This is a genomic window from Pseudoalteromonas sp. T1lg122, from assembly GCF_002964825.1.
GTDB classification, from domain to species: Bacteria; Pseudomonadota; Gammaproteobacteria; order Enterobacterales; family Alteromonadaceae; genus Pseudoalteromonas; species Pseudoalteromonas gelatinilytica.
Map to the genome: position 1 here is coordinate 403,701 of NZ_PQCG01000001.1, position 57,671 is coordinate 461,371.

54 protein-coding genes and 1 pseudogene (2 of these 55 cut by a window edge) are annotated in these 57,671 nt (G+C 41.9%); 16 read left to right on the forward strand and 39 right to left on the reverse strand.

Annotation, left to right across the window (positions count from 1 at the left end; genetic code table 11):
• The 3 genes from C2M33_RS01930 to C2M33_RS01940 all read left to right on the forward strand — a co-directional run.
• Window positions 1-547 carry the 3' portion of a DUF1338 domain-containing protein gene (locus C2M33_RS01930; protein WP_063707620.1) on the forward strand. The gene continues 257 nt to the left of window position 1, outside the view, so only the last 547 of its 804 coding nucleotides appear in the window; the start codon falls outside the window, past its left edge; the stop codon is at window positions 545-547.
• A gap of 55 nt (window positions 548-602) precedes the next feature.
• Complete coding sequence (locus tag C2M33_RS01935; RefSeq protein ID WP_105173544.1) at window positions 603-1,433, forward strand: hypothetical protein; 831 nt, start codon at window positions 603-605, stop codon at window positions 1,431-1,433.
• A gap of 260 nt (window positions 1,434-1,693) precedes the next feature.
• Complete coding sequence (locus C2M33_RS01940; RefSeq protein WP_105173545.1) at window positions 1,694-2,911, forward strand: type III PLP-dependent enzyme; 1,218 nt, start codon at window positions 1,694-1,696, stop codon at window positions 2,909-2,911.
• A gap of 90 nt (window positions 2,912-3,001) precedes the next feature.
• Here the strand turns inward: C2M33_RS01940 and C2M33_RS01945 are convergent, their stop codons facing one another.
• Window positions 3,002-4,282 carry a flavohemoglobin expression-modulating QEGLA motif protein gene (locus C2M33_RS01945; RefSeq protein ID WP_063707629.1) on the reverse strand — a complete coding sequence of 427 codons (1,281 nt, stop codon included), beginning with the start codon at window positions 4,280-4,282 and terminating at the stop codon, window positions 3,002-3,004.
• 78 nt (window positions 4,283-4,360) lie between these two features.
• Complete coding sequence (locus C2M33_RS01950) at window positions 4,361-5,227, reverse strand: TlpA family protein disulfide reductase (protein WP_105173546.1); 867 nt, start codon at window positions 5,225-5,227, stop codon at window positions 4,361-4,363.
• A gap of 201 nt (window positions 5,228-5,428) precedes the next feature.
• Here C2M33_RS01950 and C2M33_RS01955 point away from each other — a divergent pair, with 201 nt between their 5' ends.
• The 6 genes from C2M33_RS01955 (at window position 5,429) to C2M33_RS01980 (ending at window position 11,099) form a co-directional block, all read left to right on the forward strand.
• On the forward strand, window positions 5,429-5,689 hold the full coding sequence (locus C2M33_RS01955) for a DUF3081 domain-containing protein (RefSeq protein ID WP_062567116.1): 261 nt from the start codon (window positions 5,429-5,431) through the stop codon (window positions 5,687-5,689).
• A gap of 7 nt (window positions 5,690-5,696) precedes the next feature.
• Complete coding sequence (locus C2M33_RS01960) at window positions 5,697-5,996, forward strand: hypothetical protein (RefSeq protein ID WP_105173547.1); 300 nt, start codon at window positions 5,697-5,699, stop codon at window positions 5,994-5,996.
• Window positions 5,997-6,073: 77 nt separating this feature from the next.
• Window positions 6,074-7,669 carry an AbgT family transporter gene (locus C2M33_RS01965; protein ID WP_105173548.1) on the forward strand — a complete coding sequence of 532 codons (1,596 nt, stop codon included), beginning with the start codon at window positions 6,074-6,076 and terminating at the stop codon, window positions 7,667-7,669.
• 116 nt (window positions 7,670-7,785) lie between these two features.
• Entirely contained in the window at window positions 7,786-8,751 is a 966-nt protein-coding gene (locus C2M33_RS01970; protein WP_063707642.1) for a Solitary outer membrane autotransporter beta-barrel domain, read from the forward strand.
• A 73-nt stretch (window positions 8,752-8,824) separates the two neighbouring features.
• Complete coding sequence (locus C2M33_RS01975) at window positions 8,825-10,561, forward strand: amidohydrolase (RefSeq protein WP_063707646.1); 1,737 nt, start codon at window positions 8,825-8,827, stop codon at window positions 10,559-10,561.
• 19 nt (window positions 10,562-10,580) lie between these two features.
• On the forward strand, window positions 10,581-11,099 hold the full coding sequence (locus C2M33_RS01980; protein WP_063707649.1) for a protein tyrosine phosphatase family protein: 519 nt from the start codon (window positions 10,581-10,583) through the stop codon (window positions 11,097-11,099).
• Window positions 11,100-11,117: 18 nt separating this feature from the next.
• Here C2M33_RS01980 and C2M33_RS01985 read toward each other — a convergent pair whose 3' ends face one another.
• The 25 genes from C2M33_RS01985 to dapA all read right to left on the reverse strand — a co-directional run bounded on the left by C2M33_RS01985 (window position 11,118) and on the right by dapA (window position 33,782).
• Window positions 11,118-11,624: an Sbal_3080 family lipoprotein gene (locus tag C2M33_RS01985; protein WP_063707652.1), complete on the reverse strand. Its 507-nt coding sequence runs from the start codon at window positions 11,622-11,624 to the stop codon at window positions 11,118-11,120.
• Window positions 11,625-11,648: 24 nt separating this feature from the next.
• Complete coding sequence (locus C2M33_RS01990; RefSeq protein WP_063707655.1) at window positions 11,649-13,895, reverse strand: carbohydrate binding family 9 domain-containing protein; 2,247 nt, start codon at window positions 13,893-13,895, stop codon at window positions 11,649-11,651.
• A 221-nt stretch (window positions 13,896-14,116) separates the two neighbouring features.
• A complete protein-coding gene (locus C2M33_RS01995) occupies window positions 14,117-15,418 on the reverse strand; it encodes a DEAD/DEAH box helicase (RefSeq protein WP_063707657.1) in 1,302 nt (433 codons plus the stop codon).
• A gap of 67 nt (window positions 15,419-15,485) precedes the next feature.
• On the reverse strand, window positions 15,486-15,917 hold the full coding sequence (locus C2M33_RS02000; protein ID WP_063707659.1) for a hypothetical protein: 432 nt from the start codon (window positions 15,915-15,917) through the stop codon (window positions 15,486-15,488).
• Complete coding sequence (locus C2M33_RS02005; protein WP_063707661.1) at window positions 15,918-16,748, reverse strand: MipA/OmpV family protein; 831 nt, start codon at window positions 16,746-16,748, stop codon at window positions 15,918-15,920. It lies immediately after the preceding gene.
• Window positions 16,745-17,971 carry a beta-ketoacyl-ACP synthase gene (locus C2M33_RS02010; RefSeq protein ID WP_063707664.1) on the reverse strand — a complete coding sequence of 409 codons (1,227 nt, stop codon included), beginning with the start codon at window positions 17,969-17,971 and terminating at the stop codon, window positions 16,745-16,747. Before C2M33_RS02010 ends, C2M33_RS02005 begins: the two co-directional genes overlap by 4 nt.
• Window positions 17,971-18,696, reverse strand: a complete 726-nt coding sequence (gene fabG / locus C2M33_RS02015) for a 3-oxoacyl-ACP reductase FabG (RefSeq protein WP_063707666.1) — start codon at window positions 18,694-18,696, stop codon at window positions 17,971-17,973. The genes C2M33_RS02010 and fabG overlap by 1 nt, the downstream gene beginning before the upstream one ends.
• Window positions 18,693-19,148, reverse strand: coding sequence for an ApeP family dehydratase (locus tag C2M33_RS02020; protein WP_063707668.1), 456 nt, complete (start codon window positions 19,146-19,148; stop codon window positions 18,693-18,695). Before C2M33_RS02020 ends, fabG begins: the two co-directional genes overlap by 4 nt.
• Window positions 19,135-20,298, reverse strand: a complete 1,164-nt coding sequence (locus C2M33_RS02025) for a beta-ketoacyl-ACP synthase (RefSeq protein WP_105173549.1) — start codon at window positions 20,296-20,298, stop codon at window positions 19,135-19,137. Before C2M33_RS02025 ends, C2M33_RS02020 begins: the two co-directional genes overlap by 14 nt.
• A 2-nt stretch (window positions 20,299-20,300) precedes the next feature.
• On the reverse strand, window positions 20,301-20,852 hold the full coding sequence (locus C2M33_RS02030; RefSeq protein ID WP_063707672.1) for a DUF3261 domain-containing protein: 552 nt from the start codon (window positions 20,850-20,852) through the stop codon (window positions 20,301-20,303).
• Window positions 20,840-22,081, reverse strand: a complete 1,242-nt coding sequence (locus tag C2M33_RS02035) for an NAD(P)/FAD-dependent oxidoreductase (RefSeq protein ID WP_063707674.1) — start codon at window positions 22,079-22,081, stop codon at window positions 20,840-20,842. Before C2M33_RS02035 ends, C2M33_RS02030 begins: the two co-directional genes overlap by 13 nt.
• 80 nt (window positions 22,082-22,161) lie before the next feature.
• Window positions 22,162-24,303 (reverse strand): transporter, encoded by a 2,142-nt coding sequence (locus C2M33_RS02040; protein ID WP_105173550.1) that lies wholly within the window; start codon window positions 24,301-24,303, stop codon window positions 22,162-22,164.
• Window positions 24,300-24,818 (reverse strand): outer membrane lipoprotein carrier protein LolA, encoded by a 519-nt coding sequence (locus C2M33_RS02045; protein WP_063707677.1) that lies wholly within the window; start codon window positions 24,816-24,818, stop codon window positions 24,300-24,302. The genes C2M33_RS02040 and C2M33_RS02045 overlap by 4 nt, the downstream gene beginning before the upstream one ends.
• On the reverse strand, window positions 24,818-25,243 hold the full coding sequence (locus C2M33_RS02050; RefSeq protein WP_063707680.1) for an acyl-CoA thioesterase: 426 nt from the start codon (window positions 25,241-25,243) through the stop codon (window positions 24,818-24,820). Before C2M33_RS02050 ends, C2M33_RS02045 begins: the two co-directional genes overlap by 1 nt.
• A complete protein-coding gene (locus tag C2M33_RS02055) occupies window positions 25,236-26,780 on the reverse strand; it encodes an HAL/PAL/TAL family ammonia-lyase (protein ID WP_171038295.1) in 1,545 nt (514 codons plus the stop codon). The genes C2M33_RS02050 and C2M33_RS02055 overlap by 8 nt, the downstream gene beginning before the upstream one ends.
• Before the next feature lies 1 nt (window position 26,781).
• Window positions 26,782-27,750, reverse strand: a complete 969-nt coding sequence (locus tag C2M33_RS02060) for an LpxL/LpxP family acyltransferase (RefSeq protein WP_063707682.1) — start codon at window positions 27,748-27,750, stop codon at window positions 26,782-26,784.
• Window positions 27,750-28,487, reverse strand: a complete 738-nt coding sequence (locus C2M33_RS02065) for a glycosyltransferase family 2 protein (RefSeq protein ID WP_063707684.1) — start codon at window positions 28,485-28,487, stop codon at window positions 27,750-27,752. Before C2M33_RS02065 ends, C2M33_RS02060 begins: the two co-directional genes overlap by 1 nt.
• Window positions 28,488-28,490: 3 nt before the next feature.
• Window positions 28,491-28,844 carry an ApeI family dehydratase gene (locus tag C2M33_RS02070; RefSeq protein WP_105173551.1) on the reverse strand — a complete coding sequence of 118 codons (354 nt, stop codon included), beginning with the start codon at window positions 28,842-28,844 and terminating at the stop codon, window positions 28,491-28,493.
• A complete protein-coding gene (locus C2M33_RS02075; RefSeq protein ID WP_105173552.1) occupies window positions 28,828-30,186 on the reverse strand; it encodes an AMP-binding protein in 1,359 nt (452 codons plus the stop codon). The genes C2M33_RS02070 and C2M33_RS02075 overlap by 17 nt, the downstream gene beginning before the upstream one ends.
• On the reverse strand, window positions 30,173-30,739 hold the full coding sequence (locus tag C2M33_RS02080; RefSeq protein ID WP_105173553.1) for a septation protein IspZ: 567 nt from the start codon (window positions 30,737-30,739) through the stop codon (window positions 30,173-30,175). The genes C2M33_RS02075 and C2M33_RS02080 overlap by 14 nt, the downstream gene beginning before the upstream one ends.
• A gap of 11 nt (window positions 30,740-30,750) precedes the next feature.
• Window positions 30,751-30,996, reverse strand: coding sequence for an acyl carrier protein (locus C2M33_RS02085; protein WP_054554554.1), 246 nt, complete (start codon window positions 30,994-30,996; stop codon window positions 30,751-30,753).
• A gap of 25 nt (window positions 30,997-31,021) precedes the next feature.
• Window positions 31,022-31,279, reverse strand: coding sequence for a phosphopantetheine-binding protein (locus tag C2M33_RS02090; RefSeq protein WP_054554555.1), 258 nt, complete (start codon window positions 31,277-31,279; stop codon window positions 31,022-31,024).
• The gene (locus tag C2M33_RS02095) at window positions 31,276-32,061 is read right to left on the reverse strand and encodes a lysophospholipid acyltransferase family protein (protein ID WP_063707692.1); all 786 of its coding nucleotides are present in this window, start codon (window positions 32,059-32,061) and stop codon (window positions 31,276-31,278) included. Before C2M33_RS02095 ends, C2M33_RS02090 begins: the two co-directional genes overlap by 4 nt.
• Window positions 32,051-32,761 (reverse strand): beta-ketoacyl synthase chain length factor, encoded by a 711-nt coding sequence (locus tag C2M33_RS02100; RefSeq protein WP_105173554.1) that lies wholly within the window; start codon window positions 32,759-32,761, stop codon window positions 32,051-32,053. Before C2M33_RS02100 ends, C2M33_RS02095 begins: the two co-directional genes overlap by 11 nt.
• A 106-nt stretch (window positions 32,762-32,867) precedes the next feature.
• The gene (gene dapA / locus C2M33_RS02105) at window positions 32,868-33,782 is read right to left on the reverse strand and encodes a 4-hydroxy-tetrahydrodipicolinate synthase (RefSeq protein WP_063707789.1); all 915 of its coding nucleotides are present in this window, start codon (window positions 33,780-33,782) and stop codon (window positions 32,868-32,870) included.
• Between the two features lie 160 nt (window positions 33,783-33,942).
• Between dapA and C2M33_RS02110 the strand changes: the two genes are divergently transcribed.
• Window positions 33,943-34,596, forward strand: coding sequence for a DUF6058 family natural product biosynthesis protein (locus C2M33_RS02110; RefSeq protein ID WP_105173555.1), 654 nt, complete (start codon window positions 33,943-33,945; stop codon window positions 34,594-34,596).
• Between the two features lie 235 nt (window positions 34,597-34,831).
• A complete protein-coding gene (locus C2M33_RS02115) occupies window positions 34,832-38,608 on the forward strand; it encodes a S8 family serine peptidase (RefSeq protein WP_105173556.1) in 3,777 nt (1,258 codons plus the stop codon).
• A 69-nt stretch (window positions 38,609-38,677) separates the two neighbouring features.
• On the opposite strand, the gene C2M33_RS02120 is transcribed toward C2M33_RS02115, so the two are convergent.
• Complete coding sequence (locus C2M33_RS02120; RefSeq protein ID WP_220095044.1) at window positions 38,678-38,905, reverse strand: hypothetical protein; 228 nt, start codon at window positions 38,903-38,905, stop codon at window positions 38,678-38,680.
• A 249-nt stretch (window positions 38,906-39,154) separates the two neighbouring features.
• On the opposite strand from C2M33_RS02120, the gene C2M33_RS02125 reads away from it, so the two are divergent.
• Both C2M33_RS02125 and ykgO read left to right on the forward strand, forming a co-directional pair.
• A complete protein-coding gene (locus C2M33_RS02125) occupies window positions 39,155-39,406 on the forward strand; it encodes a type B 50S ribosomal protein L31 (protein WP_063707699.1) in 252 nt (83 codons plus the stop codon).
• Window positions 39,407-39,424: 18 nt separating this feature from the next.
• Window positions 39,425-39,562, forward strand: coding sequence for a type B 50S ribosomal protein L36 (gene ykgO, locus C2M33_RS02130; RefSeq protein ID WP_054554561.1), 138 nt, complete (start codon window positions 39,425-39,427; stop codon window positions 39,560-39,562).
• Window positions 39,563-39,613: 51 nt separating this feature from the next.
• Here ykgO and C2M33_RS02135 read toward each other — a convergent pair whose 3' ends face one another.
• On the reverse strand, window positions 39,614-40,000 hold the full coding sequence (locus C2M33_RS02135) for a cytochrome b562 (protein WP_062565726.1): 387 nt from the start codon (window positions 39,998-40,000) through the stop codon (window positions 39,614-39,616).
• Window positions 40,001-40,310: 310 nt separating this feature from the next.
• On the opposite strand from C2M33_RS02135, the gene C2M33_RS02140 reads away from it, so the two are divergent.
• A complete protein-coding gene (locus C2M33_RS02140; RefSeq protein WP_105173557.1) occupies window positions 40,311-43,157 on the forward strand; it encodes a TonB-dependent receptor plug domain-containing protein in 2,847 nt (948 codons plus the stop codon).
• A gap of 150 nt (window positions 43,158-43,307) precedes the next feature.
• Entirely contained in the window at window positions 43,308-44,351 is a 1,044-nt protein-coding gene (locus tag C2M33_RS02145; protein WP_063707703.1) for an ABC transporter substrate-binding protein, read from the forward strand.
• 36 nt (window positions 44,352-44,387) lie between these two features.
• Here the strand turns inward: C2M33_RS02145 and C2M33_RS02150 are convergent, their stop codons facing one another.
• The 8 genes and pseudogenes from C2M33_RS02150 to upp form a co-directional block, all read right to left on the reverse strand.
• A complete protein-coding gene (locus C2M33_RS02150; RefSeq protein WP_105173558.1) occupies window positions 44,388-46,013 on the reverse strand; it encodes a di-heme oxidoredictase family protein in 1,626 nt (541 codons plus the stop codon).
• Window positions 46,014-46,056: 43 nt separating this feature from the next.
• The gene (locus C2M33_RS02155) at window positions 46,057-47,208 is read right to left on the reverse strand and encodes an imelysin family protein (RefSeq protein WP_105173559.1); all 1,152 of its coding nucleotides are present in this window, start codon (window positions 47,206-47,208) and stop codon (window positions 46,057-46,059) included.
• A 12-nt stretch (window positions 47,209-47,220) separates the two neighbouring features.
• Entirely contained in the window at window positions 47,221-48,624 is a 1,404-nt protein-coding gene (locus C2M33_RS02160; RefSeq protein ID WP_105173560.1) for a hypothetical protein, read from the reverse strand.
• 259 nt (window positions 48,625-48,883) lie between these two features.
• Window positions 48,884-50,653, reverse strand: a complete 1,770-nt coding sequence (locus C2M33_RS02165; RefSeq protein ID WP_105173561.1) for an alpha-amylase family glycosyl hydrolase — start codon at window positions 50,651-50,653, stop codon at window positions 48,884-48,886.
• A gap of 12 nt (window positions 50,654-50,665) precedes the next feature.
• Window positions 50,666-51,886 carry a hypothetical protein gene (locus C2M33_RS02170; RefSeq protein ID WP_063707715.1) on the reverse strand — a complete coding sequence of 407 codons (1,221 nt, stop codon included), beginning with the start codon at window positions 51,884-51,886 and terminating at the stop codon, window positions 50,666-50,668.
• Window positions 51,879-53,621 carry an HAD-IIB family hydrolase gene (locus C2M33_RS02175; protein WP_105173562.1) on the reverse strand — a complete coding sequence of 581 codons (1,743 nt, stop codon included), beginning with the start codon at window positions 53,619-53,621 and terminating at the stop codon, window positions 51,879-51,881. Before C2M33_RS02175 ends, C2M33_RS02170 begins: the two co-directional genes overlap by 8 nt.
• Window positions 53,622-53,759: 138 nt before the next feature.
• Window positions 53,760-54,997 (reverse strand): annotated as a pseudogene (locus C2M33_RS02180) (uracil-xanthine permease family protein).
• A 9-nt stretch (window positions 54,998-55,006) separates the two neighbouring features.
• Window positions 55,007-55,636: a uracil phosphoribosyltransferase gene (gene upp / locus C2M33_RS02185; RefSeq protein ID WP_105173563.1), complete on the reverse strand. Its 630-nt coding sequence runs from the start codon at window positions 55,634-55,636 to the stop codon at window positions 55,007-55,009.
• 193 nt (window positions 55,637-55,829) lie between these two features.
• Between upp and C2M33_RS02190 the strand changes: the two genes are divergently transcribed.
• Window positions 55,830-56,648, forward strand: a complete 819-nt coding sequence (locus C2M33_RS02190) for a hypothetical protein (RefSeq protein WP_138624916.1) — start codon at window positions 55,830-55,832, stop codon at window positions 56,646-56,648.
• On the opposite strand, the gene C2M33_RS02195 is transcribed toward C2M33_RS02190, so the two are convergent.
• Complete coding sequence (locus C2M33_RS02195) at window positions 56,645-57,616, reverse strand: Gfo/Idh/MocA family protein (protein ID WP_105173565.1); 972 nt, start codon at window positions 57,614-57,616, stop codon at window positions 56,645-56,647. The two genes, C2M33_RS02190 and C2M33_RS02195, sit on opposite strands and share 4 nt — an antisense overlap.
• Window positions 57,617-57,618: 2 nt before the next feature.
• Window positions 57,619-57,671, reverse strand: the end of a protein-coding gene (locus tag C2M33_RS02200) for an aminoglycoside phosphotransferase family protein (RefSeq protein WP_105173566.1). 895 nt of this gene lie beyond the right edge of the window; 53 of the gene's 948 nt are visible here — the last part of the coding sequence; its start codon lies beyond the right edge, outside the window; its stop codon occupies window positions 57,619-57,621.

A 57,671-nucleotide genomic window follows, 5' to 3' on the forward strand; every position in this document is an offset into this window, starting at 1 on the left:
ACACTCAGATCCTAAGCAACCTAAAGTTTTCATTTCTGAATTACTTGTTGAGCAATGTTCAGAAGAATTACAAGCTATCGTTAATGACATGGTTGATCAGATTGACGAAGACGCTGTAACAGCGGATAATTTCCTCTATTCAGGTACGCACTGGCAAGTAAGCTCAGACACCTACAAAAAGCTGCTTGCAGAAAGCGAATACGCAGCATGGATGTCAGCATGGGGTTACCGTGCTAATCACTTTACCGTGAGCATCAATGAATTAGCAAAATTCGATGATATCGAAAGTGTAAACCAAGCACTTAAAGATGCGGGTTTTGCGCTAAATACATCTGGCGGCGAAATCAAAGGTTCACCAGAAGTATTACTTGAGCAATCTTCAACCCTTGCTGATGACAGCGAAGTTGAATTTAGTGATGGTGTTGTTGCCGTACCGAGTTGTTTTTATGAGTTCGCTCTGCGTTACGCAAAACCAGATGGCGAGCTATACACAGGTTTTGTGGCAGCATCAGCTGACAAAATTTTTGAGAGCACCAATGCTCGCTAATTAGCACAGACCAATTCGCTTAACGCAATAAGCGAATTGGTACACAAGGAAATGTATGAGACTAATTGCGTTTATCGTAATTCTTATTACCCTAAACACAGCAACGGCAACAGAAAAACCCACGCTTACAATTTTGTCTCATGCATATTTTGCCAGCGAAGCAGATAAACTCAGCATTAACCTCCACCTTGCTGCTGTTATCAATCCAGCCCTTGCTGATGAATTCGATATAGACGTCGACTTTACCAATCATGCGCGCTTAATGAAGCGCTTATCAAGTAATGAGGCCAGTTGCACCTTTAACGCAATCAAAACCCCTGAACGAGCAGAATCCATGGTGTTTTCTAACATACCCACCTATATGCATGTACAGCGTCAAGTCTATGCGCTTAAGAGCACTTTAGAGTCAGGTTCGGCGCCTATTTCTGTCACTAAGCTTCTCAAAAACAAAGGTAGTTTTGGCATTATTGGTTCCACCAGCTATCGCGAACTCGATGAGGTTTTTGCTAATAAACAATACAACGTTGCGGCTATTTACGGAGAAAATGCATTTTTACAACTGAGTCGGCTATTACTTAATAAGCGTATTGATTACATTGTTGCATACAAACAAGCACTTGAAGCGCATATACCTGCCCATGAGTTAAATCAACTCACATCAAGACGAATTGCCGAATATCCTGAATTTATCAATGGCTTTTTTACCTGCAGTAAAACCGCAGCGGGTTATCGTGCTATTGCACTTATCAATGATTATATGAAAAGTGCTGAGATGGCCGCCTATATTCAGCAACTACACAGCAAAAGTAATCAGCCAGATGATGCAAAAGCCATGCTCAACATTTATACACAAAGCTATGGAATTCGCTTTGAAAACAGTGACTAAGCCAACTCGATTTGCTGTACAAAAATAACTCGAAATATTATAAAAAAATACTTGCGCAAATAAAAAAGCAGATCTATTATCTCGCCGCTTCTTGATGATAGCCAATCCGAGTACATTACAAACCCTGTTTGTAGCAAGGCGATAGAGCAACTATCCAAGAGTGTATTTGATTGCACAGAACATACTGTGCGCTTAATAACACTCAACTGACTCGGACTTCCATTTTTTTCCGAGCAGTTGCTTAATTGCCGGAGAGTAAAATGGCTATTTCAACACTTACAAAAGACTTAACAATCAAAGTACCTGCAGCATCGGTTGCTGCAAACGAACCAGTCGCACAACCTTCAAACCAATTTATTGAGCAACTCGTTGCACAACATGGCGCGCCATTAATGGTGCTTGATTGTGAATCAGTTCGTCATCAATACCGTGCATTAAGCCGTGCTTTACCTGGCGTTGCTTTACACTTTGCATTAAAACCACTTCCTCATCCAGCGGTTGTTCGTACGCTTTTAGAAGAAGGTGCCAGCTTTGATTTAGCAACCAGCGGTGAAGTTGACTTAGTCGCCAGCCAAGGCGTACCCAGTGATCGTACGATTCACACGCACCCAATCAAACGTGATCGTGATATTCGTGATGCACTTGAATACGGTTGTAATGTGTTTGTGGTTGATAACATCAACGAATTAGAAAAGTTCATTGCATACAAAGAGCAGGTTGAGTTACTTGTTCGCTTAAGTTTTCGTAATGCGGAAGCATTCGCTGATTTATCGAAAAAATTTGGTTGTAGCCCAGCAATGGCTATTGAAATCATTAGCTATGCGCAACAATTAGGTATTCGTATCAAAGGGTTGTCGTTCCATGTTGGCTCGCAAACAGCAAGCCCAGCTAAATATGTCACTGCCATTGCTGCATGTAATCAAGTGATTAACGACGTAGCCGCATTAGGATTACCTGCGCTTAGTACGCTTGATATCGGCGGTGGTTTCCCTGTGCCTTACAACAAAGACGTGCTGCCAATTGAGGAATTTTGTGCGCCAATCAATGATGCCTTAGCACAGTTACCAGAGACAGTTCGCGTAATTGCTGAACCAGGTCGCTTTATTGTAGCCAGTGCTGTTACCAGTGTTGCATCGGTAATGGGTCAAGCAGTGCGTGATGGCAAGCCTTGGTACTATTTAGATGATGGAATTTACGGCTCTTTCAGTGGTTTATTGTTCGATGAAGCTTCATACCCTATCGACTCGTTCAAGCAATCAAACGAACGTGTTGAGTCAGTATTAGCAGGCCCGACTTGCGATAGCATCGACGTAGTAAGTGAGTCAATTATGCTACCAAAATTAAACAATGGTGATTTAATCATCAGCCGTATGATGGGTGCTTACACATTAGCAACCGCAACAGATTTTAACTTCTTCAAACGTGCAGAAGTTATCGTACTGAATGATGTAGTGCAGGTTGACGCACTCACCGGTTAATCGTTTCCTCGACTAAAAGCATGTAAGGCAACATGCTTTAACTCTTAAAATGCAGCTGCTCATTCCAGCTGCATTTTTTTATATATTTATTTAAATAAAGAGTGGTTTGTAATCGTTTTCTAATTGTTCAAACGACAAGTTTCCAATAAAACGTCCAAAGCTTAGCCAAGTTGCTAGGCCTCGTAAGTCTTTAAAGTGTGGTGGAATAAATTTAGGGTCTTCAATCACACCTAAATCATGTAGTTGCGATATCAGTCTAAAATCATCTATTGAGATTTTACCAACCAATAACAAGTGCAGTTGATCAATTCGACCTAACTGAATGGCAACTCGTATAAGGTTATACACCAACACGAAACCTTTGATATAAGCGATATCTTTGGTAAATGGTAAGCCTGTTGCCGTACTGCCTCTAAACACTCGCTGAGTAAGTGTATAACTGTCGTCTTTACTCAAACCTTGCGCTACATAATCACGATAAATATCAACAAACTCCGCACCATCAATAACCTTAGTAATACCTTGAATACGGTTCACTAACTTTGCTAAACGTCGTGGCGTCGACTTTAAGGTAATAATTTCGGTCAATACCGCAAGGCCTTCTTGGGTAACTGTGGAGCTCGGTGTGCCTTTACTTAAACAGGTTAAATAAGGCTGAGCAAGACCGTTTTGCGTGGTTCCGACATGGATCCAGCCTTCATGCACCTCAAGAATATCTAGCTCTCTTTGAGAGAATTTAACATCTTGATTAAGTTTAATATTATTTGCACCTGCCGCGGCGTCACTCACAATACCGTCACTCAGAATAACCTCAACATCGATGCCCGGCATCGTTTGAGCCACTTGTGATGCTAAAATTTTAACCGCGTCTTCTGCATCTATGTTTTTTGGATCATCAGGTAAAATATCCGCATCAAGCATACTCTTTAGCGGCTGCTCAAGCATGGTTGCAAGCTCAGAAAGTGAAGGCTCTCCAGCATGGAATAAATCTTTGGGGTGACCAAACAACTCAACAGACAAATCATGAAATTCAGGGGTACCGCGATATTCAATCATACTAAGTACGGTTTTATATTCAGTACACATTTTGCTCATGTATTGCGCAATCGGGTTTAACTGCCCTAGCTGGCTGATGATATCGCGATTTAAATCAGAGAACGCACGACGTAACTCACTTGGTACAAAACCAAGGTCACGCTGTTGGTAATAGGCTTGATCAACCGTTGGGTTCTTTTGGCACTTATGCTTAAAAAACTCTTCTTTGATTTGTTTATCCCAGTTGATCGCATCAAGGATACGAATGGGTGTTTGCAGTGCGATTAATCGGTCAGATAACTCGCGTGTTTTTGCTAATAATGCCTTATCTATCATGCTCTAGGCTCACTGTGTAATGAGCCTTGAGCATAGGCTAAATTTGCATAATTACAAAGCAAAATCATGCTGTTTTAATTAAAATTTAGCTTTTTTAGAGACTAATTTTCCGTCGTTGTAGAGAAGTAAACTGGGTACCGAATTAATGCCATTTTCGATAAATAAATCATTACCATAATCGATTGAAACCGGCATGGTTGCAGAGAATTTATCAACATATTCTTGCACTGCGCTTTGATTAGTCCACAGCTGACTCACTTTAACCTCGACATCAACTCCTTGCTCTACCAACTGATTAACATGTTGCTGCGCTAATACACACTGCTTTGCCATTGCAGGGCGCGTGTCGGCTAAGTACCAGTCGCACCATGTTGCGGTGAATAGCACGGCTTTTTTGCCTTTATTCGGAATTACCAAAGGAGTGGCTTGGCCTTGCTTTTCGTTTAGTAAGCGCGCTTCATCAACTTTGCCATTGTGTGATAACAAACGTAATGTGTTATCAAGCGGTTTATCTGCTTCGTGGCCTTGAAAAATCACCTTTTTATCACTATCAATCAACACATGAAAAGGGGTGCCCATAAATTCATAATGTTTAGCAACCTGGCCTGTGTGATCAGTAAATATTGGCATAGTGAGTGAAAAACGCTCTTTAACCTTAGCAACAGCGTCTGCATCATCATTAAGGTCAATATTAATAGCCACGAATTGAATTTTATCGCCATATTGCTCATATGCATGCTGAAAATGTGGCATTTGCTCCATACATGGCTTGCACCAAGTCGCCCAAAACTTTAAGTAAACGGGTTTCTTGCCTAAGTAACTGTCAAGTTTAACTATTTGCCCCGCTTCATTTTCTAACACCAAGGGGGCTGTATTTGCTGATATGCTTTTGCTTACAAGCACCAAGCCTGCTAGTAGTATCAGGGGTATAAATTTATATCTCATTGTGCGTCCCTCAAATAAAATCTATCTTAAGTTTAAGATAAGAGAAAATATTGTAAATTTTCGACATCCGCTTACTCAATGTGATTTTACTGATATATCGCAAAGTAAGGTTTTAAAAATACTCAAAACAGTTAATACCTGCATAAAATAACACTAAACTTTTTATAGGTTTGAAACGTATTACATCAAAAAGGAGTCATCATGAAAAATGAGCTAGACGGTAAATTAATTCTTTCTGTGTATGAAAAAATCATTCAACACGGTGAAGATCATGAAGATGGTAAGCTCTATGAAGGTATTTGTGCTTTTTCGGATATCGATGGTTATACGGTATATCTAAAAGGCAGTGGTGTGTTACTACGCTTTGGCTTTCATAATACCTATCACCTTGACTATCAACATGAAAAGAACAAAGAAGATTTTTTAAAGAAAGTGCTTTATATCGCTGAAAAGGAACTGTGAAGAAGTAATGAAACGACGGGTAAAAGCTGAGTCAAAGCAACAGCAAGCGTTTATCAACCAAGTAATTGATGAACTTAAATCTAACCCTGATAAGTTAGATATCATTCGCGATAATCTTAGTTACTATCGTGAACAACAGTTCCTCAAGCGTGGTTTTCTGCTTGCAATCGAGCGCTTTGATTGGGTATTTGAAGCAAGTAACGATGTAGAGCAAATCTGTGCGCAAATTCTAGCTGATGATTACATTGGCAAACGTTTGCGCCGCTATCCCTTGCTATATAAGGGTGTATTGGAACGTACCTATTAGAACGCCTACCGCTAAAACATGATCTGTCCGGTAAAAAATGCTAGGTTAGCGCCATTTTGAAATAACGAGAACTGGACATGTCAAAAGCAATAAACTCTCACAACACCCATGAGGGTGGTAACAATGGGTTATTTAACCGATTTTTAGCCACCGTTGAATTTTTGGGTAATATGCTACCCCATCCTATCACCTTATTTGCAATGTTCTGCGTTGCTATCATTGTCTTTAGCGGAATTGCCGACTGGTTTGGTTTAAGTGCTATCGACCCACGCCCTGAGGGCGCAGCAGGTCGCGATCCTGATGGTGTAATTGAAGTGGTCAGCCTGCTCAGTGCCGAAGGCCTGCAGCGTATCGTTACCGGCCTTGTTACGAACTTCACCAGCTTTGCACCACTTGGGACGGTATTAGTTGCTCTATTAGGTGTAAGTGTTGCAGAGCACTCTGGTTTACTCTCTGCTGCTATGCGTGGCATGGTAATGGGCGCATCTAAACGCCTAGTTACTTTTATGGTGGTGTTTGCTGCGATTTTATCAAATACGGCATCTGAACTTGGCTACGTCGTACTTATTCCATTAGCAGCCATGATATTCCACAGTCTTGGTCGTCATCCGCTTGCCGGTCTTGCTGCAGCATTTGCCGGTGTTTCAGGTGGTTACAGTGCCAATTTATTACTTGGTACCATAGACCCGCTGCTTGCAGGTATCACCACGCCAGCAGCACAAATGATTGATCCAAATTACCAAGTTGGCGCTGAAGCAAACTGGTATTTCATGATGATCTCAGTATTTTTAATTGCCATTTTAGGCACGTTCGTTACCGAGAAAATCGTTGAGCCACGCCTTGGCAAATACAACCCAGATGAAGCAAGCAATGATTTACCTAAAAATGACATTGCAGGTTTAACCGATAAAGAAAAATCAGGCCTTAAGTGGGCCGGTGTTTCACTGTTAGTGGTGTCATTATTACTTGCTTGGACAATTGTTCCTGAAGACGGCATTTTGCGTAACCCAGAAACAGGCCTTGTTGCACACTCGCCATTTTTAAAAGGCATTGTGGTCTTTATCTTTGTAACTTTCGGTATTCCAGGTTTTGTTTACGGCCGCGTTGTTGGCACCATGAAAAACGATAAAGATGTCATCGATGCCATGAGTAAAAGTATGAGCTCGATGGGTATGTACATTGTGCTGGTTTTCTTTGCAGCACAGTTCGTTGCTTTCTTTAAATGGACCAACCTTGGCACAATATTAGCCATTAACGGCGCCGCTCTATTACAAGCGTTAAACCTAACTGGCCCAGAAGTATTTGTGCTATTCATCTTAATGTGTGCATTAGTAAACTTAAGCTTAGGCTCTTCATCAGCACAATGGGCTGTCACGGCACCTATCTTCGTACCAATGTTAATGCTAATAGGCTATGCGCCAGAAACCATCCAAGCAGCGTACCGCATTGGTGACTCTGTTACGAACCTTATCACCCCAATGATGAGCTATTTTGGCTTGATACTGGCTGTGGCAACGAAGTATAAGAAAGACATGGGGATTGGTACATTGGTTGCGACCATGCTTCCTTACAGCATCATCTTCTTTGTTGGTTGGGTCGCGTTATTCTACTTATGGGTGTTTGTACTGGGCTTCCCAGTTGGCCCTGAATCACCGATTTATTATCAGCCTTAATCTCTTATTCAAGAGATGAAAAAAGCCAAGCTAATGCTTGGCTTTTTTGTACCTGAGATTGTTGAAAACTAACTTTGCGACTATTATTAAGACATTAATTTTTATTGTTATTTTTTATGAAAAAGCAATTTAAGCTGTGGCTTCTCCTGTACGCATTAAATGTATTTAATTTATATGCTAATCCAACCAAACAACTTGAAACCGCATTTGCAACGTCGTTAGTTTTAACGGATGGTGACAGTATTACTTTGGGGTTTGGTGATTTTGATCCGCAAACACTGTTTGACCCGCAACATGCCAGCAAAGATGAAGACAGTATCGCACTTAGAAAGGAGCTTAAGCTCTACAGTATTCCTTACACATGGCAGCTTGATGAGCCTATTTATCAACACAAACTAAGTTTGACCGGCAGAATAAGTTATTTAAATCAATCAGATTTTATCTCTTTGTATGAGAATGTCGCTGACGACTATATTTCAGAAACTGTGTATAACGGGATGCTCGGTTTTAATGCTGAGAAAGCACTTGGCTCTAAATGGTCATATCAATTTGGCTTTAATACTCACTACTTACATTACAACAATGATTATGATTACAACTCCTCTGAATCCAGACGCGACTTACAGCCTTTAGCTGATAACCTTTACACCAACCTCAATAGTAATGCACTGGTGTTAAACCCAAATGCGACTATGATCTATCGACTTCCTAGGTATTGGGGCTATTACGAGTACAAGCTTAACTTTAATTATTACTATGGCTGGGCTCTGTCTCATCCTGATGGGATAAGTAATGCAGCACCAGAGACGTGGCGTACTCTCAATGGTATAAAAGCTAAATTTAACATGTTTAAAATCGGGCCTTTTGAGCAAGCTTTTTATATCAAAGGACAGCGAATTGATTTAGGCGGTGATAGTCGTGTAGCGTTTGGGACCGACCACTTTTATGAATACGGTATTGGCTTTTTATGGGACAGTAGAAAGTGGACATCGTGGTTTGACAACTTTGGAGTGGGTATCAACATTCATAACGGCAGTAGCCTCGATGGCGCTGCTATTGTCTTGTACTTTAATGAAATTTAAGTCCATTTTTTAAAGACAAAATTTTAAAACAGACTATATTCTTAGACATAATTAAAATTCATGGAAGAGTTATATGAAACATCATCTCGCGATCGCTTGTGCATTCCTTGCCTTAACGGCTTGCGATAACCCCCCTGAGCAAACAGCTAAAACCCTACCTTTGCAAGTAAGTGCTGCAGATGCCATTTATTATGGTGGCGATATTCTTACAATGACTGGCGATGAACCAGAATATGCGCAGGCAATCGCAACGCAAGGTGACAAGATCATCTTTGTGGGTGATAAAACTAAAGCACTTGAGCATAAGTTTGGCAAAACAAAGCTGATTGATTTACAAGGTAAAACTTTAATGCCAGGCTTTGTAGATGGCCATAGCCATGTCTATGGTGTTGGTTTGCAAGCTATGGTGGCCAATGTATTACCTAGCCCAGATGGTGATGCCAATAGCGTTGAACAAATTGTTAATATTCTCACCGCCGCACAAAATAACCCTGACTACACTACATTTATTGAAAAAACGGGGGCAATTTTAGGCTTTGGTTACGATGATGCTGAGCTTGATAGATACCCAACTAAAATGGATTTAGACCGCGTGAGCACCGAAAAGCCGGTCATTATCATTCATACCTCAGGGCATTTGAGTGTTGCAAATAGTAAAGCCTTAGCCATGGCTGGCATCGATGAAAACACAGAAAACCCTAAAGGCGGGCTAATTCGTCGTATGCCGAACTCGCAAGAACCCAATGGCGTGCTCGAAGAAAACGCACACTTTGGTTTACTGTTTAAACTCATGCAGTCCTTTGATCCTGACTTACAAGATTTAATGCTCCAAGAAGGACAAAAGCTCTATACAAAATACGGCTACACTACAGCGCAAGAGGGCCGAGCAACTCAAGAAGCCTATGATTCAATGGTAAGGGCATCAAAAGCGGATAAATTCGTGATTGATGTGGTTGCCTATGCCGATATGGCCACCAGCAGCAGTTTTATGGATTCAAGCTATAACAGTAAAAACTACACGAATCATTTTCGCATTGGGGGTGTAAAACTTAACTTTGATGGCTCACCACAAGGTAAAACTGCTTGGTTATCTCATCCTTACCTAAAAGCCCCCGAAGGCCAAGAGCAAGGTTATGCAGGCTACCCTACTTTTAATGATGAACAAGCTTATGAATATGTAGAAACGGCCTTTGCCAATGGCTGGCAAGTGATGACGCATGCAAATGGTGATGCTGCTATTGAGCAGTTCTTAAATGCCGTTGAAAATGCCAATAACAAGCTTGGTAAAAAAGACCGCCGCCCAGTGCTCATTCATGGTCAAACAATTCGTCAAGATCAGGTAAATCGCCTTAAAGAGTTAGGCATATTTCCATCGCTCTTCCCAATGCATACCTTTTATTGGGGCGACTGGCATGTAAATTCGGTACTTGGTCACCCCCGAGCTGATTTTATTTCACCTACTCATGCGGTCCTCGAACAAGGATTAATGTTTAGCACCCATCATGATGCACCCGTGGCCTTGCCAAACGCACTGCGCGTATTAGATGCAACGGTTAACCGTACGACCCGTACAGATCAAGTATTAGGCCCAGATCAACGCGTTTCTGTGTATACTGCCCTACAAGCAATGACGACATGGCCTGCGTATCAACACTTTGAAGAAAGCTCAAAAGGGCAATTAAAACAAGGGATGCAAGCAGATTTAATTATCCTTGATAACAACCCGTTGAAAATAAAGCCCGCAGAGCTACATAACTTACAAGTGTTAGAAACTATTAGCCGTGGTAAAACCGTCTACAGCAAAAATTAAACACACTTTAAGGAGTAACATGAATAAGTTCATACAATTAGCATGTGCTGCGCTGCTGTCTTTTTCTGCATTAGCTGCACAAACAGCTGTAACGCAACTAGATATTTTAAATCTCAAGGCGCAGTCTGAGCATGTATTAACGTCAGGTCAGCCAAATCAAACCGATTTTGCCAAGCTAAAACAACTTGGTGTTGTGAACATTATCAACCTTCGTGGTGATAACGAAACGAATTGGTCTGAGCAAGAGTTAGTCACAGAGCTTGGCATGAACTATTTCCATATTCCTGTGCAATCTAAAGCTGATATTACCATTGAAAACGCCACTAAACTTCAGGCTTTACTCAATGAGCACCAACAACAAACCACCTTACTTCACTGTGCGAGTAGCAACCGTGTTGGCGCTCTCGTTGCGCTATACAATGCCGTAACCTTGAAAAAGCCTATTGAAGAAGCTGTCGAAATTGGTAAGCAATGGGGCTTAAAAAGCCTTGAAGGGGTAGTAAGAAGTAAAGTAAACGAAGAAGTTGGTCAGCTATAAGCTGACCAACATATTATTTTATATTGCTTTTTTCTGGCTTTCTTGTTGTTTCTTGGCTTCAACTTGCTGGAACATTGAATCAACTAATTCGATGATTTTATCGTTTGCATCAATAAACTTATCTAACCCACCACCCGTGCGATAGCTTGCCTGAGCAATTGTTTTAGTTTGGTCAACATTAGTGACCCAAATATTGGCATAGGCCATGTATAGGGCTAAATCCCAATGCCAGTTAGCAACATAAAATGCAATCGCATCACAACCATCTGTGTTAGCAGCTGAAATGTCTGTTTGATACGCTTGATGTTTCATTACATAATTGGCAGGGATAACACGCGTTTGCACATTATGTTTTGCAAAACCAGATTGTAGTGATGCTACAACACCTTCTTTAACTGCTTGGTGCTCTGCAATACACACGGTTTTTGGTTTTTCCGCTTCAAAACGACTTACATCTTGTTTCGCTGCACAACCCGCAAGTACAGTAGCTGCAACTGCAACAGCTGATATTTTTGCAATATTCATTATGATTTTCCTTTTTTATAATTTTTAAAGCTGCCATGCATAGCTTAGTTTAGTGAAGAAGGTACGCTGATCACGCTCAAGACTCTTCAACGAATCATCTTGATACCCTTTATCAGAATACCCTAAATAAAACAGTGTCTGCGAGTTAATTTTGTACGAATACACTAGCTGAGTACCATAATCGCGGTTAGTTTGGCTTACATCAAATCGATAAGCTTCATTGTTTCGATCGACATCTTCAAACTGTAAAACGAGTTTCAGCATCGAGCGCATATTAAATTTATAATAAACACGTAGATCCGTTAAGTTTGCAGTATAAACACGCTCATTTTGCTCGTTATCTAGGTAGCTGTAGCTGTGCTCTAATTGAATCTGCCAATGGTCGTTAATATCCCATGTCATCTCAGGTTCAATGCGCACCATAGTACCGAGAGCGGCATTACTGTAATCGATTTTACTGCCATATTGAGCATACAATAAGAAACGAACATCGCGGATGGGTCTAAAACCGCCGTAGATATAGCCTATGTTTTGGTTAAAGTACTCGCCGGCATAAAACTCATTTCGATGAATAAAACCAATTTCTGTTTGCGATTGCATCTTACCTTTAAAGGTAAAATAGCCATCATATTCTTCTTCGAGTAGGTCGCCATTTTGCGCCCATGTTTTATCCCACTCAACATTGTAACTGTACTCTGTGATTGCATCATCAGCATCACGATACCAGGTTTGCCCACCACCTAATTGTACTTGTTCATAATCAACTTTAGCTTGGTAACCTAAGTCTGAGCGGTATTCTTTACCGATATTTTCGTAATTAGCATAGACTTCGTAATCACGCTTAGTTCTCGTGAATTCAATGGCATAAGCTTGATCGGATTGGTCTTTATCAACGCCATAATAATCCACTAAAAAATCGGGGTTGGTAGTATCTGTAGTTGCTACTTGATACTGCAAACTATCTGATTGATTAAACCAGTAGCTTCCATCTAGAGATAACACCGTATTATGATAATCATCATTTTCACGGTGAGTACTCATCACACCAATCGTACTTTTTTCACCAATATCAAACTGATAACGCCCTGCTACTGCTTGTGTTTTATCTGCAAGATTGGCAAAGCCCGACCCTTGATTCGTCGGAAGTAAGACACTGGTATTCTGATCGTCAGCGTACATAAAGCCATAGCTGTGTGCGCCAGTTTTACCCGTTAATTTTAAACCCACATCAGGTTCAGCAATCATTCGCGTGTATAAAAGCTCTAATTGGCTGGTATTAAAGTAAGAGGCGCCATCTAAAAAGAATGGGCGCTTTTCAGCATAGTAAATTGAGTAAGTGGTATTTACATCAAGTTCAAGTGAATCTGCCTCAACCTGCGAAAAGTCAGGGTTAATGGTGGCATTAATAACCGCATCTTGCGTGACCCCCCAACGTAAGTCCAAGCCCGCTTCAGTATCAATATCACCATTTTGCCAATCACCCGGCACTGTATCTTTGGTATCATGGCGAAGCGCAGTTAATGTTGGCGTAAGCTGAATATTTTGGCTTTCAGTCATGTTGGCAAAGCCTGTGAGTTTATCAAACTGACAAAAGCTACACTTCACATCTCGGTCAAAACCAACGTTCGACATTTGATAATACACATCACGCGGGTAATTACGCCATACTGCAAAACTCCACGTTAACTGGGCTTGATCCTTTGGAAAGCGAAGTGCAGTAAATGGAATACGCATTTCAACCACATACCCATCGTCAGTTATTTGCCCTGCACTATCCCAAATGGCGTCCCATGATGGGTCTTCCGCCCAATCATCGATATCGGTCATGCGCATATCGCCTTGCGCACCCAGTGGGTTTACATAAAACTCATAGCCAGTTCGTTCATCATTGAAGGTATCAATCATCAAGGCAACATTGTCGTCTTGCCAGAGTGTATCGCGGTCTCGAAGGGCGGCACGAATTTGCGAAGGGTCATTATCTTTTGCAATAAAACCAACATACAAGTATTTACCATCTTCATACATGTAAGCATCAGTTTGAACGAGAGGCGTACCTTTTTCAGTTGGTTCATTTTGATATTTTAGTGGCACTTTTGTAGCGTATTGCCAGTGCGATTCATCCATCACACCATCAACGCTAATCGACTCTTTAATATGGGCAAGGGAGAATTCTGCTTTATCAAATGCATTAGCATAAAAAGGCACACTAGCAACACTGAGTAAAAATGTAGGGGCGATTATTTTATTTATTATTCTTTTTAAGTACTGCATAAACATCCATTTAGATACTGGCGCGTTAGAAACGCTACTTGACTGATTTCAAAGCGATTGTAATTCAGCAAGGTACATTTGTTAATCTTATTTTCAATTTAACGTCATAAAATTTAACAAAACACTCCATTTGTACTAATAACAGAGCCAAAAAAAGCCCCATAGCCAAACAGCAATGGGGCTTTTTTATAGAAGCTCTTATCGTTTGTTATCGAAATTCATTACTTTTTAAGGCTTAATTTATTGCCTTTCAAAGATTTGCGAACATTTGCGATACGTGAACGATTCTTCGCACGCGCTTCACCCGTAGCCTGACCTGAAGCCTTATTTGTACGGCTACGGCGTAAATGCGACGGCTTTTTACCAATTTTATCAATCAGTACTTCACGGCTGCTTACTTCGTAACCTGGTAAAACAACACGCTTGATGCGCTGTCCGATTAGCTTTTCGATATCAAATAAAGTGTTTTCTTCTTCACGGCTGACAAACGAAATAGCTTGACCCGGCTTACCAGCACGACCTGTACGGCCGATACGGTGCACGTAGTCTTCTGCAAGCCAAGGTAGGTCGATGTTGATCACACGTGGTAAACCTTCAATATCAATACCACGGGCAGCCACTTCGGTTGCGACCAGCACACGAACTTTACCTTCTTTAAACTCGCGCAAAGCGCGGCGACGATTACCTTGGGTTTTATCACCATGACAAACAACCGCTGGAATACCATCAAGGTTAAGCTCTTTTACAAGCTCATCAGCAGTCTCTTTCATGTTTACGAAAACAAGTACCTGCTGCCAATTTTTCTTACCAATCAATTCAGATAAAAGTTCTTGCTTTCGGCGCTCTTCAACAGGATAAACAACGTGTTGCACTGTTTCTGCGGTACTGTTTGTTTGATCGACACGAATGATTTCAGGCTGCTTTAGTACTTTACTCGCAAATTGTTTAATTGCAGCAGGGAAAGTGGCAGAGAACAACAAGATTTGACGCGCTTCATCACAGCTATTTATAACCGTTTGCATATCGCTGATAAAACCCATGTCTAGCATACGGTCAGCTTCATCAAGCACTAAATGCTTAACATTAGCTAAGCTGATGTTACCTAAACGAATATGATCAAGTAAGCGCCCTGGCGTTGCAACCACGATGTCAACACCCGCTTTCAAATCGTTAGCTTGACCCGCTAAATTGATACCACCAAACAAGCACACTGTTTTGAGTTCAGTGTATTTTGCAAACGCTTTAAAATTATTAGCGATTTGTTCAGCTAACTCGCGAGTAGGTGCAAGCACTAATGCACTCGGTGCATTATTTTCACTAACCGCTGATTCTGATAATTTTTGGATAAGTGGTAAAGCAAATGCTGCGGTTTTACCCGTGCCTGTTTGCGCACTAACAAGTACGTCTTTGCCTTTTCTTACCGCAGGAATTGCACTACGTTGAACGGGAGTAAGCGTTTCGAAATTAAGCTCTTCTAATGCCTGTAAAAGCTCAGAAGAAAAACTAAATGATTTAAAATTCATGCTGTATAACCTGCGGCCATCATATCAAGGGTCGCAAATTATACAGAAAAAAAATGACTTTAGTTAGTTATAACTTAACTAAAGTGCCTTTTAATGCCACGCCAGCAACAAATGTGCCCGCACCACATTGATATTCTGTTTGGCTGACAAACTCACGCTTCTTGTAATACGACTGAATATTTACAACTGCATTCATGCCTTCACGAACAGCACGCTCTTGTAATGCTTTTAAAGCACTGAGCATTACCCATTCACACGCCTCTCGGTCAGTTTTATTAAATGCGTTGGTTTTCTTGTTGGTGATAACTTCACCATAATTGGTTTTAATGCTGGTATGACTTTGATCAGCAAAATACAGCGGAATATCTAACAGCGCTTGTTTCGCTTTGGTGGTTTCAAGTAGTGCTTGTACAGGTAGCGTTTGTATATCATCACGTGCAAAACTGTTTGTTGAAAACAAACAAGCCGCTAAAACACATGCAAGGGGCAATAACTTCATTTAAAAATTCCTTCTATAAAACTTCCATGCAACACCAAAACCGACCGAAACATTATAATCTTGCTTCACGAGTGGGCTTGCATCTTGTTGACTGTTAGCAAGGTGATGATATTTAACAAAACCACCTAACCAATACTTTGGTGTGTCAAAATGTACCCCAATTGATACATCAGCGCCAGAAAAACCTGAACGACTTGAGTATGCTTGGCGAGTTTCATTGCTATGTAAGTCACTCACTCCATAGTAGTAATCAAGGTATTTATCGCTAGCAAAGTTGATATTGCCACGAAACGCTAATGAAAATTGTGAATCCGCTTTTTCGATGATCGGCACTCGATAATACACACTTGGCCCATAACGCCAGCCAATATCATCAATACCTGAGAAATCTGTCGCAATGGCTTTGCGTGCAAACAGGCTTAAATACAAATGCTGTTTAGCGTTTGGTTCACCTATTAGGTAGTAATTAAGTGAAGGCCCTAATTCAAACACCCAATCTAGATCATCCATACCTTCTCGGGCTTTGTTGTCTTCACTGTCAACTGCAAGACCTACGTTGGCAGATAAATCTAAATGGAGGTTTTCTTGCTGCCACAAAAAGCCAGTGAAGTTATTGCGGTCGATGGCCATTTTATCGCTTTGATAACGAAAATAAGGCACAGGCAATAGGTATTGCTCACTTTCATCTGAACCTAAATAATGCGGGATATCAGCATAAAAAAGGCCTGCACCGAACTCCATTTTTGCAGTGCCCTTTTCTACACTATCTTCTGCAGCATAAGCATTAAAAGTTAGAATAAATAAAATACTTATGATGCTGCGCTTGATCATGCTTGCCACTTTTTAAAGATTAACGAGGTATTGATGCCACCAAACGCAAAGTTATTACTCATAATGTAATCTGTTTGCATTTCACGGCCATTGCCCTTGATATAATCTAAATCAGCACACTCAGGATCGACATCCGTTAAATTGATAGTAGGTGCAAACCAACCATCATTCATCATATTGATACTTGCCCATGCTTCAATGGCGCCACACGCTCCTAAGGTATGACCTAAATAGCTTTTTAATGAACTAATAGGTTTCTTGCCAAGGGCATTGAAAGTCGCCAGAGACTCCGCAATATCACCCCGATCTGTTGACGTACCATGAGCATTCACATAGCCAATTTGATCCGCTGTAAGCTGTGCATCATTAAGGGCCATTTCAATAGCCACTTGCATTGTTTCTGCGGTAGGTTGCGTAACATGTTGACCATCTGAGTTACAACCAAAACCAACTAGCTCCGCATAAATGGTCGCTCCACGTGCAAGGGCATGCTCATACTCTTCTAAAATCAGTGTGCCTGCACCTTCACCAATAACCAGACCATCACGATTTTGATCAAATGGTCGTGGCGTGCTTTTCGCAGCATCATTTTTTGTGCTGGTCGCGTACAAGGTGTCAAATACAGCGGCTTCTGTAATGCATAACTCTTCTGCACCACCAGCCACCATGGCTTTTTGACGGCCATACTTAATCGCTTCGTAGGCATAACCAATACCTTGCGACCCCGATGTACAGGCAGAGCTGGTAGTGATCACGCGGCCTTTTAAACCAAAAAAGACACCCACATTCACAGGCGCCGTATGTGCCATCATCTGGATGTAACTGGTGGCCGTTACGCCCGTCATTTCACCGGTTTCCATCATTTTTGCAAAAGCCAGTAATGGTGGCGTTGACCCCGTTGACGAGCCAAAAGCAATCCCTGTAGAACCGTCGGTTAGACTTGGGTGGTCTAATAGCCCAGCTTCTTCTAAAGCAAGCTCTGTAGTACGGGTCGACATCAAAGCAACACGCCCCATTGAGCGAACTTGTTTACGCTTATAATGGCTTGGTTTAGTAAAATGAGTAACTGGTGCCGCTAGTCGAGTGTTTAATTCTGGCGCCACATCCCAATCAGTCATGTACTGAACAGCATTTTCACCTTTTTGCAAAGCGGTTTTAAACTCGCCCCAGGTATCACCTAATGCTGTGATAGCAGACATGCCTGTAACAACAACACGCTTCATTACACCATACCGCCATTCACAGAAATAACTTGGCGGGTGATATACGCGGCGTCATCGGAACACAAGAACGACACAGTGCCAGCTACTTCATTAACAGAACCCATACGTTTTAATGGGATCATTTTTAGCATTTCATCAACCGGTAAATCGTCTGTCATTTCGGTTTCGATTAACCCTGGTGCCACGCAGTTAACGGTGATCTTACGTTTTGCAAGCTCAAGCGAAAGTGCTTTGGTCGCACCAATAATGCCCGCTTTAGCGGCACTGTAGTTAACTTGCCCGCGATTACCAGCAATCCCTGATACTGACGCCATAGTGACAATACGGCCACCTTTACGACCTTGCACCATTGGCATCACCGTTGGATGCACTACATTGTAAAATCCGTCAAGGCCAGTACGGATCACTTTATCCCAATCATCACCTTGCATCGCAGGAAACGCCATATCATTCGTGATACCTGCATTACAGATCACCCCATAATACGCACCGTGCTCGGCAATATCAGCTTCAATTTGTTGTTTAGCAAGTTCTCTATCGCAAACATCAAATTGCAATAAGCTTGCATGACGACCAAGCGCACTAATTTCTTCACAGGTTTGCTCTGCTTCAGCCACGCCACTGCGACAATGAACAGCAATATCAAAGCCATCGTTAGCTAGTCTCAGTGCGATTGCTTTGCCTATACCGCGGCTTGAGCCGGTGACTAAAATACGTTTTGTCATTGATTTTCTCTTATAAACTGCATGGGGTCTTGTGGTTGAAACACATTGATTTTTGCTTCTGCTAAGCATGTTTCATCGCTATGTATTTGACACTCAAATACACTTAACCCTGATTCTTCTTGATATAATTTTGTCACCGAGACTTTAAGCGTTTGCTCGTTTTTAAATACCGGTGCATAGGTTTTATATTTGCGCGTGCCAATTAAAAAACCAATTTGTACTTCATTCCCTTTGTCTTTTGCCAGCGCACCCGCATAAGCTGCGATAGTTTGCGCCATATATTCACAGCCAATATAACTGGCAACCCCATTTAAGCTTTCGTCATAAAACGGGCTGTGTGAACTTATATCCACTTCACAACAACCTGACTCTTCGCTGTAACTAGATAAGCGATTGAGCAATATCATTGGTTCACTATGAGGGACTACTTGCTCAATTTTATAGTGATTCATTTAGATGTCCTAGTACTACACTGACATTATTGCCACCAAAGGCAAACGAATTTGATAAACAGGTGTTAATTTCTGCCGTTTCTGGTTGTGTTATTAAACCAATTTCAGCCAATGATTCGTCTTTGATCACCTGATTACATACTAATTGATTAAACTCTGGGTAGGCCAAATAGAGCCAACATAATCCAGCTTCTAAGGCACCTGCAGCGCCTAGGGTATGGCCGGTCAAATGTTTAGAAGAGCTCACTTTAGTATCTTTGCCAAATACCTCACTGATTGCCAGAGATTCCATCGCATCATTTTGCGGTGTGGCTGTTCCATGGGCATTAATGTAGTCGATATCTGAAGGGGTTAAATTCGCGTCTTGCAATGCCATTGTCATCGCTGCGATTGCGCCAGAACCATCTGCAATCGGAGCTGAAATATGGTGGGCATCGGAGCTTTCACCACCACCTAAAAAAGCAATACTTTGTTTTGTGTGCTGCTCTTTACTCATAACAAATAACGCTGCGGCTTCACCAATATTGATGCCTGACCTGTCGCCGCTAAATGGCTTACAGATTTCATCGCTGATCGAAGATAACGAATCAAAGCCATTGATAGTGAGTTGGCACAAGCTATCTACCCCACCACAAATTACCACATCGGCTAAATCAGCACTGAGTAAGGCACGCGCACTAATAAGCGCCTTGGCACTTGAACTACACGCAGTTGAAATGCTGTAACTTGGCCCCTTCGCAGCGAGTTTTTTAGCAATATAATTGGCGGGTGCAACGAGCGCTTGGTCGTAATAATCAAATTCCTCTGGCCACTTTCCCTTCGCTGCGTGGGCTTTTCGGCCTCTCTCACCTTCTTGAATTGCAGCAGTACTGGTACCAATCACCACAGCAATACGGCTACTCGGAATGTCTATGTTTGCTAATGTGCCAGCAATTTGCGCCAGCGCTAAATCGATTAGCTGATAAAATCGCATTGATGCTGTTAATGGCAGTTCATCAACCAAACCCACAAAGGTTGGGCGCTGCTCAAATGCAAGCGACGTCACCTCTGTGAGTGTTTGTTTAGGTTGCAAGCTGATACTTTGCATTGTTTGTTGATGACCAACCCCCAATGCACTAACAATACCTAAGTCGTTAAGCCAAAATGGCATAATCAATTAACCCTTTGAAATTTAATTTTGTAATCTCGCTGAAAGTTTACAAGTTCTGTTGCACCGTCTAAATAGCGAATTTCACTAATTAACTGCTCACCCTGATATAAGCGTCGCGTTGAGCCTTGTTCAACCAAGTTCAAGCCATAAAGCTGCGAGTTAAGCACAGTAACTGGCCAGTGTACAAGCATGATATCAGCAAGAATATAGCGAGGATCAACCGCACTGATAGGAAGCATTTTTTCGCTTTTAATTGGCCCTAGTGGCGCTTTTTCTAACTGAAAAATTGGCATACCTTGAGCTGTCATAACAGCCAAGTTAATACCCGTTTCACTGTTTAAACTCAGTTGCGCTAGTAATGTATGCTGCTCATCGCCATGGCGTACTTCAAGCACTTGCTGCCAATTATCGGCAACTAATGACGGCGGTGGATCAAGCAAATAAATCCCTGCATTTGGCGCTAAATCAACGCCCGTTTTTACTGCAAATTCACTGGCACAACTTGCCACTAATATGCTCAAAGATAAGAGCAAAGAGCGTGTTAGTCGCGACATAATTCAACCAACGTATTTAAGCGTTTGTTGCTTTGTTTTACAAATGGGTTTTGTAAGTCCCATGCATAACCGGCAAGAATAGCACTGATCATCTCGCGCACTTGTTGGTTTTTCTCACTGTAAAAAATCACGTCTTGAAAAGAGCCATCATACCAAGCACTGACGTAGGTTCTAAAGCAATTAACCCCTTGTTGCAAAGGCTCACTGTAATCGTTTTTGAAATCAACTTGCTCACCACGTAAGTAGCTATCAACTAAAGGAGCGACCAATGAGGCGGATTTTAATGCAATCGTCACCCCAGATGAAAATACCGGATCTAAAAACTCACCGGCATTACCAAGTAGTGCAAAATGTTCACCATACAAGCTCGACACATTAGCCGAATAGCCTTTGATAGCACGCGCTTCGCCAATTGCTTCACGATTGGCTAATAACTCACTTAAATAGCTATCTTGTTCAATAAATTCATTTAAACCAGCGAGTGGTTGTTTATCCTCAAGCTGCTCTGGTTTACCAACGACACCAATGCTTGCCGTACCATCACTAAATGGGATCAGCCAATACCAAATATCTTTATGCTCTGGGTGAACGTTAATTAAGATTTTTTCGCGGTCAAACTGTGTATCGCTAATATTATCTTTAAAATGGCTGAAAAAAGCCCAACGTACTGGGAAATTTGATGCTGACTCTAAATCAAGTAAGCGAGGTAATACTCTTCCAAAACCACTGGCATCAAGTACAAAACGCCCTTTAATTTGATAGCCTTGCTGGTTTTCATCCGTAACTTCAAGTAAAGCGCCATCCTCACAATCGGTGAACGCTAACACGCTATGTTGGTAACGTATTTCAGCCCCTTGCTGCATGGCACCATCGGCTAAGCATTTATCAAAGTCAGCACGTTTTACCTGAAAAGTCGTGCCAGGGCCTTCGCTAAATTTCTCAGTAAAATCGATTGTTGTGTGGTCGCCCCGACGCTGAAACGCCGCACCATTTTTAAACTGAAAACCAAGCGATTGTGCCTGTGTTTGCACCGCTTGCTCAAGGCCTGCTTCTGCTAAAAAGCTCATGCACTGGGGTAATAAACTTTCACCAATCGAAAAACGCGGAAAGGTTTGCTGCTCTAACACCACCACATGCCAACCTTTTTTCACCAGTAAACTGGCAGCCACGGCACCTGAAGGGCCCGCACCAATAATAACAACATCAGCCTGTTGAACTTGATTATTCACCTATTATTTTTCCTTATTTTTAGGTAATGCAATACTAAGCGGCGCAAAGATATAGATACAAACTAGCCCCACTAATACCGTTAATCGAAACTGAAAATGGCCGGCGTTTTCGAAACGGCCAACATGCCAAATACCCACATCGATGATGCCGCTGACAAACTAATTGCGAGTACATTGCTCGGGCTTAAATTATTAACCTGATAAAACACCAAGTAATCGATTGCCAACGCTAATATCAATAAACAGCCTAACAAATTAAAAATCGATAGCTGAGATTGCAGCGCACTGCATAGTAGCAGTACAGCTGCGGTAGTTAGTACAAGTACTAACGTTTGCTTACACGCCGTTTTAAAACCAAATTTAACGCTAAAGAGTAGTAACGCAAAGGTCATCGCAATGGCCAGTGTCACCAGTAACGAATTTGAGTAATGACTTAAACCTTCGCTTATCATCGCGACTTTATCGTAAACAATTAAATCTGGGTAAGCGTTGGTTAAATCCATCAGCTCGGTTTTATTTACACCCGTTACCATAAACCAGCTTGCGGTTAGTGTATTGTTTGAGATCACTTGGTTAGCGATTAACGGCGCTAACGGAGAATTAAGTGCCGCGTTTAAATCAAGCATTGGTGTTGAGAGCTCAACGGGCATCCCTGTCATTTGGCTAACCACACTCATCGCTTGCTGGGCCGAATGCATTTGCGCATAGTTTTGCTGTTGTAATTGTTTACTAGGCACTAAGTCACTAAGCATCAAGACACGGCCATTAAGACCGCGAATAGTTGCTTTTAATGCTTCTTGTTGTACTAATAACTGCTGCGCATTATCGGCAAATAAAATCATGATTTGGCCATTATCCTTACCTAATAAAGACATATGCAAAGCTTCGTTTTGCATTAAGTCAGCAGGACTTGCATTTAACAGCTTTACATCATCATTAATCACAGGGGGTTTTAGTAAAGCAAAGGCACTTAATAGCACTAACATCAGCATACTGAGTGCGACGCGGTAATGCGTTAAGCGTTTTAAATAACCACTTAACATGTTTGCTAACTGATGCGCAGCAGTGTTAATGGTTAATCCTGTTTGCCAATAAGGCAATAAGATACGTGTGCAGAGCCAAGCTGTAACTAGCCCTGCAACAACAAACACGCCCACTTGACTGAGTAACTGCACCGGTGAGAAAAACAAACTCGCGTAACCGAGTGTGGTGGTTAGTAACGACAACAAAAGCGCCAGTTTGAGCCCTTGGCTAAAACCTTGTGGCTGCTCAGTTAAATCAAGCATGCCATGAAATGCATAATCAATGGCAATACCAATCAGTGTCACGGCAAACACCATGGTTAATACATGGATTTGACTAAAAATACAGATCAGCGCAATGGTGCCGCCAATAGCGGCGCTTATCAAGGTTACAGAGGCCAGCCACAATGCATTGATCGAGCGAAACACCCACACCACCATCACAATAAGCGCCAGCAAGCTCACCGAACCAAACAAGGTCATTTCAAATTTGGCTTGCTGCGCATTTGCTGCGGTGTGAAATAAAGCACCAGCATAACGAATTTGTGTATCGGGATAGCGGCTTTCAAGCTCAGCGATATAGGCAACAATCTCATTGCTTAAAGCTATTGATTGATTTATTGAAAAGGCATTGTCAGCACTTTGCACGAATAACATTAAATACTCATCACCTTGATAGTTAATGTTAATTCGGCCATCTTGCAGCTCAAATTGCTGCATGTGTGCCATAGCCTCAGATAAGAACCCCGCTGTGGCAAGTGAAGGGTCTTGGTTGATAGTACTTGAAACAAAAGGATCAGCGACTTTACTCAATTGGCTAAAGTAATACTGTTGAAAGCGATTAGCATCGCCAATCGCTTGCTTATATTCCTCGGAAACTAAATGCCCTGCGTACTGACCGTAAAATGCTGCCAACTGGGATATTTCTGGTAACTTAAAACGAGGCTCAATATGTTTACTCGCCAGCCACTGTTCTAAATTATCATAAGCTTTTACTGCATTTTCACCACGAAAAGAAAAGCTCAACTGCTGTTTATTAGCCGCAAAAAAGTGTTCTTCGACTTGCTGTAAACGCGGTTCTGACTTTGGCAACAAAGCCAAAATATCATTATTCAACGTCGGCTTTTTTAGAATAAAAACAACCACTAAGGCGCTAACTAATAGGCTTAGCCAAGCAAGCGTTAGGCCCCATGCTTTCACTGTTTTTGCTCTTTATGAGGATAAGCAAAGCGTAATACCGTAAAGTTACCACTTGCTTCTTGCAGACGCACACGGCTCACTTGCTCTGCTGCTTCACATAATTCGAACTGACTAAATAGCTGCTTTAGCAAGTCATCTTTAGGTAATAAAGTCTGACAACCGGGCTCTGCATGCTCTGCCATCGTAAATTGCTCAGCAAGTGCAACTTCATCATGCTTTAAAATCGCTTGCAGTAAATTAACGTATGGCTCCGCGCCTTTTTGTAGCTGCGGCTCACCTTGATCGTTAAGGGTATATACTTGCCCTTGCTTGATTAATAGCGTGCTTTTAACCGGAGATTCAACCTGCCAAGTGAGGCCATCTTCAGCAAGTTCAAACGAACCTGTTGAAATAAAAGGTTTATTGAATCCTTTAAAATGCTTTTCTTGGCTAAATGTGCCTTGCTCTGTCACCGCGCTTGATGCAAACACAGGGAAAAGAACTAGCACACTCAGTAACAACACGCTTAATCGCATTAAATCACCTTTTGAAGTTTTTCATGTAGTACAGGCGGCGAAACAAACTGCATTTCTTTATTCTCTATATCAACCGCAACTTGGATAGTCGTTGCTTTGGTTAACTTTTTACCTGTAGCACAATCAGTGATTACGTAATCAATACGTAATCGTGTTTCATATTCTTTTAAGTAGGCATCAACGCGGATTTTTTGTGTAAACAATGCAGAGCCGACGTACTTAATATGCATGTCAATAATCGGCCACGCATAGCCAGATTCTTGCATTTGCACATAATCATAATCAAACAAACGCAGTAATTCGCACCGCGCGACTTCTAAATAGCGCGGGTAATTACCATGCCATACCACATTCATTGGATCGCAATCATGAAAAGGAATTTCAATCTCAACATGAGTGCTCAACAACGAGCCTCTACTATGCATATAAACTCCAACGTTTTGTTTGAATAGCGTCAACCGTAAAGCGAAGAACAGCCTCTAGAGGACGGTCTTCATCAAGCAGCGGGAAAAACTCGCTAATGTCTTGATACATACTTTGTACATCACTGGTTAAACTGGCAAATTCAAGCTCACCGCTTTTAATACGTAAACGCAAACCTTGAATACTTGCAAGCAAGGTACTTGCAACCACTTGCTCAGTAAGCTGTAAGATACGTAAGCAATCTCGTGCAGCGATGGTTCCCATGCTCACTTTATCTTGGTTGTGACACTCGGTTGAACGAGAAAACACACTTGCTGGCATGGTTAGTTTTAATGCTTCAGCCGTGTATGCACTGGCACCAATTTGTACCGCTTTAAAACCATGGTTAATGTAACGACGTTCATCATTACTCGCCGATAGATTAGAAGGTAAACCATTGTTATAGCGCGTATCAACTAAGGATGCGATTTGTCTGTCTGCTAAGTCGGCTAAATTAGCAACAGCGGTTTTCATGCTATCCATAACCATTGCAATATGACCGCCATAGAAGTGACCACCATGCAATACGTGTTCACCTTCGCCATCGATAATTGGATTATCATTTGCCGAATTTAGTTCATTTTCAATCATTTGCCTAAACCACGGCAAACTATCTTGCAGCACACCAATAACATGTGGAGCACAGCGAATTGAATACCTATCTTGTAAGCGGTCAGCATTACGCGGGTGTTCTACATGGTTTAAATCTCCACGGATCCATGCAGCTACTTGCTGTTGCCCTGGATGTGGCTTCACCGAAAACAAAATATCATCAAAGTGATGACTGTTACCTTTTAATGCAAGGCTTGCAAGGGCTGTTATACGGCTGGTCAGTTTGGCTAGATAATCAGCTCTATCATAAGCAAGACATGCCAAAGCTGTCATAACGGCCGTGCCATTCATGACTGCCAGCCCTTCTTTCGGGCGCAGCTTTAATGGCTTTAAGCCAAGTTCTTGCATCACCTCTAGACTGTTTTTAATTTCGCCTTTGTAATAAACATCTCGCTCGCCAACCATAGCACCAGCTACATACGAAAGCGGCGTTAAATCACCACTGGCTCCCACTGACCCTTCTTGTGGGATCACCGGTACAATATTGTGATTTAAAAAGTCACGTAATAAATTCAACATCTCCCAGCTAACGCCAGAATACCCTTGCGAAAGCGAGGTTAAACGGGTCGCTAAAATAGCGCGCCCTTGGGCTTGATTAAACACATCGCCAAGACCACAACCATGAAATCGAGTAAGATGCAGTGGTAACTCATTGACTAAATCAAGTGGCACTTTTACGGTTACCGAGTCGCCATAACCTGTGGTAACGCCATATATCACGCCATCATCTTCAAGCAGCTTATCTAAAAACGCGACGGCGCTGTCTATTTTATTCGCAAATTGACGGTCTGATGTTAACGCTACAGCACCTTGCTCTAATGCAATATGAACAATATCTTCGATTGATAAACGCTGTTGGCCAAATACGGTAGTCGAGTGCTCTGACACCTTAGTTCTCCTTGTTTTGACTACGAGAAACTTGCTCGTCATTTTGCCAAAAATCATAAAAATTAAACCATTGATACGGATAGGCCGCAGCATAAAAACTGAGCCTTTGCGCATAATCGCTAACAATTTGTTGTAATGTTTGTTGCCTCGTTTTACGGGGTAAAACGAGTTTGTCGGCGTATTTTTCAAAAATCACGCGGTAACATGTTTCGCCATTTGGTTTTTTATCTTTTAAACAAAACAGATGAAACACTGGGCAATCTAACAGCGCAGCTAAAATAAATGGCCCTTGTGAAAAAGGGGCTGGCTTACCTAAAAAGTCCGCTTCAATAACTCTTCCTGCGGTGGTGGTACTGGTTCTGTCACCGACAATCACCACAATTTCACCCTGCTCTACTTTCTCTTTGAGCATAATTGCCATATCTGGGCCAAGATCGGTTACTTGAATGAGGTTTACCGCGACATCCGGATTAATACTTTTCAGTAATTTATTAAACTCAACCGCATGATGTGTAAACACTAATACATTAATCGTTTTACTGTTTCTGTGTTGGCTAAGGGCCCTACATACCTCTAGGTTGCCAAGGTGCGAGCCGATAAAAATAGCTCCTTGCTGTTGCTCATCAAGTTGTTTAAAAAGGGCTTCGTTAGTGTAAAGAATATTATGTTGATGAATTCGCCCAAGCCAGGCATCTATTTTGTCAAAAGCGCTGTCTGCAAAGCAGCGAAAATGACGAAAGCTATCGCGCCAAGTAACAGCTTTGCTATTGCCATTCACCTTACGCGCTTGGGTTAAGAATGCATGAGACGCTTGGCGGGCAATTTTGCCAGTTAAAAACAAATAAAATACCACCGGAAACAACACCAACCACAAGCCTTTTCGGCCAAATACCCGATAACACACAAGCAATATCTGCATGCCTAAGCGATTGCCTCGTTCTTGCATTTTTGACCAGTGCTTTACAGCCATTAGCCAGCCACCTTACGCCAAAGTAACTTAGGTGAGCGTAGCAACATGCCAAAGAATAAACGCGTATGCAGCCACGAAATTCCCACGTTATCATGTAAAGCTCGAAAGTGAGATACACCATTTTCAGGGTAAATGACCTGGGTTGGCAAAAACGTGACCTTAACACCTTGCCAATAAAGCCTGACTAAAATTTCAATATCAAAGTCCATGCGCTTGCCAAGTGTTTGTCTTGTCATTAAATGCTCAACGGCTGCTAAGGGATAAACCCGAAAACCACACATTGAATCAACAATATCAAAGCTGAGCGTTTCTACCCAAACCCAAAAATGGGTGATGTAACGACTCAAATAACGATGCTTAGGCACGGAGCTATCATAAATAGGACAACCACTGATCACCTTGTTAGGTGATGCATTGCTCAGTTCAATCAACTTACTAATATCGGCTAACGAATGCTGGCCGTCGGCATCAACCTGAATGGCATGGCTAAACCCTTGCTGGTAGGCAGCCATCAACCCAGTTTGAACTGCGCCACCCTTACCTTGATTTTGAGCATGGTGAATCAAGGTTAAGAAATCGTACTGTGCGTCAAGCTCTGAAAATACTTGCTTGGCATCTGCGTCACTGCCATCATCAACCATGATTATCGGCAGCTTTAACGCTTTTAGCTCATCGAGTACTGCAGCGATAGCATGGGTGTGATTGTAATTAGGAATAACAATACAAAACTGGTTCATGGCTTAATCACAAAATACAATTCGACCAGACGCATGCTGGCCTTTGTCCGATTGATAGCTAAACAAACATTTACCTTTTGCATTGCGCTCAAGAGTTAGGTTTACCGTCATATCGGGGGTTGTTACTACCTGAAACTTTAACACTTCTAAATCTTGTACTAGTTTGCCAAAACCCAAATATTGCTGAGCATATTTCACTGCCCAATCCAGCTGTACTACGCCTGCTAAAATTGGCGCATTAGGAAAGTGGCCGCGAAAATAATCTAAATCAGCCGCAATGGTTATTGCTAAACTCACGCTAGTTTCTGTTTGTGTTAAAACGGCCACCTCTGGGGTCACGTTATTCAGGCTTGGCAAAATACTGCTCCAATGTTTTTAAACTTAATTTAGCTTGGCTGTTAAAAGGAAGTGCATCGATATAGCGCCATTTGCGTGGTAAGCAAACACGTTCAAAGCGGTTTGAGAGGTGCGCTTGTAAAGCGCGGTTAACTGCCAGTTTACCCTGCTGTTCAAGCTCTTTATTAGCCTCATCACTGAGTACAACCACCGCGCCAATTTGCACGCGCTTAGCTGGAATAACCACTACTTTAGCTTCTTTTACCCAGTCATGGCTTTGCAGATAACTCTCAAGCTCATCTAGATTCAAACGTTTTTCTTCAATTTTTATCGTTCTGTCTATACGGCCCAACAGTTTAAATTGACCATTTTTATGAACGAGTGCTCTATCATCTAAAGGGAAATTCGATTGCTCTAAAATCGCAGAGTCTAGCATCAAGCGCCCTTCATGATTCAACGACAAATAATTACCATTAAACGGCTGCCATGGTACATCAACCGCTGCCTGTGTAACTTGTCGATAAGCAATACCGCCGGTTTCGGTACTACCAAATACTTGGGTAGCAGGGCGAGCTAACTGGTTAAATAAAGTTTCGGCATGCTCATTATTGAGTGGTCCACCAGAGGAAAAAATCCACTTAATTTTGTCGCGCTCAGGAATTAACACGTTATCAGCACATAAACGGCCGAGTTGTGCAGGGCTTGAAACGAGCGCTGCATAACGAATATGTTCTAGCCTTTGCGCAATATGTTCAGGATACTGAATTTGTTCACTATCAATAATATGACCTTTCGCCAACGGCCATAATAAGCGAAACAATAAACCATAGATATGCTGATGCGAAACGGTTGCTAAAAACGTAAATTGACGAGGTAAGTCAAATGACATTGATAATACTGCAAGCTCTCGGTTTAGTACCCGCCACGGTTTTACTATCGGTTTAGATTGTCCAGATGAGCCTGACGTATAAAAAATAACAGCTGTGTTTGTTGGCCATTGTAAACGGTTAGTTTGTAAAGGCGTGTGACCAAGACTATGTTCAAGGTTGGTAAATAGCACATCGTCATCGATATTGGTCGCATCGCCGGCAAAAAAAGCAGACTGAGCAAGCAATAAACTTAAAGTTTCGTGCTGACCATTAGGTGGCAGAATAACATTATGACCACTACACGCTAAAGCAAATAAGCGCACTGCAAATTGGTAGGTATCGGGGTGAAATAACACTACATGGCTGCCAGCTTTCAATGCTGTGAGTTTACTTTGATAAGCCGCAATATCAGCAAAAAACTGTGTATGTGTTATTGGCTGTCCTGCAACAACAAATGCAGCGTCTGGGTGAAATTTCAGATTACTCGCTACCATTACTTTTAACCTTTTGTCTAACAAGCCATTCCACAAGGCCTAAGAGAGCTATCAGAATATAGGCTATTAATCCGTTATACAGTGTCCATGTCTGTAACGAAGTAAATAGGCTCGTGTATAACGCAATACTGCCATTGATAATAAAAAACGCGCACCAAATTTTAGTAACTTGGCGCGTGTAATTAACCCCTTTTTCATCAAGCTCGGGCTCTTTAATTCGAGCAAAGCTTTCGATGACTGTTGGGCCACTTTTCAGCGAATAAGCAAAGGTTACTGCCATTACCGTATTAATAATAACGGGGTAAAGTTTTAAACCCAGATCACTGTTAAAAAACTGCGTTGTTGCTAATGCGATAATAGCCAAAATAGAGGCTGGCTTTATCCATGGCATAGATTTCAGTAACTTTTTGCTAAGTAAAAGCCTTAAGCCTAACAATACCATTAGTACCAAGCTCACTTGTCTTATTGAGATAAGCTGTAATCCAAAATACACAATAAATGGGTATAAAGATAAGCATACTAAGAGCAGTGTTGTGGTTATCGCTTTGAGCATAGTAATGTTGTTTATGAAACGAGTTTTTCTACTTCGTTTACAACATCTTGCACAGTACGCACTTGCTTAAATGCATCTGGCTCAATTTTCTTACCAGTAATTTCGCGTAGTTTTACAACTAAATCAACAGCATCAATGCTATCAAGATCTAGGTCTTGATACAGGTGCGCATCTAGGCTGATATCATCAGCATCGATCTCAAATTCATCTACTAAAATGCCCTGTAAAACGTTGTAAATGTCAGCAGCGGTTTTCATGCTTATTCCTACTTCTAAGTCTGTATTATGATTGGTGTTGGTTAATAAATTCTGCCAATGCATCTACCGATGCAAAATGGGCTTTTGTTTGTTCTGAGTTTGCGTCAATTTTAACGTTAAACTCTTTTTTAATGGCTAAGCCAAGCTCAAGCGCATCGATACTATCTAGGCCTAAACCATCAACAAACAAAGGTTGGTCATTTTCAATATCATCCACGGTAATATCTTCAAGATCTAAGCTGCTAATGATTAATTGTTTTATTTTGTTCTTTAGTTCAGTCATAGGTGCCTGAGTTCCTCTGAAAAGTAATGTTGCAAATCACGGGTTAATTGTCGCGCTTGCATGGCGGGTTGTTCATTATTAAATGTGTTGTCAAACGTAAATGGGTCAGTGGCAAAGCGCATCTCAAAATGCGCTTTTGTTGCGGCAACGCAATACCATGGTGTGCCTTTGGTCAAAGTACTGGGTTTCATACTAATCAGCACTGAAGTAATTGGGGCTTTACAACGCGCAGCAATATTCGCAGCGCCACGCTTAAATGTTAACTGTTCACCTGGGGTTGTGCGGGTGCCTTCAGGAAAGATAATCAGGTTATTTCCAGCAGCGAGTGATGCTTCACAATCATTCAGTAACTCTTGTGGGTCTTCATTACTAATATAACCTGTGCCTTTAATTACACCGCGCATAAATGGATTTTTAAATAAGTGTGCTTTGACCACGCAGTCAGCATTTTTAATCACAGATATCAGCACCACAACATCAATTAATGAAGGGTGATTGGCAAGTACTAACTGCCCTTTAAGATCATGAAATTTCTGTTTATCTTGCACAGAAAAATGGATAGCACCAGTGTAATGCATCAAGGCAACAAAGAATTTAAAACTATAGTGAACCGTTAAACGCGCTTTTTGCTTACGTTTCGCTTGGCAAGGTTCAAATAAACGTTGTAAAGGCAAAACCAACAAAGTGAGTACAATACCGCCAAAGCCAAATACAGAAAAACAAAACCCGGTTGCCAGTACCCGCCAAATTTTATTCAACTTAATGTAAACGTTAGTCGCCATGGTACTGTAGCATCCAAGCTGATTGTTGATGTGAAAGCAGCGATTGTGATCCTTTGCTTGTTAAAGCAGCTGCTAATTGCAAACTCAGTGGTAAACACGAGTCACTTTGAGTATGTTCTGATTCAGGAAGTTTTGTTAATTCAAAATACGGCTTACCGGCCTGCGCTGTTGATAATACGAACGATACACTATGAGCAATTTGTTGCTCGTCGCTAAATGGTAAGTATTCATCAGGTAATACACTTTCGGCATGGGCAATTAAAATTTGCTGCTCTACACCACTATGAACACGAGCAAAACCATCAATCATGGCTGAAATAATGCTGTCTTGGCCACCAGCGATAGCATTCATTGGGGCTTTGTTTTTTGCAATAATCGAAAATAATCCGGTTGCAGCATTATGTACACTCAAACCAAATGCGGTTGGAGATAGCGGTTCTTGTTCGACGAGTGAATGTAACAATTGCGCTGTTTTTGGTAAGTCGCCATGACGAGATGAAAAATTAACGGCTAGCTGCTGATGCTCGCCTTGCGCTTGATGCATAGTATGAAGCGCCATTTTCATAAACGGGCTTAAGCGGCGGCGCTGCATCGGTGCAACCCAGCTTAAATCAAGGTCAGCAATATTGAGATGGCTTAATTCTGCTATTTGTTGCTCGGGTGCAACCCATAAACACAAATTATCAACAACAAATTTCACAAATATTATTCTTATAACGCCAAACGATTGCTAATTTTACCTATTAGCTACAAAAAAGTAAAACAATGGTGCTTAATTACAGCCGCAATTAAGCACTCATTCATTTTTATCGTAAAATAACGTCTTTTTCGGTTAAAAGTTGTGCTTTTTCACCAACTATATCAGCAATATCAAGTTCGTTAATGTAACCTAAACCGATCTCTTGCTGTGCACGTGTAAGTGGCACATAAGGAAGACGGAACACAGGATTTACCGCGCCTGTCATCATCAGCGCCGTATTGATTGCAATTGGATTAGGCTCGCAGAATAACCAGCCCATAAGTGGCTGTAGTTTTGCATTAAGTGCATCATTTTTTTCATCCATCAACTGACGGAATAAGCCAGGGATGATATTTGATGTAACCGAGATAACACCGTGCGCATTATGAATATGCCTTGCATCATGCGCTTCATCATCGTTACCTGACCAACAAGCAATGCCTTGCTGTTCATAATGAGCAATACGCTCATTGCCACCGCACTCTTTTACACCGATAAAGTTTTCGTGCTTCGCAAGTGGCTCAATGATATCTGGTGTTAAATCTTGGCCTGTACGACCTGCGACGTTGTAGATAAACGCAGGACCAATATCAAGTAAACGGTTAAAGTGCTCTTTCACACCCGCCAGCGACGTACGCCCATAATATGGGTTTATTTGCAGGGCTGCATCCATACCGGTGGCAAAACCATACTCGGTTGCTTTAATTGCTTCACGCGTATTGTTGCTACCTGTATTACCAACAATTAATAAACGGTCCGAGAATTTGCTAACACTGTGAGCAATTAGCATTAAGTGTTCTTCCCAATTCATTAATTGGCCTTCACCTGTGGTCCCACCCACAATGATGCCATCAACACCAGCTGCAATTTGCTGTTCAACAAGGTCGTCATAACATGCAAGATCAATTTCACCATTGGTTAAATAAGGTGTTTTTATAGCGGTGATCAAACTTGCTTGTTTAATTGTTTCTAGGTTGCGCATAACTTTTTTAATGTTTGGAAAATTTGCGCTAGTTGTATCATAAACACGGGCATTTTCCGAGTAGTGTGATGCAATAAATAAAAATACTTGAGAAAAAATCAAAGTTAAGCCAAAATCAAACACTGTATAAATTAACAGTGTTTATTGTGAGTATTTGATAATGCAACTTTCAAAATTTTTGGCAACCTACTTTTATACTACCGAAGAGCTGTGCCATACCCTCTCAATTGATGAGGAAACGCTATCGGCATGGCAACAAAGTAGTTTATTTCCAAAACCGAGTTATTGTTTGCAGAGCCAATTAGAATGCAGCTCGTATTCGGGCATTTATCAATGCGAAGAATATCAAGATTATTACCCTCGTGGTGCCGCTAGTTGGGGGCAATTAATTATCAAACATGACATAACCTCATCCTGCCAAGCGTTTAATTATTTTGCTCAGCAATATTCAAATCAACTCAGTAAGCTTGCTGAGCAAGGCTTTGCTATCGATGAAGAATTATTTGGCAGTGAAATTGACGAGCACTTACAGCAAGTTTGGCAACAGTTTTTATGCAGTAAATACGGTGTGCTCACACAAAATGGCTTAGTTGAAGAAGCCGTACAGCTCGACGTAGCTAAGTTATTGATTGATGACATTACTGAATTGCGTACTAAAACAGGTTTAAGCGTAGAAGAGCGCCAAAGCTTACATAAGGCACTCAAATTAATGAACCGCGCGTTAAGCCATGGTACGGGCAACGAAGGTAAAAACACCTTGCGCCATCGTTATATTGATGATGTCGTTGCAAAATACGACCTATCGGTAAAATAACTGCTCATTTTGCGCTTTAAATGAAGCGCAACTGAATAACCGCACAAAGTTACAACAGTGTTTATTTTGTTATAAATAGGTTAATACAATTTGCTACCTTTGTTTTGTAGGTTTTCATCTGCTTGATCGATAGATTGGTCTGGTTGAGTTATTGCTCTTGTCATGTTTGTTGTTTTGGCACCTAGCAATAATTCCTTTCTTCCAAACTAATTAAATCAAAATACAGGATGAAAAGATGAAACCTTTTCCAAGGCTTGGTCGCTTAAAGGCGACCTACTTAGCCATGCTCGGCTTATCGATTGCCCAACCAGCAACCGCAGAAGAATCATTTGTTACACAACAAAGTAAAGCGGATGCCCTTACATTCACTTTGATCACTGGGGACAAAGTGTCGGCTGTTGTCAATAAAGACGGCAAGCTAGGCGGCATTCGATTAGTGAATGCAGATGGTTCAGATACATTCACCAGTATCTTTAAACGTGGTAACAACACCTATGTAGTTCCAAACCATGCACAAGCTTTAGTAGATTCAAATGCGATTGATTTAGAGCTTTTCAATATTAATAAGTTATATGAATCGGGTTACGATGATGCATCAACCGACGCCCTTCCCGTCATTGTTGAATACCGCGATGGCACCCTTGCAGGACCTGCAGTCCCAGCAACGCTTGCTGGTATGTCATTAACCGGTGAAATTGAGCTAATCGACAGCGCCGCATTTGCAATCAGCAAAGACAAAGCAGCGCAAACTTGGCAAACCCTTGTTGCACAAGCTGACGTCGAAGGTATTTGGCTTGATGCTGTCGTTCATGCTCACAAGGTCACTCAGTCAGAAACACTGACTCCAACAGTCCCGCTTACCGGCGCATATGGTGAGTCAGCGATTAACTATAATGGCGCAGGTATTAAAGTTGCTGTACTTGATACAGGCTATGATACCGAGCACCCAGACTTACAAGGTCGCGTCATTGCATCTCGTGATTTTACGTATTCGAGCAACGGTGTAGATGATTTAAATGGTCATGGTACTCATACAGCCTCAACCGTTGCAGGCAATGGTCATGAGTCAGAAGGTAAATGGGTCGGTGTGGCACCAGCTGCCGATTTAATTATCGGTAAAGTACTTGGTAATACAGGAGGAGGATCAACCTACGGTATTTTAAATGGCATGCAATGGGCGGTGCTTTCAGAGCACGCTGACATTGTAAATATGTCATTGGGTGGCACAGCAACAACCTGTAGTGGCCCATTGGTTGAGATGGTTGAAGCGCTGAGCAATAAGGCCTTATTTGTTATCTCTGCGGGCAATAGCTTTACCCGTGAAACAATTGGTTCACCGGGCTGTGCGCCAAGTGCATTAACCGTAGGTGCCATTGATCGTGACGGCAATACGGCGTCGTTCTCTTCACGCGGTCCATCGCCAGATGGCCACTCAGCAAAACCAGATATTGCCTCGCAAGGTGTATCTGTTGTTGCCGCAGCATCTGGTGGCTTAGGTGATACGGCTTACCGCGTGTATTCAGGTACATCAATGGCAGCCCCGCATGTTGCCGGTGGTGCTGCAATTGTTATGCAAGCTCGCCAAGATCTTACGCCAAAAGAAATTAAAGATGTGCTCACATCATCCGTATTTAGTGGTAACTCACACGTCCTTGAGCAAGGTGCCGGTGCCATGAATATCGACCGCGCCATTAACCAAGCTATTGTGGCTCCTGCGAACCGTGAACTTGGCTATTTTGATAATGCTAATAATGCATTTACAGAAACACAGATCACGCTAACAAACACGTCTGATGAAAGTATTCAATTAAAATTGAAATTAGACTTAATTGGTGAAGATGGCAAAACACAATTGCCAGCGACTCTGGCAGGATTAGATGTTAACTCAGTGACAATCCCAGCCAAAGGTATTGCTCAAGTCCCTATGTGGATTGACCCAAGTGTGGCCCTTAATAACAGTGCTTATGGTGCAATTACAGGTCGCATCACAGGCACAACTGTTGGCAATACAGATCAGCAAGTGACGGTGCCAGTGTCATTTTGGATTGACCAACCTCACGTTAATTTAACGGTTAACCTGACAGATCGCTGGGGCAATCAAGCAGGCTCTCCATCAAAGCTTTACTTAATTAATGAAGAAGATGATTGGGGCAGTCTTGTTAGACTCACTGGCGGCAAAGCCAATATCGATGTACCTGCTGGTTACTATACGTTGATTGCTAACATTATGACTTACGATAACCCGCAAACCAGCTCTGGTTTAGTTGAATCAGCGGCACAAATGGCTGTATTAAATCGTAAGATTGATGGCAAAACAGAGATTAACTTTGATGCACGTAACGCTCAACCTGTCACCTTTAAAGCTGACCAGCCTCTTGATCCACAAGGCTATTCATTTGGCTTTACTTACGCGATTGACGATCAAGAAGTGGCGAAGCTTGCTGCTATCGAAATGGCACCTGATTACGTAAATGATATGTATGCATGGTCACAAGGTCATGACGACCGTTTTCGCTCATTTATCACCACCCGCGCGGTGGCTCCAGAAACAACCGTCACTATGCAAAACGGGGTTGAACTTGATTACATCAAACAAGGTTTAGCACTGTCTTTTCATGGTGAAGGGTCAGCAGAAGTCGTGCCAGTAGGTGATGCCGGCTACAGCACTGATTGGAGTCAATTTGAGTTAGACGGAAAAATAGCGCTTATTGCGAATCCTAATTACCTCACGTCGTACATGGTCGGTAACGCGATGAAACATGGCGCTAGTGGCGTAATCTTTTACCGCCCTGGTCGTGGCGGCCGATATAAAGGCGCGATCACAGGCACACCAAAAGTACCCGTGATTGGTATTAGTACCGAACAAGGTGAAGCCTTAATGGCAGAAATCGAAGCTGGCAACAATATCGTTAGCTGGTCTGGTATTGCGGCTGAACGCTCACCTTATGCCTATTCAATCAACCACATTACTGATGGCCGAATTCAATCTGGGCAAATCAATGTTGCTGAGCATAAAATGCATAAAATGAGTGCGTCTTATCATTCGCAAAATGATGAGCGCCCGGCATGGACTGATGTTATGGCAATGACCAACAGTACCGGAGAGTTCTACTCGACAGGTAGCTCGCAGTTAATTATGTTGCCTCATCAACGTGATGAATATTACACAGCAAGTGCAAAAAATGCGTGGACGAATGTCGTTATGCCAAACTATCAAATTCAAAGTGCAGGCGCTTACTTTGATGGCCCACGCGCAATGACTGAAGGTGCTGAGCAAAGCACCACTTGGTTTAAAGGTCCTCGTGCTGGCAGCTTAGGCAGCAGTGGCTCAGCGATTATTAGCCGCGATACCAATGTCCTTTACTTTAATCTTGCTTCGTTTGGCGATGCCGCAAACCATGATGGTATTTTTGGTTATATGGGTAGCTCAGCATTTGGTTTAAAAGTAAATGGTGAGCCAGCCTCTCCGTATCAAGGCACGTTAACGCTTGAACCGGGCTCTCATCAAATTACCTTAGAAATGCGATCTTATGCCCGCGGTGTCGGTGAGCGCTCTCCGGTCAATGATAAACTTGGTTCTCTTTACCAAGGCTTCTATACATTTACGGCTGACGAGCAACAACAAGGTGTTCAGCCAATTTTAGTGCCTATGATTGATTTACCTGTTGATATTAATAACAGCATGAAAGCAGGTGAAGCGGCTCACGTTAAGTTAACGGGTTTATTGGATGGTGTAGGTGAAGTGGCGCTGGCAGATGTACAATTCCAATATGCGTACGGCCAAGAATGTACGATTGCTAACGTGCCTGCTTATATCTATTGCCCTGTATCAACCAAGTTCTCAAGCGAAAACTGGTTAGATGCACAGGTTGAACACATTGACGGTAAATGGGTGGCAACTATCCCTAATACTGGCAACGTCGGTGACTTTGTCCATATTCGTACGATTGTTTCTGATTATGGTTCAAGCCAAGCTGAGCAAATTACCATGCGAGCTTACATGTTAGATTAATTAGTTAGCGCTAATCAACAAAGCCGCCTTCGGGTGGCTTTTTTAATCTAAAAACAACATGGTCAAGTATTAAGAATCTAAATGCTCGTACTGACCACGATACACTTCAAACGTTTTTACGACAGTGTGTTGCTCTTTACTTAGATTATCAAACCAGGTATCGAAACGCTCATCATCATCTTGTTCACTCAGTGCTAAATACTGTGCCAACAACTCAATAATATCGTTGTGAGTACACGACAAGGTGTCTACATGATTAGCTAAAACAGAATGGTCTTTATCGCGAAGCGTGTTCATTACATTTTGATCTAGTTCTTCACGGCTAGTTTTATCATTCACTTCCATATCCCTCTTTAAAATAAGCACGCATACCTAGTTATAACAGCCTTATCGACAATATCCAGCTTTTTAAATCTAACTGCTTATTGATTGTTCAGCTTGTACAAATTTAAGACAAAACAATATAAATAAGAATCATTTTTATCTTGACCCAAATAGTCGACCACTCTACAATCGCTACATTATCACATAACAAATAGGTGCATTATGAAGCCAAATATCCACCCTGATTACCAGCAAGTCGCGTTTCATGATACAGCGGCAGACAGCTATTTTATTATTGGTTCGACAATCAAAACTTCGCGCACGATTGAACTTGAGGGCAAAACCTACCCTTATGTGCCAATTGACGTATCAAGCGATTCACACCCGTTTTATACCGGTAAGCAAAAAGCCGTTGCAAGCGATGGCCGTGTTGCTGCGTTTAATCGTCGTTTTAAAAGCTTAGCGAGCAAATAGTTGCTATAAGGAAAGAACATGAAAGTATTAAGTTCATTAAAAAGCGCGAAGAACCGCCCGGGCTGCCAAATCGTAAAGCGTAAAGGTCGTGTCTATGTTATTAATAAAGACAATCCGCGCTTTAAAGCCGTTCAAGGTAAAAAGAAAAAGCGTTAAAAAAGGTGCCTAGGCACCTTTTTTAAATTAAAGTAATTTTAACTCAATAACTTACTTACCAAATAGCAATTCCCAAAAACCTGGCGGCTCATGGAGCTCATGGTATTTTTTACGTAGCTCATCAATAGATTTAAGCGGCGCTTTTGCTGCTTCAAGGCCACGAGTCGTTGCAAGTTGCTTAGCTTGCTTTGCTTGATTTATGACTTTATCAAGCCCTTCTAAAGACGCCGTTTTATGCTGTTTAAAATCAGCTGTTTTGGCTGTCTCTAACAACTCAATAAATTCATCAATAGCGGTATTAAAGGTAGCTAAATCAGTTGCTCGCACTGAGTTTTTATAAGCAAGCCCCATGTTTTTCATATTGGCCTCAAGGTCAATATTGTTGGCCGCGCTCAGACTGGAAAAAACGATTAAAAAACTAATAAAAATGGCTTTCATACACTCTCAACCAAATACAAATTATGCACCCATTATAAAGCGAAACGCTACGTAAACCTAATGCCATTAAAATACCGAATACAGCAACAAAGTAAATATTCTGTAACCACCTTTTCACAACAAACAAAAAACACCTGAACCCCACAAAGAACCTAACACACTGTTTAAATTGAAATTAGATGTGTACAAATTGATACGTAGTTTTTGTTTGCAAATAATAGGGACAATGATAAAGTGCACCGCGTTAACATTTTAAGAACAACTGTTAACAACCCTTTAAGGGATAAAATAAAAACTAACAGGTGAAACAATGAAAAAACATAACATCTTAGGTGCAAGTATTAAGCTTGCCCTGTGCACATCTGCACTTGCAATTTCGGGTCAGTCATTTGCTGCTGATGAAGAAGGTGTACAATCAATCGACCGCATCGAAGTTACGGGCTCTCGCATTTTACGTGAAGGCGCAATTGCACCTGCACCAGTGACCGTGATCAGTGGTGATGACTTAATTAATACTGGTGCTGTTAATATCGGTGAAGCGCTTAATAAATTACCAGCTCTTGGTAATACGTTTTCGCTTTCAAACTCTGGCCGTTACATCGGTACTGCGGGTTTAAGCATTCTTGATTTACGTAATATGGGTACTGACCGTACGCTGGTACTTGTCAATGGTAAGCGTCACGTTTCTAGCTCTGCTGGCTCTCAATCAGTTGATACAAATACAATTCCAAGCACATGGGTTGAGCGTGTTGAAATCATCACAGGTGGTGCATCAGCTGTATACGGTGCCGATGCTGTAACAGGTGTAGTTAACTTCATTCTTAAAAAGAACATCGAAGGTTTTAGCGCGAGTGTTACTCGAGGCGAATCTGATCTAAGCGATTACAGCAACGAAAAAGCAACATTCTCTTACGGCACTAACTTCGATAATGACCGCGGTAACGTGGCATTCTCTGTTGAGTATTCTGGCCAAGATACTTTAAATGCGTTAGACCACCCTTGGACTGATGGCTCTTACCGCAATATGCGCAACACTGCGCAAACAGCAGAAAACAAAGATGATCCTGCTTTCCCTGACTACATTTATACGCCAAATGCAGGCTACTATGCGATTAATAACGCAGGTGTATTCGCGCTAAGTAATGGCTTTGTAAATTCATTTAACCCAGATGGTACTTATCGTGAACTTAACATTGGCGACCAAGTGGATGGCCTTGCATGTGCTAACTGTGATTCATTTAACCTAGCACAGTTCAACCAAATTCAACCTGAATTTGAACGCTACAACATAAACTTCAAAGCGAACTATGATATCGCAGAAAACATGAATGCGTATCTTGAAGCTAAATACGTAAATAGCGAAGGTCAGAGCATTGGTCAGCCAGCATTCTTCTTCTTTAACCCAAATAACAGTATCAAGATTGATAACCCTTACCTTGATTCAAGCGTTAAAGATCTAATGGAACAAGAAGGTGTTAGCTCAATCATGGTTAACCGCATGATGACTGATTTAGGTCGTCGTGTTGAAGACAATACACGTGAAACGACTCGTTTTGTTGCAGGTTTAAAAGGCACTGTATTCACAGATTGGGAATTAGATGCGTCAGTTGTATATGGTCAAACTGATTTAGAGCGTGTTAATGGCGCTAACATGATCATGGCAAACTACTACAATGCCCTTGATGCTGTAGATGATGGTTCAGGCAATGTTGTTTGTCGCAGCGAAGAAGCGCGTGCTGAAGGTTGTGTCCCTGTTAATATCATGGGCTTCGGTGCACCAAGCCAAGAAGCGATTGATTACATCAATACTGTTTCAGTAGGTACTTCAAAGATTACCCAAACAGTTGTGTCTGCTTCACTTGCAAATTCAGCAATTTATGAATTACCAGCTGGTTATATTGGTTTTGCAGCGGGTGTTGAATACCGTAAAGAAGAAAGCGAAACTAAAGAGCCAGACAACGCAGCCGGTACCTTCTTTAACGCGCTTGGCGAAGACAAAGGTGAGTTTGACGTAAACGAAATTTACTTCGAAGCATCAATCCCACTTCTTGCTGATTTGCCACTTGTACAAGACTTAGTACTCGATACAGCGGTACGTTACGCTGATTACAGCACAATTGGTAATGCAACAAGCTGGAAACTTGGTTTAGATTGGACAGTTAACGATCAACTACGAGTACGTGCAACGCAATCTGAAGCACTTCGCGCGCCAAACATTGGCGAAATCTTTGGTGCACCAAGCCAAACATTCTACAGTGTTGACGATCCGTGTTTAGCTGACAACCTAAATGATTTACAAAACTCAGAAGTACGCCGCGCGAACTGTGCTGCCCTTGGTGTACCTGCTGATTTTGAATCAGATTACGATGCACAAACCCTTGAAGGTTTAGTAAGTGGTAACCGAGACGTGAAAGGCGAAGAATCAACCAGTACAACAATTGGTTTTGTTTACCAACCTTCATTCATTGAAAACGCAGTAGTGACAGTTGACTACTGGAAAATTGAGCTTGAAGACGCGATTTCAACCATCGGTTCACAAGACATTCTTGACCGCTGTGTGGATGCAGAAGGTGGTATTAATAACCAATACTGTAACCTGATCACGCGTGATAGCAGCTCACATGAAATTACACTTATTCAAAACTCAGTTCTGAACGTGTCTGGTCAAGAAGCATCAGGTGTTGACTTCGAATTAGGTTATGACTTTGATGCACTAGAAGGCAACTTCTCAACACGTTTAATTGGTACGTACTTAATCGAGCGTAAAACCTTCCCATTCCAAGACCAACCTAGCGACTACTATGAGTACGCTGGCACAACCGGTGAAGCGAAATGGCAAGCAAACCTTTCAATTTCGTATAAGCGTGATGGTTTCTTTACAACGTTTGATACACGTTATCTAGATGAAGTGAGCCTTTACACTGACCAAGAACTTGCAGATAACCCGAATCCAAATAGCTTAATGACATTTGGTACTTACGTTATCTCTGATGCAACAATTGGTTATAACTTTGAAAGTGGTTTTGGTGTGAAGCTGGGTGTAGATAATATCTTCAACCGCAAACTTCCATACGGTACGTTAGGTACAGGTTCTGGTAGTGCGAGTTACGATAACATCGGTCGTTTCGGCTACTTAAGACTATCTTACGATTTCTAATCGTAAAATATTTGATTCTCTTGGGGCTACACATTTGTGCAGCCCTTTTTCTATCCGGTATTAAAAATACTATCCAATTCCAATCATTTACTTAAAACCTGACAATTCAAGCTATACTCTTCCCTATCGGCCTTTTAACCTAATAAGACTATGCTTAAAGCGGTATTTTTCACTATCTGCCTATTTTGCTTACCGAGTGTTTTTGCCAAGCAAAGTATTATTTTTATAAACCCCGGTCATGCCGATACCAATGTCACGGGCCCGTTTTGGTTTGAAGTGTCGCAGTTGATGCGTGACGCTGCCAAAGACTTTGATCTCGATTTAACGATTCATTATGCCAACCGGAATCATATTGAAATGAAGTCATTAGTGGCTAAGGCGCTTAAAGCTAAGCCAGATATGTTGATTTTAGTTGATGAGAAAAGTGTGCTTACCCAACAACTTTTGAGCTTAAAGCACATCTCTACGCCCATCTATTTTTTACTTAACCGCCCATCAGAACAAGAACTAAACCGTTTGATTGATCAGGGTATTAATATCGCAGGTAGCGTGGTGCCCGATAATAAACAAGCGGGGCAACTATTAGCCGATAAGCTAATAGAACAAACGCAGCACACGGCTAATATTTTCGCGATAAATGGTGATTACACGACCCATGCAGCACTTGATAGAGAGCATGGTTTAGAGCAAAGTGTTCAAACGCATGATAATGCGACTATCACCGCGAAAACAGTTGCCAACTGGTCAGCAACACAAGCGTATCGCCAGAGCCTCGGCTATTTTAGCCATCAACCAAGTATTAATATTGTTTGGGCTGCCAACGATGCCATGGCAATAGGGGCGATTGCAGCGCTTGATGAGTTAAACAAACGCAAAGATGTAAGGGTTGGTGCAATAAATTGGCCACTCAGCGTTGTAGCAGAAAAAATAGACGTCACTATCGGCGGTCATGTTACGTTGGGGGCGTTTGCTTTGGTAAATATTTATGATTTACTGAATAAGCACGCAACCGGACCTATGCATCATGAAGTGGCCATTTTCAGCCAACATAACGAACAAACGCTCAAGCTAGTTGAACAAATTCACAGTGATAACTTAGCAATTAACTTTCGCGTTTTCAGTAAAGCGAATAAAAATCCCCTTCCCTTTTGTGTTGAATCACTTCTCTTAGAGGCAACAAAAAGCGCACTGTAAAGGGCGTTGACAGTGCGCTTTTAAAGGGTTTCAAAGCTATAGTGATTGTAAAAAGCTAATTAACTGAGCTCTTTTTTCACTGTTAAGCTCTGTAAATTCACGCTTACTTTTTTCAGCTTCACCACCATGCCATAAAATCGCTTCTTCAAGTGTGGCTGCGCGCCCATCATGTAAGAAACCTGCGGCAGGGTTAACTGTTTTCGTTAAACCAATCCCCCAAAGCGGACGCGTTTTCCACTCACGGCCTGTTGCCATAAAATCACGACGGTTATCTGCAAGCTCTTCACCCATGTCGTGCAACAACATGTCGGTAAATGGCCAAATTTCTTGCCCTTTTACAGCCGCAGGCGCTGCAATACCGCCCAGTAATAAAGCGGCACCATTTGCGGTTACAAAACGAGGCGTATGACATCCAGTACAGTTTAACTCGCTGAATAAACGTGCACCGGCTTTAACATCTTCGTCGGCAACATTACGACGAGCTGGCACAGCAAGCGTTTCTGCATAAAACACGACCGTATCAGAAAACTCATCACTGGCTTCTGGCAATCCTTGCTCATCAGAACCGGTATCTTGATAGTTAGTACGAGATAAATAACTTTCGTGCATTAATGTATTGGCAATGCTTTCTTCTGGGAACAATGAGTTGGTTACCCCCATGTCACCACGTAGTGCACCTAGTGATTGCTGTCTGACTGATGGTGTACTGGCTTTCCAACCAAATCGTCCAAGTGACACAGGGGTTTCATCACCCGCTTGAGCCTTAACAGCATCAAATACCCAGTTTGCTTTACCAGAAATTCCATCGTTGTCGGCATCATCAACATCTTCAAGCGCTAGAATATCTTGCTCTTCAATCGCTTCAAGCAATCCAAGACCAAAGACAGGCATGCCATTACGGGCACTAAAACGTACATCTTCATTGGCAAGGGCACTTAAACTGAAGTTTTCAGGTGAGTCCCATGCATTGTCGATAGTAAATACCGGCTTTTTCAACGTGACAGTACTTCCATCCGGGTAGCTAAACTCCGTGTAATCATAGCTTAGATATACATCAGCTTGGCCACCAAAATTATGCGTTTGCCAGTCTTCACGGGCTTGTAAAATCCCCCGGTGAAAGAGTTGATCCCCAAACCCTTCAACGCCTGTAACCTGACAAAAATCATTGACACTACTTGGCATTTCACACACGCCATCAGCTAAGCTAACGCGTAAAAAGATCCCTGCATCATTCGCTAACTTCACAGTTTGCTGTTCAGCGGTTGGAACAATAGTACTTGGGCGACCATCTCGTTGGTGACAAGCATTACAGTTATTGTTATTAAAAACAGGTCCTAAACCATCGAGTTCCGGGTGTGCATCATTCGGGGCTGTCGTAAAGGATGTTTCAAAATTAGCATCGCCAGTTAAGTGAATATCGAGTTCTGAATCACTTAAATTAGGCATAGGTGTAGAGAAACCATGGCCTGAATTATTGGTATCGAGGGCTGTCGCATCACCTGCCAAGGCAACGACATCAATATAATTTGGATCAGTTTCGCTGCTTGTTGGTGGTGGTGTTGTCGTTTCGGTCGCGCTTTTATCGCTGGTTTTACTTCCACATGCCACTAAAGATAAGGCTGTGAAAGCAAATAGAATTGGTTTAATTGCTTTTACATTCATGACGGTATCTTGTAAAGAGGGGAAGCAGATGCTTCCCCAGCGATTATAAATTCCACTCTTTGATAAGTGGCACAACTTCTTCTTCAAGGGTCGCTTGTAATTCACCTAGCGCATCAATCGCTGTTTGAATTCGAACGCGACCAGCATCATCCTTAATCGCTTGTCTAAATGGCATATCATCTGCCCCTGCAATGGCATCAATCGCTGCAATCGCTGCTGAAATTTGAGTTTCAACTTTCGCTGCTAGTTCAGCGTCACCGGCATTGATAAATGCTTTAAGACCTGGGCTGTCGTTTTCATCGCTGAATGTGCCTAAAAACACATTTTGTACACCAACAATGTTGTTGCTAAAGTCAGTTAATGAGTTCCAGCTATATTGTGATTCAACCAATGATGTGTCAGCTGTGTCTTTGCTAGTACCAAATGGTTCTGCAATTTTACCGTTACCTACCTCATCAACAATACCGATAACCCCATTGACTAACTCTTCGATAACACCTAACTCAGATGAGTATTTATCATTGCCCGGTGTTAATAAATAATCTTTATAAGCAGGTTCATCATCCGCATTTGCAGAGATAACCCATGCATCAACAAGGCTTTGTGTATGAATATTAAATACTTCAGCACATGCAATTAAGTATTCCATTTCACGCACAGTCATTTCGTCAATTGACTTATCGTTATCTTCAACGCCATTACCGAATAATAAGAACTCCATGGTGTGGAAACCTTGTACACCATCGTCAAAGTTCTTCACATTATCAGCAGAGAACGTTGTGTTACTTGCAAGTAGTGCTTCTAAATCAGCGGTATTCAGTGGCCAAGTATCAAGATGTGGATCAATTGATAAACTATCAACAGGACCAAAGATATGTGACTCTCCTTGCTCCCAGAATACACGTGCATCTTTCCAAGCTTGTTGAGCAGCAGCCAGCGCAGCTGCGTTTTTGTTTTCTAATAATGTGAGTGTCGCGTTATGTAGAACCGTTGCCTTGCTGTTTAGCATTTCGTAACCATCAACAATTACTTGCTCAGTTACGTTTTCAATTAAATCACTTGCATCATAGCTAAAGCCTGTTACTTCAGTAACGGGTGTGCTTGTATCTGAAGAATCATCCGAAGAAGACGAACCACATGCAACAAGTGTTGACGCTAAAATGACAGCTGTGATGCTGTTTAATACAGTTTTCATCCCAAGGTTCCTTTATAGTTCTGTTGAAAATTTATAGCCAAGAGAGGCGCTAAAGTGAGTCGTGTCATCGATATCGTCTTGTGCGTAATAACGTTGACCGCCCTGAAGTTTTAGAATTAAGTTTTTGTTTGGAAGGTAATTTAAACCAAAGTTAAGCTCACGAATGTCGTAACGATGGATAGCCGCACCACTGGCCACTTCAAGCATTGGGTTGGCATAATCAAACGAGGTAAATACATACAGCGGCGAAGATAAATCAAACAGCCCCTGCATATTATAAGCGGCTTCTACAAATGCAGATTCAGCTTTACTACCAAGCTGTGCAAAGCTTCCCGGACGAAGACCCGGCGTAGTTTTATTAGCAGCAGTGATAGCAACTGAGTCTTCTAACTCGCCATATAAGTACTGACCACGGAACACAAGATCATCTAACGTCCATGCACCATGTAACCCGAGAATAGACACGTTTCCATCCACATCAAGTTTGCCCTGATTGCGACGGTTATCAGATGTATTTGCCGTATAGTAACTAACACCAAACCCTTTACCGGCTTTAACATTGCCATAATCAAGGCGTAATGTGAGCGCTAAATCATCTGCGGTATTTTCTTCAAAGCGTTGCTGTGCACCACCCGCGACCCAATTAGTCGAACGGAAGTATTCAGAGTTAAGACCCGTCGTCACCAATGTTTGCAGTGTAAAGTCAGACCAACGAGAAATTAAGTTAACCCCAGTTTCATGCCAAACTTGCGGGATCATAGTTGCCTCACCCCAATGGCGAGTCGTGGTAAAGTATTGATCTGGCTTATTTAAGTCTGTGCCTAAGCCTACCGGAACATATATATGACCAAACTTGACTGTAAAGTTAGGGTTATATTCATATTCTAGCTGTAGCTTTTCGACAATAACTTCACCACCCGCTTCAACTTCTGATTCAAATTCGCCAAATTCTTCAAAGCCGTCGTATTCAAGCGTGGTACCTGTACCACCATGTTCATACTCAAGTTCAAATTCGACTTTCCATTTATCATCAATTTCATATTCGAACTCAGTAACAACACGCTCTAAATCTGTTATGGCGCGGCGCTCTGGAGAAGTATCTTGAACGTTGGCAAACACTTCGTCACTTTTATAAAGCAAAGTACCGTAGCTTTTAAAAGTAAGTTTTGACTCTTTTTTGCTTGCGACTGTAGCAACGGGTGCTGCCTGCTCAGTAACAACTGGGGCTTTTTGTTGCACTGCAACTTGCTGGGTGTTTTTTGCTTCTAATTGACTTTTTAAGTAATCAATCGCTTTTTGTTGTTCAAGGAGTTGTTGTTGAAGTTTTTCGAGTTGAGCTTGCATGTCATCATTTGCAACACTGTATAGTGGAGTCAAAGCCAATGACACAGCGAGAGAGAGTACTGCTTTCTTCATTGTAAAACGCACCTAAAAATAAAAGCAGAATGATAATAGTTGCTTTTTACATTGTAAATATTGTTAACCATATTTTTTGAGAAAAAAGGTAATTTAGATTAAATAAGCCTTATTTACTAAGACGATTGCACTAAAAATTAGGGCGAAGTGATAATTTGGTGTGTAATAAGGTAGTATTGTACGATAATTCTGAATTATTTGTTAACAAGCAAACCCTATGGTGGGCTTGCTTGTTAACGAACGGATTTGCATGAAAAGTTTATTTATTACTAAGCCAAACTGCTTGGTAAGGAGCCAAAGACAAGGTTTGAGTATGTTCTGCAATCACTTCTGCGGTGATCAGATCTTTCCACTGCTCTGTTTCTATTAAGTTCAAATCAGCAAGGGTGAGTGTTTGTACCTCATCACTAATGTTATAAACACAAAACATGCTCTGTGAACGGTTAATACTTTGTCGCCAAAAACCAAATAACCCCTCGCTTAAATGCAACGTATATTGGGTTGCATTAGGATGAAATGCACTTTGTGCCTTACGAATAGCCATTAGGTTTTTCATCGCTTTAAACACAGTACGATGATGAGCATTTTCGTTACTCAGCTTTGCCAGTAAATCAGATTCCTGCCAGCGGTGACGGTTAATCGCTCGGTTATGTTGGCTATTTTCAAAGCGATCATAATCGTTGGTGGTACCAAGTAGGCTATGAATATACAAACCAGGAATACCTTCAAGCGCAAACATAATGGCATGTGCACATAAAAAGCGAGCAACACCCCACTTATCAGGGCCTTGATGCGTTCCTTGCAGTGCATCAAATAAGGCAATGTTTAACTCATAAGGAGTATTGGTACCATCTGGCGCAGTACGTAATGAAACTTTACCACCATATTTTGCAGTTGTACTCACCATTTCCGCTATTTGCGCTTGATCGAGCAAGCCTTCAACGGGGCGCAAACCAATGCCATCATGAGAGGCGATAAAGTTAAAGTAAGCCGTACCTTGTTGGGCTGGCGGCATACTCATCATCCAATGTTTTAATGCGGTGCTGTCACCACTGAGCAAAGTGTGCAATAACAGCGGTGGTAGTGAGAAATTGTAAATACAGTGCGCTTCGTTGGCATTACCAAAGTACGACAGGTTTTCGCGGTTAGGAATGTTAGTTTCAGTGATAATAATCACATTAGGTTCAACATGCTCTATAAGGGTACGAAGTAACCTGATCACCTCATGAGTTTCAGGTAAGTTGATGCAGCGGGTATTAAGCTTTTTCCATAAAAATGCCACTGCATCAAGACGAAAAATACGTACACCATTATCTAAGTAATGGCGAATTATCCCCACAAATTCATTAAGCACATCTGGGTTGGCAAAATCAAAATCGACTTGGTCATGACTAAAGGTACACCACACATGTTGCAAACCATCTTTTGTTTCAACCGCTTGTAAAAGCGGTGATGTACGCGGGCGAACAACTTGCACAAGGTCGTCACTTGGGCTCGCGGTTTTAAAGTATCCTTTCCCCGGCTCTTTACCTTGAATAAAGTTTTCGAACCAGACGCTGCGGCTTGAACAATGGTTAATCACTAAATCGGCCATCAACCTGACATCGGCTGAAATATCGCGAATATGCTGCCAATTGCCAAGTGCTTCATTCACTTGCACATAGTTCATCACCGCAAAACCTTCGTCAGAACTATATGGGTAAAACGGCAAAATATGCAGGGCATTGAGTTCAGGCAAACACTGGTTTTTAACAAAGCGATGCAAGGTATGCAAAGGCGGCTCTTCAGGCTTAGCAACCGCGTCATCCGTATTAGCATGACGAATGATAGAATCACCATAAGCGATTAAAATCATATCTTGCTCATCCCAACGGTTTTTATGTGGCGTCGGGTCACGAACAGGATCATCACCTTGCATCGTATTGATCAGCCTGTCGGCAAGTTGTTCAAGGGTTGTTGGTAGTTCAACCTCAGCATAAATACACGTTAAATGCTGTATAACCCGTTGTTGCAAAAGCTCTAAAGTCACGTGCCTTCCCCGTTAAATATAATCTTTGTTATCAAGCTCTACGGCTTCTTCTAAGCGAGCAAATACATCTGGCATTGCCGAAGCAACTCGGTTCCAACTCGGCACAAACGGTGCTTCCATTGGGTTTTCTAAAAAGTGCTGACCCGCATTCATGATATTCTGTGCAAACATTTCGACCGCTTTTTCTTCATGGTGAATATCAAGTGTTAAGCCATTCATCAGCGCATCATTGTGATAGGTTTCAATAAAATCGAGTGCGATACGGTAATAGGTTGCTTTTAACGACCGAATTGTTTCACTGGTAAAGGTAACCCCCTGCGTAGCCAGCTTCCTGAATAAAGCTTTGGTAATATCAATCGACATTTTTGACAAGCCTGCCGCTTGGTTTTCTAGCGATAGGTCTTGGTGTTTATGATCATAGTTATCAGCAATATCGACCTGACACAAACGGTTATGCGAGTAGTTACGATACATCTCTGATAACACGCCAATTTCGAGACCCCAGTCACTTGGAATACGAATATCGTTGAGTACATCACGGCGGAATGAAAACTCACCCGCTAATGGGTAGCGAAACGAATCCATGTATTCTAAATAATCGTTGCTGCCTAAAATTGTTTTAAATGAACGCAATAATGGGGTTACCAGCAAACGTGACACGCGACCATTAATTTTGCCCTCAGCGGTGCGCGGGTAAAACCCTTTACAAAATTCATAGTTAAAACGAGGGTGAGCAACGGGGTAAATTAAGCGTGCTAAAAGCGCTCTGTCGTAAGTCAAAATATCGCAGTCATGCAGCGCAATTGACTCAACTTTTGAGGTTGCCAACTTATAGCCCATGCAATACCAAACATTGCGACCTTTACCTAGCTCTCGTGGGGCAACGCCCAATTTTTGTAGTTCTTTATCAAGAGCCTGTAAACGCGGACCATCATTCCAAAGTACTTTATGAGGCTGATCAAGCTCCGCAAAAAACTGCAGGGCATGACGATATTGGCTTTCATCAGCGCGATCTAAACCAATGGTAATTTGCGATAAATAAGGTACATGTTTCAGTTCTGCAATTATATTTTGCAATGCGGGTCCTTCTAGCTCACTGTAAAGCGAAGGTAAAATTAGGCCCATTGGGCGTTGTTTTGAAAAGCCCAACAACTCTTTTTCTAATTCTTCTACTGGGCGGTCAGCAATATTGTGTAAGGTCGTGATAATGCCATTTTGATAAAAATCAGCCATGAGATTGCTCCTGTTTTGCTGCAAAACGCGCTTTGATGATAGTTAACGCAGAAACTTCTTGAACCCAACCTGCTGGGGCTGGTTTTTCGCTGAGCTGCCATGCTTTTTGTAATATTTGTGATTGCACTTGGCTGCCAGGATTATTGATTAAAATAGCGATGTCAGCCGCTTTTAGCATGGCGACATCGTTTTGACTGTCGCCAAGGGCAATCACAGTAAATGGATTGCGATAGGCTTTTTTGAACTGATTTAACAGCCACTTTTGTGCAAGTCCTTTATTGTTACCTTTGGTTAAATGGATAAAACGCCCGCCAACAAGCACTTCGTAGCCTGCTTGGCTCATTGCATCTATCAAACCTTGCTTTTCTTCCTCACTTCCCGAAAAACAAACCGGATCTGAGTACTGTCTTTGTAGAGCCAATTCACTTTTATCGACGGGGAGTCCTGTTAACTCGGCTATTTCTTGTGCACTAAATTGACTAAATAAGCGTACACAATGGCTAAATTGACTGGCATATTGTTTAAGATCTTCATGCAATTTATCGGTACTTTGCGTCATGGCAAAGCGCCAATAACCTTTATATTCATCACAGCCAATCGGCTTTACTTTAAAATAGTCTTTCGGGATATAAACAGCCGCACCATTTTCCACAATAAAAGGTTGGTGATGATCCAAACCTTTTTGAATATCAGTGACTTCAGCAAAGGTTTTGCTGGTATTAAAAATCACATTGACACCGGTATCATTCAACTTTGCCAAAAATGGTTTGATCACCTCACATTCGTAACTATCGTGATCGAGCAATGTGCCGTCTAAGTCAGTAAAAATAAGTGGCTGAGCAATCTGGTCAGCGAGAAGTTCCATCTTGGTGATATCACGCTCGGTATCAAGCAATAATAACGCATCCACGCTGTGCGCAAGCGTGGCTAAGTTTTCCCGCGTAATACGTTCAAAATGAGAGATAAAACGCTTTAAACTCACTTCGTCAAACGTGCCCTGCCCCTGACCTTTTTTGGCAATTAGTTTATGCTCTTGCTCTAAGCGCCACGCATACACATCTTCAAATGAAGGCGCTTTTAACATAATGGTGTAATCGGCCATTGCGAATACATGTTGATATTCATTTGCTAGGCAGCTATTTACGCAGCGGCGCCAAATGCCGTCGGCATCTTCTAGTTGTTCTAATTCATTTACCGGGGTTTGTAGTTGATAAGGCTGCTGGGGCGTACTGGCTACACACCAGCCTTCAAAAAACACGATATCAATCGGCTTTTGGTTACTAGGCCACTGGTCTTTTGGCACTGGATCATCCGTTAGCTTATCAAATTGAGGTAATGGCACGCCCACTTTACCAGCCAACAAAGCCGATAAGGTTTGTTCCATTAATTGCGTATCATGTGTGCCTGGTACACCACGACTCGCAAACAAAGGATGAACATCTTTAGCAAGCTCATTGCGCGCATCACGACTTAAATAAAAGTCATCGATTGATAATGACACGCTATTAAATTCGGTATTGCTATTTACCCAAGTCACTAAGAAATCAGCGAGGGTTGTTTTGCCTGAGCCTTGGCAGCCGTTAATAGCCACCAGCATTGTTTGGCCGGTCATTTTTGCGCTCAAGATATCGTGCGCGAGGGGTATAAAAAACTGCTCACTTAAGTATTGATACTTGAGTGGTAACTGATGCTTTGCTAAAAACGGGGTAATATCCACAACATTTGCCTCTTGCATAATCGCTCCTACCAGTATGACATAGAGATAAATGCAGTTAGTAGACCAGTTTTATAATTCCTTATTTTTTAAATGGTTACAAAAAAAGCGCATATTTAATGCGCTTTTTTGGTGCAATATTCAAGCAGTATTTAAGTTCTAATCAGCTTGTTGCACTGCTTTGGGGAGAACAGCATTTAAGATAATCCCCAAAATTGCGCATAAGCTCACACCTTGTAAACTAAACTCATCACCACCGATATGCATGCCACCAATACCAAACACTAAAATCAGTGCGACGATAGTCAGATTACGAGGCGCGGTAAGGTCTTCACCTGATTTTACTAAGGTATTTAAACCTACAACGGCGATAGAACCAAACAGCAAAATCATGATGCCGCCCATCACAGGAACCGGAATAGTTTGTAAACCCGCGCCCATTTTTGCCACAAACGCGAGCACAATTGCGATAATTGCCGTCCAAAGCATCACGCGAGGGTTGAAGTTACGCGTAAGCATTACCGCACCCGTTACTTCAGAGTACGTTGTATTAGGTGGACCACCAAAAACTGATGCCGCAGAGGTTGCTAAGCCATCACCAAATAAAGTGCGGTGTAAACCTGGTTTCTTTAAATAGTCTTTACCCGTGACTTGGCTAATAGCCATCATATCGCCAATATGTTCAATAGCGGGCGCAATGGCCACCGGCACCATAAACAAAATAGCTTGCCACTTAAACTCAGGGTAAGTAAATGCCGGCACAGCAAACCAGTTTGCTTCAGTAACCGCATTAAATTCAACAATTCCTAAAAAGAGCGAAGCTAGGTAACCTGCAACCACACCTGCAAGAATAGGAATAAGTTTAAATACACCTTTGCCCCATACCGCAAAAATCAGCGTAACCAATAATGATAAACCAGATACCCAAATTGCTTGCTCATAAGGAACTAATTGTGCACTGCCATCCCCTGCTTTACCCATTGCCATATTCACAGCGACGGGGGCTAAGGCTAAACCAATCACCATGATCACAGGGCCAACAACCACAGGTGGTAACACTTTATGCAGCGCATTCACGCCTTTAAATTTTACAATCAAGCTAAGCGCAAAATAGCAAAAGCCTGCCACCATTAAACCACCCATAGTTGCGGGAATGCCCCACATTTGTACCGAGGCGATAATAGGTGCAATGAAAGCAAAAGATGATGCTAAAAAGATGGGAACTTGGCCTTTGGTAACCACATGAAACAGTAAAGTTCCTAAACCTGCAGTAAATAAAGCCACATTAGGATCAAGGCCTGTAAGTAACGGCACAAGTACCAGTGCCCAAATGCGACAAACAGCATTTGCGCGCCAGTTAGAATGGTTTTTAACGAAAATGTTTGATGATTTTCCACGTGAGCGCCTTACACTGTGCCAAAAATCTTGTCACCGGCATCTCCTAAGCCTGGAATGATATATCCTTTTTCGTTTAAGTGACTGTCTAGAGATGCTGTGAAAATTTCAACATCTGGGTGCGCTGCAAGGGTTTTTTCTACGCCTTCTGGTGCTGCCACTAATACAATCACTTTAATATCTTTACAGCCTGCATTTTTCAGCATATCGATAGTTGCGATCATTGAACCACCGGTTGCCAGCATTGGATCAATAACAAGGCTTAAACGCTCATCAATTTTACCAACCAGCTTTTCAAAGTAAGGTACTGGCTCTAATGTTTCTTCGTTACGCTGAAGACCAACAACACTTACTTTTGCAGCAGGTAATAACTGCATAACACCATCCATCATACCAAGACCGGCACGAAGAATAGGCACAACAGTAATTTTTTTACCTTTGATATGCTCTACATCTAATGTTGAACCATCCCATCCAGTGATTTGTACGCTTTCTAATGGTAGGTTTTTTGTTGCTTCGTAAGTAAGCAAGGTACCTACTTCAGACGCCAGCTCACGGAAACTTTTTGTGCTAATACCTTGCGCGCGCATAAGGCCAAGTTTGTGTTGAACTAACGGATGAGTAATTACATGGATAGACATAAGTAGAACCTAAATGAAATAAATTACGCCTATTTTAGCGCAAAATAGTCTTCTCGACTGCAAAAAATGCATGTTCACCGCATTAATTCTTTGAATTGGTCTAATATTATACAGCACCTTGCAAATATTAATTTTTTTGCAACAACACGCACCGGCAATGTTTAACAATTCATTTATTTTTGGGCCTGCAGTAATGAAAACGCTTATCTTCACTTCGATACTCCTTCTGTGTATTTGCTTACCAGCCCACAGTGAAACACTCGATATTCAAGTTATGGCTGACTTTGTTCCGCAAGATGGCGGTAACCCTGAAAATGAGGCCACCACGTTTTTGCTGGCTGCCGCAGCTGAATTAGGCGATGAAATCAGCCTACATTTTATACCTGCAAGCCGCTTAAGAGAGTGGCAGCAACTAAGAAAAATGAACAATGTTTGTTTGTACAATAAATTAAAAACCCCAGAGCGTGAGGTTCATGCTGTGTTTAGTCAGTACCCTCTGATGGCATTTCCTTCAAATAAACTGGTGGTATTTAATAAGCCCACTATTCCAGACGCCATTACCCTACTACAAGCTATCTATTACTACGACTTAACAATAGGGGTCACCAAAGGCCGTTCTTACTCAGAAGAGATTGATAAGTTTGTCCGTTTAAATGATGAGCACTTTTTCATACTCGATGGGGCAACAAATGCACCAAGGCTTGGGCAAATGTTATTTCAAAATAAAATTGATGCCGTTTTAGAATACCAAACTGTATTTAGCAACCGTTATAAACGAGCTCCGGGAATGAGTAGTATTCGTTACCTCAGCCTTAAACCAGAAAAAGCCGCGGTGTTTGGTTATATTGCTTGCTCACCAACAGAGGTCGGCAAACAAGCAATCGCGCTGTTCGACAAAGCGCTTAAAACAGAAAAAGTACGCACTTTAATTAGTGAGCGTTTAATGACGCTATTTCATGAAGGTGAAAACACACAAATTGTAAATGCCTTCAATGCAGCGTTTGAGCACTAAGCCGATAAAATCTGCTCCATAACCCAACTTGTGTGTAATGCAGTTTCACCAGTTGATGGGTGGGGTTGCTGAGCATGAAAATAGTTCGCCATGTTTTCAACATGATATTGTTGAATATGTGCAGGGTTATCAATTACGAGCTGTTGTGCGCCCTGTGCATTGTTAAGCACAATCGGCTTTTCGTCAAAAACACTAAAGCTAAGCTCGCCTTCACTGCCATAAATAATCACATCATCAAAACGATTTGCTGAAGCAAAGTTCCAGCTCCCGGTGCCTGTAACACCCGATTGATGCTGCCAGTGAGCGGTAATAGCATCGAATGCTGAATATAAGCCTTGTTGATTAGCGCATAAACCATGCACCTTATTAAAATCACCTAAAAGGTAAGCAAGTAAATCAAGACCATGGCTGGCTAAATCGTCAAAGTACCCTCCTCGAGCCACGTTTTGATCTGTGCGCCAGTTGTATTCACCCGATAAATCTAGGGCGTTAGGTGCTTTACTTAAATGCCAACTTACATGACGAGGCTTACCAATGGCACCTTGCTCAAGTAATTGTTTAACGTGATTAAAGCGTGGTAATGAACGGCGATAATAAGCCACAAATAGCGGCTGTTTAGCCTCTTTAAACGCTGCGACAATATCAAGGCTATCTTGATAACTTGGCGCCAGTGGCTTTTCAATACAACACGGTTTACCTGCCGCAGCAACCTCAAGAGCATACGCTTTATGGCTATCTGGCGGCGTAGCAATATACACTGCATCAACACTGGTATCGTTAATGAGCTCGCTTGGCGATGCGAACACCTTTGCAATATTATGGCGTTTAGCGTAATCATGGGCTTTTTCTAAGTCGCGGCGTGTCACCCCAATAAGCGCAATACCTTCTGCTTGTTGATAAGCAGGGCCGCTTTTCACTTCGGTTACAGCACCACAGCCGATAATGGCAAATCGCATTGGCTTATTCATTGCTAATCCTTTATTTTTAAGTACGTTACAAATTGCTGCTGCATGTAGCCGTTTA

What these genes read in the sequence shown, in the direction of transcription:
- C2M33_RS02005 (WP_063707661.1), bottom strand. Translation starts at nt 16,748, where the DNA reads ATGATCAAGCGCAGCATCATAAGTATTTTATTTATTCTAACTTTTAAT.
- C2M33_RS02025 (WP_105173549.1), bottom strand. Translation starts at nt 20,298, where the DNA reads ATGCCATTTTGGCTTAACGACTTAGGTATTGTTAGTGCATTGGGGGTT.
- C2M33_RS02050 (WP_063707680.1), bottom strand. Translation starts at nt 25,243, where the DNA reads ATGCATAGTAGAGGCTCGTTGTTGAGCACTCATGTTGAGATTGAAATT.
- C2M33_RS02060 (WP_063707682.1), bottom strand. Translation starts at nt 27,750, where the DNA reads ATGGCTGTAAAGCACTGGTCAAAAATGCAAGAACGAGGCAATCGCTTA.
- C2M33_RS02155 (WP_105173559.1), bottom strand. Translation starts at nt 47,208, where the DNA reads ATGAAAACTGTATTAAACAGCATCACAGCTGTCATTTTAGCGTCAACA.
- C2M33_RS02140 (WP_105173557.1), top strand. Translation starts at nt 40,311, where the DNA reads ATGAAAAAACATAACATCTTAGGTGCAAGTATTAAGCTTGCCCTGTGC.
- C2M33_RS02065 (WP_063707684.1), bottom strand. Translation starts at nt 28,487, where the DNA reads ATGAACCAGTTTTGTATTGTTATTCCTAATTACAATCACACCCATGCT.
- dapA (WP_063707789.1), bottom strand. Translation starts at nt 33,782, where the DNA reads ATGCGCAACCTAGAAACAATTAAACAAGCAAGTTTGATCACCGCTATA.
- C2M33_RS01935 (WP_105173544.1), top strand. Translation starts at nt 603, where the DNA reads ATGAGACTAATTGCGTTTATCGTAATTCTTATTACCCTAAACACAGCA.
- C2M33_RS01980 (WP_063707649.1), top strand. Translation starts at nt 10,581, where the DNA reads ATGAATAAGTTCATACAATTAGCATGTGCTGCGCTGCTGTCTTTTTCT.
- C2M33_RS01945 (WP_063707629.1), bottom strand. Translation starts at nt 4,282, where the DNA reads ATGATAGATAAGGCATTATTAGCAAAAACACGCGAGTTATCTGACCGA.
- C2M33_RS02145 (WP_063707703.1), top strand. Translation starts at nt 43,308, where the DNA reads ATGCTTAAAGCGGTATTTTTCACTATCTGCCTATTTTGCTTACCGAGT.
- C2M33_RS02090 (WP_054554555.1), bottom strand. Translation starts at nt 31,279, where the DNA reads ATGACTGAACTAAAGAACAAAATAAAACAATTAATCATTAGCAGCTTA.
- C2M33_RS01965 (WP_105173548.1), top strand. Translation starts at nt 6,074, where the DNA reads ATGTCAAAAGCAATAAACTCTCACAACACCCATGAGGGTGGTAACAAT.
- ykgO (WP_054554561.1), top strand. Translation starts at nt 39,425, where the DNA reads ATGAAAGTATTAAGTTCATTAAAAAGCGCGAAGAACCGCCCGGGCTGC.
- upp (WP_105173563.1), bottom strand. Translation starts at nt 55,636, where the DNA reads ATGTCTATCCATGTAATTACTCATCCGTTAGTTCAACACAAACTTGGC.
- C2M33_RS02135 (WP_062565726.1), bottom strand. Translation starts at nt 40,000, where the DNA reads ATGAAAGCCATTTTTATTAGTTTTTTAATCGTTTTTTCCAGTCTGAGC.
- C2M33_RS01940 (WP_105173545.1), top strand. Translation starts at nt 1,694, where the DNA reads ATGGCTATTTCAACACTTACAAAAGACTTAACAATCAAAGTACCTGCA.
- C2M33_RS01970 (WP_063707642.1), top strand. Translation starts at nt 7,786, where the DNA reads ATGAAAAAGCAATTTAAGCTGTGGCTTCTCCTGTACGCATTAAATGTA.
- C2M33_RS02085 (WP_054554554.1), bottom strand. Translation starts at nt 30,996, where the DNA reads ATGAAAACCGCTGCTGACATTTACAACGTTTTACAGGGCATTTTAGTA.
- fabG (WP_063707666.1), bottom strand. Translation starts at nt 18,696, where the DNA reads ATGACAAAACGTATTTTAGTCACCGGCTCAAGCCGCGGTATAGGCAAA.
- C2M33_RS02030 (WP_063707672.1), bottom strand. Translation starts at nt 20,852, where the DNA reads ATGTCGCGACTAACACGCTCTTTGCTCTTATCTTTGAGCATATTAGTG.
- C2M33_RS02175 (WP_105173562.1), bottom strand. Translation starts at nt 53,621, where the DNA reads ATGCAAGAGGCAAATGTTGTGGATATTACCCCGTTTTTAGCAAAGCAT.
- C2M33_RS01950 (WP_105173546.1), bottom strand. Translation starts at nt 5,227, where the DNA reads ATGAGATATAAATTTATACCCCTGATACTACTAGCAGGCTTGGTGCTT.
- C2M33_RS01990 (WP_063707655.1), bottom strand. Translation starts at nt 13,895, where the DNA reads ATGCAGTACTTAAAAAGAATAATAAATAAAATAATCGCCCCTACATTT.
- C2M33_RS02010 (WP_063707664.1), bottom strand. Translation starts at nt 17,971, where the DNA reads ATGAAGCGTGTTGTTGTTACAGGCATGTCTGCTATCACAGCATTAGGT.
- C2M33_RS01975 (WP_063707646.1), top strand. Translation starts at nt 8,825, where the DNA reads ATGAAACATCATCTCGCGATCGCTTGTGCATTCCTTGCCTTAACGGCT.
- C2M33_RS02195 (WP_105173565.1), bottom strand. Translation starts at nt 57,616, where the DNA reads ATGAATAAGCCAATGCGATTTGCCATTATCGGCTGTGGTGCTGTAACC.
- C2M33_RS01955 (WP_062567116.1), top strand. Translation starts at nt 5,429, where the DNA reads ATGAAAAATGAGCTAGACGGTAAATTAATTCTTTCTGTGTATGAAAAA.
- C2M33_RS01995 (WP_063707657.1), bottom strand. Translation starts at nt 15,418, where the DNA reads ATGAATTTTAAATCATTTAGTTTTTCTTCTGAGCTTTTACAGGCATTA.
- C2M33_RS02080 (WP_105173553.1), bottom strand. Translation starts at nt 30,739, where the DNA reads ATGCTCAAAGCGATAACCACAACACTGCTCTTAGTATGCTTATCTTTA.
- C2M33_RS01960 (WP_105173547.1), top strand. Translation starts at nt 5,697, where the DNA reads ATGAAACGACGGGTAAAAGCTGAGTCAAAGCAACAGCAAGCGTTTATC.
- C2M33_RS02160 (WP_105173560.1), bottom strand. Translation starts at nt 48,624, where the DNA reads ATGAAGAAAGCAGTACTCTCTCTCGCTGTGTCATTGGCTTTGACTCCA.
- C2M33_RS02000 (WP_063707659.1), bottom strand. Translation starts at nt 15,917, where the DNA reads ATGAAGTTATTGCCCCTTGCATGTGTTTTAGCGGCTTGTTTGTTTTCA.
- C2M33_RS02110 (WP_105173555.1), top strand. Translation starts at nt 33,943, where the DNA reads ATGCAACTTTCAAAATTTTTGGCAACCTACTTTTATACTACCGAAGAG.
- C2M33_RS02020 (WP_063707668.1), bottom strand. Translation starts at nt 19,148, where the DNA reads ATGAATCACTATAAAATTGAGCAAGTAGTCCCTCATAGTGAACCAATG.
- C2M33_RS02075 (WP_105173552.1), bottom strand. Translation starts at nt 30,186, where the DNA reads ATGGTAGCGAGTAATCTGAAATTTCACCCAGACGCTGCATTTGTTGTT.
- C2M33_RS02120 (WP_220095044.1), bottom strand. Translation starts at nt 38,905, where the DNA reads ATGAACACGCTTCGCGATAAAGACCATTCTGTTTTAGCTAATCATGTA.
- C2M33_RS02115 (WP_105173556.1), top strand. Translation starts at nt 34,832, where the DNA reads ATGAAACCTTTTCCAAGGCTTGGTCGCTTAAAGGCGACCTACTTAGCC.
- C2M33_RS02125 (WP_063707699.1), top strand. Translation starts at nt 39,155, where the DNA reads ATGAAGCCAAATATCCACCCTGATTACCAGCAAGTCGCGTTTCATGAT.
- C2M33_RS02190 (WP_138624916.1), top strand. Translation starts at nt 55,830, where the DNA reads ATGAAAACGCTTATCTTCACTTCGATACTCCTTCTGTGTATTTGCTTA.
- C2M33_RS01985 (WP_063707652.1), bottom strand. Translation starts at nt 11,624, where the DNA reads ATGAATATTGCAAAAATATCAGCTGTTGCAGTTGCAGCTACTGTACTT.
- C2M33_RS02170 (WP_063707715.1), bottom strand. Translation starts at nt 51,886, where the DNA reads ATGGCTGATTTTTATCAAAATGGCATTATCACGACCTTACACAATATT.
- C2M33_RS02095 (WP_063707692.1), bottom strand. Translation starts at nt 32,061, where the DNA reads ATGGCGACTAACGTTTACATTAAGTTGAATAAAATTTGGCGGGTACTG.
- C2M33_RS02150 (WP_105173558.1), bottom strand. Translation starts at nt 46,013, where the DNA reads ATGAATGTAAAAGCAATTAAACCAATTCTATTTGCTTTCACAGCCTTA.
- C2M33_RS02045 (WP_063707677.1), bottom strand. Translation starts at nt 24,818, where the DNA reads ATGCGATTAAGCGTGTTGTTACTGAGTGTGCTAGTTCTTTTCCCTGTG.